Origin of the sequence: Pseudoduganella sp. (genome assembly GCF_041914865.1) — a bacterium.
Taxonomy (GTDB): Bacteria; Pseudomonadota; Gammaproteobacteria; order Burkholderiales; family Burkholderiaceae_D; genus Rugamonas.
This window is the reverse complement of sequence record NZ_JAYSCO010000001.1, coordinates 183,906-238,126: the sequence shown is the minus strand read 5'-3', so window position 1 is coordinate 238,126 and position 54,221 is coordinate 183,906. Positions and strand designations below refer to the sequence as shown.

General features: G+C 63.7%; 50 protein-coding genes. 32 read left to right on the top strand and 18 right to left on the bottom strand.

Features of this window, described 5'->3' with window-relative positions; translation table 11 throughout:
- Positions 1–54: 54 nt before the first annotated feature.
- The gene (locus tag ACE3TQ_RS00975) at positions 55–954 is read right to left on the bottom strand and encodes a substrate-binding periplasmic protein (RefSeq protein WP_374580029.1); all 900 of its coding nucleotides are present in this window, start codon (positions 952–954) and stop codon (positions 55–57) included.
- 143 nt (positions 955–1,097) lie between these two features.
- On the opposite strand from ACE3TQ_RS00975, the gene ACE3TQ_RS00970 reads away from it, so the two are divergent.
- Positions 1,098–1,655 (top strand): PEP-CTERM sorting domain-containing protein, encoded by a 558-nt coding sequence (locus ACE3TQ_RS00970; protein WP_374580028.1) that lies wholly within the window; start codon positions 1,098–1,100, stop codon positions 1,653–1,655.
- On the opposite strand, the gene ACE3TQ_RS00965 is transcribed toward ACE3TQ_RS00970, so the two are convergent.
- The 4 genes from ACE3TQ_RS00965 to ACE3TQ_RS00950 all read right to left on the bottom strand — a co-directional run bounded on the left by ACE3TQ_RS00965 (position 1,642) and on the right by ACE3TQ_RS00950 (position 6,660).
- Positions 1,642–2,613, bottom strand: coding sequence for an ABC transporter permease (locus tag ACE3TQ_RS00965; protein ID WP_374580027.1), 972 nt, complete (start codon positions 2,611–2,613; stop codon positions 1,642–1,644). The two genes, ACE3TQ_RS00970 and ACE3TQ_RS00965, sit on opposite strands and share 14 nt — an antisense overlap.
- 4 nt (positions 2,614–2,617) lie before the next feature.
- Positions 2,618–3,700 carry an ABC transporter permease gene (locus tag ACE3TQ_RS00960; RefSeq protein WP_374580026.1) on the bottom strand — a complete coding sequence of 361 codons (1,083 nt, stop codon included), beginning with the start codon at positions 3,698–3,700 and terminating at the stop codon, positions 2,618–2,620.
- 2 nt (positions 3,701–3,702) lie between these two features.
- Positions 3,703–5,232 (bottom strand): ABC transporter ATP-binding protein, encoded by a 1,530-nt coding sequence (locus ACE3TQ_RS00955; RefSeq protein ID WP_374580025.1) that lies wholly within the window; start codon positions 5,230–5,232, stop codon positions 3,703–3,705.
- A 429-nt stretch (positions 5,233–5,661) separates the two neighbouring features.
- A complete protein-coding gene (locus ACE3TQ_RS00950; RefSeq protein ID WP_374580024.1) occupies positions 5,662–6,660 on the bottom strand; it encodes a BMP family protein in 999 nt (332 codons plus the stop codon).
- Positions 6,661–7,050: 390 nt separating this feature from the next.
- On the opposite strand from ACE3TQ_RS00950, the gene ACE3TQ_RS00945 reads away from it, so the two are divergent.
- The 5 genes from ACE3TQ_RS00945 (at position 7,051) to pcp (ending at position 12,234) form a co-directional block, all read left to right on the top strand.
- Positions 7,051–9,300 (top strand): TonB-dependent receptor, encoded by a 2,250-nt coding sequence (locus tag ACE3TQ_RS00945; RefSeq protein ID WP_374580023.1) that lies wholly within the window; start codon positions 7,051–7,053, stop codon positions 9,298–9,300.
- 96 nt (positions 9,301–9,396) lie between these two features.
- A complete protein-coding gene (locus ACE3TQ_RS00940; RefSeq protein WP_374580022.1) occupies positions 9,397–9,897 on the top strand; it encodes a hypothetical protein in 501 nt (166 codons plus the stop codon).
- 38 nt (positions 9,898–9,935) lie between these two features.
- Positions 9,936–10,634 (top strand): DUF969 domain-containing protein, encoded by a 699-nt coding sequence (locus tag ACE3TQ_RS00935; RefSeq protein WP_374580021.1) that lies wholly within the window; start codon positions 9,936–9,938, stop codon positions 10,632–10,634.
- On the top strand, positions 10,631–11,581 hold the full coding sequence (locus tag ACE3TQ_RS00930; RefSeq protein WP_374580020.1) for a DUF979 domain-containing protein: 951 nt from the start codon (positions 10,631–10,633) through the stop codon (positions 11,579–11,581). Before ACE3TQ_RS00935 ends, ACE3TQ_RS00930 begins: the two co-directional genes overlap by 4 nt.
- Positions 11,578–12,234, top strand: a complete 657-nt coding sequence (gene pcp, locus ACE3TQ_RS00925; protein WP_374580019.1) for a pyroglutamyl-peptidase I — start codon at positions 11,578–11,580, stop codon at positions 12,232–12,234. The genes ACE3TQ_RS00930 and pcp overlap by 4 nt, the downstream gene beginning before the upstream one ends.
- A gap of 361 nt (positions 12,235–12,595) precedes the next feature.
- On the opposite strand, the gene ACE3TQ_RS00920 is transcribed toward pcp, so the two are convergent.
- The 3 genes from ACE3TQ_RS00920 to ACE3TQ_RS00910 are packed head-to-tail and all read right to left on the bottom strand — an operon-like array spanning position 12,596 to position 15,513.
- Positions 12,596–13,498, bottom strand: coding sequence for a LysR family transcriptional regulator (locus ACE3TQ_RS00920; RefSeq protein WP_374580017.1), 903 nt, complete (start codon positions 13,496–13,498; stop codon positions 12,596–12,598).
- The gene (locus ACE3TQ_RS00915) at positions 13,483–14,409 is read right to left on the bottom strand and encodes a pseudouridine-5'-phosphate glycosidase (protein WP_374580016.1); all 927 of its coding nucleotides are present in this window, start codon (positions 14,407–14,409) and stop codon (positions 13,483–13,485) included. Before ACE3TQ_RS00915 ends, ACE3TQ_RS00920 begins: the two co-directional genes overlap by 16 nt.
- A gap of 3 nt (positions 14,410–14,412) precedes the next feature.
- Positions 14,413–15,513, bottom strand: a complete 1,101-nt coding sequence (locus ACE3TQ_RS00910) for a carbohydrate kinase (RefSeq protein WP_374580015.1) — start codon at positions 15,511–15,513, stop codon at positions 14,413–14,415.
- Positions 15,514–15,735: 222 nt separating this feature from the next.
- Here ACE3TQ_RS00910 and xapA point away from each other — a divergent pair, with 222 nt between their 5' ends.
- The 7 genes from xapA (at position 15,736) to ACE3TQ_RS00875 (ending at position 24,387) form a co-directional block, all read left to right on the top strand.
- On the top strand, positions 15,736–16,575 hold the full coding sequence (xapA, locus tag ACE3TQ_RS00905; protein WP_374580014.1) for a xanthosine phosphorylase: 840 nt from the start codon (positions 15,736–15,738) through the stop codon (positions 16,573–16,575).
- 115 nt (positions 16,576–16,690) lie between these two features.
- Positions 16,691–17,884: a phosphopentomutase gene (locus tag ACE3TQ_RS00900; RefSeq protein ID WP_374580012.1), complete on the top strand. Its 1,194-nt coding sequence runs from the start codon at positions 16,691–16,693 to the stop codon at positions 17,882–17,884.
- A complete protein-coding gene (gene deoC / locus ACE3TQ_RS00895) occupies positions 17,881–18,843 on the top strand; it encodes a deoxyribose-phosphate aldolase (protein WP_374580011.1) in 963 nt (320 codons plus the stop codon). The genes ACE3TQ_RS00900 and deoC overlap by 4 nt, the downstream gene beginning before the upstream one ends.
- 12 nt (positions 18,844–18,855) lie before the next feature.
- The gene (locus ACE3TQ_RS00890) at positions 18,856–21,243 is read left to right on the top strand and encodes an aldehyde dehydrogenase family protein (RefSeq protein WP_374580010.1); all 2,388 of its coding nucleotides are present in this window, start codon (positions 18,856–18,858) and stop codon (positions 21,241–21,243) included.
- A gap of 91 nt (positions 21,244–21,334) precedes the next feature.
- Positions 21,335–22,657, top strand: a complete 1,323-nt coding sequence (deoA, locus tag ACE3TQ_RS00885) for a thymidine phosphorylase (RefSeq protein WP_374580009.1) — start codon at positions 21,335–21,337, stop codon at positions 22,655–22,657.
- A gap of 108 nt (positions 22,658–22,765) precedes the next feature.
- Entirely contained in the window at positions 22,766–23,170 is a 405-nt protein-coding gene (locus ACE3TQ_RS00880) for a cytidine deaminase (protein ID WP_374580008.1), read from the top strand.
- A gap of 2 nt (positions 23,171–23,172) precedes the next feature.
- Positions 23,173–24,387, top strand: a complete 1,215-nt coding sequence (locus tag ACE3TQ_RS00875) for a nucleoside deaminase (RefSeq protein ID WP_374580007.1) — start codon at positions 23,173–23,175, stop codon at positions 24,385–24,387.
- 3 nt (positions 24,388–24,390) lie between these two features.
- Here ACE3TQ_RS00875 and ACE3TQ_RS00870 read toward each other — a convergent pair whose 3' ends face one another.
- The 6 genes from ACE3TQ_RS00870 to ACE3TQ_RS00845 form a co-directional block, all read right to left on the bottom strand.
- Positions 24,391–24,789 carry a VOC family protein gene (locus ACE3TQ_RS00870; protein WP_374580005.1) on the bottom strand — a complete coding sequence of 133 codons (399 nt, stop codon included), beginning with the start codon at positions 24,787–24,789 and terminating at the stop codon, positions 24,391–24,393.
- On the bottom strand, positions 24,789–25,214 hold the full coding sequence (locus tag ACE3TQ_RS00865; protein WP_374580004.1) for a VOC family protein: 426 nt from the start codon (positions 25,212–25,214) through the stop codon (positions 24,789–24,791). Before ACE3TQ_RS00865 ends, ACE3TQ_RS00870 begins: the two co-directional genes overlap by 1 nt.
- A gap of 87 nt (positions 25,215–25,301) precedes the next feature.
- Entirely contained in the window at positions 25,302–26,099 is a 798-nt protein-coding gene (locus ACE3TQ_RS00860; protein WP_374580002.1) for a LytR/AlgR family response regulator transcription factor, read from the bottom strand.
- 3 nt (positions 26,100–26,102) lie between these two features.
- Positions 26,103–26,999: a sensor histidine kinase gene (locus tag ACE3TQ_RS00855; RefSeq protein ID WP_374580000.1), complete on the bottom strand. Its 897-nt coding sequence runs from the start codon at positions 26,997–26,999 to the stop codon at positions 26,103–26,105.
- Positions 26,992–27,231 carry a hypothetical protein gene (locus ACE3TQ_RS00850; RefSeq protein WP_374579999.1) on the bottom strand — a complete coding sequence of 80 codons (240 nt, stop codon included), beginning with the start codon at positions 27,229–27,231 and terminating at the stop codon, positions 26,992–26,994. The genes ACE3TQ_RS00855 and ACE3TQ_RS00850 overlap by 8 nt, the downstream gene beginning before the upstream one ends.
- Positions 27,232–27,348: 117 nt before the next feature.
- Positions 27,349–27,900 carry a GNAT family N-acetyltransferase gene (locus tag ACE3TQ_RS00845; RefSeq protein ID WP_374579998.1) on the bottom strand — a complete coding sequence of 184 codons (552 nt, stop codon included), beginning with the start codon at positions 27,898–27,900 and terminating at the stop codon, positions 27,349–27,351.
- 79 nt (positions 27,901–27,979) lie between these two features.
- Between ACE3TQ_RS00845 and ACE3TQ_RS00840 the strand changes: the two genes are divergently transcribed.
- The 4 genes from ACE3TQ_RS00840 to ACE3TQ_RS00825 are packed head-to-tail and all read left to right on the top strand — an operon-like array spanning position 27,980 to position 31,150.
- A complete protein-coding gene (locus tag ACE3TQ_RS00840; protein WP_374579996.1) occupies positions 27,980–28,354 on the top strand; it encodes a VOC family protein in 375 nt (124 codons plus the stop codon).
- On the top strand, positions 28,354–29,037 hold the full coding sequence (locus ACE3TQ_RS00835) for a hypothetical protein (RefSeq protein ID WP_374579995.1): 684 nt from the start codon (positions 28,354–28,356) through the stop codon (positions 29,035–29,037). Before ACE3TQ_RS00840 ends, ACE3TQ_RS00835 begins: the two co-directional genes overlap by 1 nt.
- Positions 29,038–29,053: 16 nt before the next feature.
- On the top strand, positions 29,054–30,010 hold the full coding sequence (locus tag ACE3TQ_RS00830; RefSeq protein WP_374579994.1) for a diguanylate cyclase domain-containing protein: 957 nt from the start codon (positions 29,054–29,056) through the stop codon (positions 30,008–30,010).
- Positions 30,011–30,058: 48 nt separating this feature from the next.
- On the top strand, positions 30,059–31,150 hold the full coding sequence (locus tag ACE3TQ_RS00825; protein WP_374579993.1) for a hypothetical protein: 1,092 nt from the start codon (positions 30,059–30,061) through the stop codon (positions 31,148–31,150).
- A 4-nt stretch (positions 31,151–31,154) separates the two neighbouring features.
- Here the strand turns inward: ACE3TQ_RS00825 and ACE3TQ_RS00820 are convergent, their stop codons facing one another.
- A complete protein-coding gene (locus ACE3TQ_RS00820) occupies positions 31,155–31,781 on the bottom strand; it encodes a TetR/AcrR family transcriptional regulator (RefSeq protein WP_374579992.1) in 627 nt (208 codons plus the stop codon).
- On the bottom strand, positions 31,768–33,222 hold the full coding sequence (locus ACE3TQ_RS00815; protein WP_374579990.1) for a PLP-dependent aminotransferase family protein: 1,455 nt from the start codon (positions 33,220–33,222) through the stop codon (positions 31,768–31,770). Before ACE3TQ_RS00815 ends, ACE3TQ_RS00820 begins: the two co-directional genes overlap by 14 nt.
- Positions 33,223–33,382: 160 nt before the next feature.
- Here ACE3TQ_RS00815 and ACE3TQ_RS00810 point away from each other — a divergent pair, with 160 nt between their 5' ends.
- The 10 genes from ACE3TQ_RS00810 (at position 33,383) to ACE3TQ_RS00765 (ending at position 45,118) form a co-directional block, all read left to right on the top strand.
- Positions 33,383–34,699, top strand: coding sequence for an aspartate aminotransferase family protein (locus tag ACE3TQ_RS00810; protein WP_374579989.1), 1,317 nt, complete (start codon positions 33,383–33,385; stop codon positions 34,697–34,699).
- 190 nt (positions 34,700–34,889) lie between these two features.
- Positions 34,890–36,005, top strand: coding sequence for an alanine dehydrogenase (gene ald / locus ACE3TQ_RS00805; RefSeq protein ID WP_374579988.1), 1,116 nt, complete (start codon positions 34,890–34,892; stop codon positions 36,003–36,005).
- A gap of 15 nt (positions 36,006–36,020) precedes the next feature.
- The gene (locus ACE3TQ_RS00800; protein WP_374579987.1) at positions 36,021–37,523 is read left to right on the top strand and encodes a CoA-acylating methylmalonate-semialdehyde dehydrogenase; all 1,503 of its coding nucleotides are present in this window, start codon (positions 36,021–36,023) and stop codon (positions 37,521–37,523) included.
- A 12-nt stretch (positions 37,524–37,535) separates the two neighbouring features.
- Positions 37,536–38,903: an NAD(P)-dependent oxidoreductase gene (locus tag ACE3TQ_RS00795; RefSeq protein ID WP_374579986.1), complete on the top strand. Its 1,368-nt coding sequence runs from the start codon at positions 37,536–37,538 to the stop codon at positions 38,901–38,903.
- Positions 38,903–40,189, top strand: a complete 1,287-nt coding sequence (gene preA / locus ACE3TQ_RS00790) for an NAD-dependent dihydropyrimidine dehydrogenase subunit PreA (RefSeq protein ID WP_374579985.1) — start codon at positions 38,903–38,905, stop codon at positions 40,187–40,189. Before ACE3TQ_RS00795 ends, preA begins: the two co-directional genes overlap by 1 nt.
- Positions 40,186–41,664 carry an NCS1 family nucleobase:cation symporter-1 gene (locus ACE3TQ_RS00785; protein ID WP_374579984.1) on the top strand — a complete coding sequence of 493 codons (1,479 nt, stop codon included), beginning with the start codon at positions 40,186–40,188 and terminating at the stop codon, positions 41,662–41,664. Before preA ends, ACE3TQ_RS00785 begins: the two co-directional genes overlap by 4 nt.
- A gap of 2 nt (positions 41,665–41,666) precedes the next feature.
- The gene (gene hydA, locus ACE3TQ_RS00780; protein WP_374579983.1) at positions 41,667–43,058 is read left to right on the top strand and encodes a dihydropyrimidinase; all 1,392 of its coding nucleotides are present in this window, start codon (positions 41,667–41,669) and stop codon (positions 43,056–43,058) included.
- 74 nt (positions 43,059–43,132) lie between these two features.
- Complete coding sequence (locus ACE3TQ_RS00775) at positions 43,133–44,368, top strand: Zn-dependent hydrolase (RefSeq protein ID WP_374579982.1); 1,236 nt, start codon at positions 43,133–43,135, stop codon at positions 44,366–44,368.
- 91 nt (positions 44,369–44,459) lie between these two features.
- A complete protein-coding gene (locus ACE3TQ_RS00770; protein ID WP_374579981.1) occupies positions 44,460–44,714 on the top strand; it encodes an antitoxin in 255 nt (84 codons plus the stop codon).
- On the top strand, positions 44,714–45,118 hold the full coding sequence (locus ACE3TQ_RS00765) for a type II toxin-antitoxin system VapC family toxin (RefSeq protein WP_374579980.1): 405 nt from the start codon (positions 44,714–44,716) through the stop codon (positions 45,116–45,118). The genes ACE3TQ_RS00770 and ACE3TQ_RS00765 overlap by 1 nt, the downstream gene beginning before the upstream one ends.
- A gap of 5 nt (positions 45,119–45,123) precedes the next feature.
- Here ACE3TQ_RS00765 and ACE3TQ_RS00760 read toward each other — a convergent pair whose 3' ends face one another.
- Positions 45,124–45,759, bottom strand: a complete 636-nt coding sequence (locus ACE3TQ_RS00760; RefSeq protein ID WP_374579979.1) for a TetR/AcrR family transcriptional regulator — start codon at positions 45,757–45,759, stop codon at positions 45,124–45,126.
- A 94-nt stretch (positions 45,760–45,853) separates the two neighbouring features.
- Between ACE3TQ_RS00760 and ACE3TQ_RS00755 the strand changes: the two genes are divergently transcribed.
- From ACE3TQ_RS00755 to ACE3TQ_RS00735, 5 genes are read left to right on the top strand one after another with little or no spacing between them, the layout of a single operon-like run.
- Positions 45,854–46,990 carry an acyl-CoA dehydrogenase family protein gene (locus tag ACE3TQ_RS00755; protein WP_374579978.1) on the top strand — a complete coding sequence of 379 codons (1,137 nt, stop codon included), beginning with the start codon at positions 45,854–45,856 and terminating at the stop codon, positions 46,988–46,990.
- A gap of 11 nt (positions 46,991–47,001) precedes the next feature.
- Positions 47,002–48,207, top strand: a complete 1,206-nt coding sequence (locus tag ACE3TQ_RS00750; RefSeq protein ID WP_374579977.1) for an acetyl-CoA C-acetyltransferase — start codon at positions 47,002–47,004, stop codon at positions 48,205–48,207.
- 12 nt (positions 48,208–48,219) lie between these two features.
- A complete protein-coding gene (locus ACE3TQ_RS00745) occupies positions 48,220–50,352 on the top strand; it encodes an FAD-dependent oxidoreductase (protein ID WP_374579976.1) in 2,133 nt (710 codons plus the stop codon).
- 1 nt (position 50,353) lies between these two features.
- Positions 50,354–51,439, top strand: coding sequence for a CaiB/BaiF CoA transferase family protein (locus tag ACE3TQ_RS00740; protein WP_374579975.1), 1,086 nt, complete (start codon positions 50,354–50,356; stop codon positions 51,437–51,439).
- A gap of 38 nt (positions 51,440–51,477) precedes the next feature.
- On the top strand, positions 51,478–52,416 hold the full coding sequence (locus ACE3TQ_RS00735) for an alpha/beta hydrolase family protein (protein WP_374579973.1): 939 nt from the start codon (positions 51,478–51,480) through the stop codon (positions 52,414–52,416).
- Here the strand turns inward: ACE3TQ_RS00735 and ACE3TQ_RS00730 are convergent.
- Positions 52,391–54,160, bottom strand: a complete 1,770-nt coding sequence (locus ACE3TQ_RS00730; RefSeq protein ID WP_374579972.1) for an allantoate amidohydrolase — start codon at positions 54,158–54,160, stop codon at positions 52,391–52,393. The genes ACE3TQ_RS00735 and ACE3TQ_RS00730 overlap by 26 nt on opposite strands.
- Positions 54,161–54,221: the final 61 nt, after the last annotated feature.

Here is a 54,221-nt window from a genome sequence, read left to right as displayed (position 1 = left end):
ACAATCTATGCGCTTCGCGCATAGATTGTCCGATTGTCAGACCTGACCCCGAATTTATTTGAACCACAGCTCGCTGCGCTGGAGCGGGGTCTCGGGCGGCAGCGAGGGGTTGGGCAGGTCGATGATGCGGCGTTTGCCGAGGTTGGCCCGTTCGATGAGCGGGCCTTTGTGTTTCTGGAAGAGGGCGGCCAGGCTGCCGTCCTTGACCATCAGCTCCATGCCGGTGCGGATGCGTTCGGCGAGCTTGTCGCCGGCGGCGTCGCGCCGGACAAAGAAGTAGCGCGGCAAGGGGTAGCGCAGCATCAGCGTGGGTTCGATGGCAATGTCGGGGTGCGCTTTGCGCTGCGCGTCGTATTCGCGCGGGGCTTCGTCCAGCGCGCGCGGGAAGAAGTCGAAGCGGCCCGCCTCCAGCATCCCGAACAGCGATTGCGGGCGCGGCGTCTCGACGACGCTGATGCCGGCGGCGGCCAGCACTTCCGTATCGACCCAGCCCTTGCCTTGCCCTGCGCTGAAGCGCTTCAGGTCGTCCAGGCTGCGTATGCTGGCGTAGCGGTGCAGGTCGGACTTGCGCACCAGCAGCAGGCGCATGCCCATCAGGCCGCGGTCGATCGGGATGCGCACCGGCTGGAACTTCCTTTCCAGCTCGCGGTCGCTGGCGCGGGCGATCACGTTGATACGGCCGTCGGGCAAGGCCAGTTCCTGCAGCATGCGCGGTACCGACATTGGTTCGTGCCATGGCGTGACCTCGTAGCGGCCGTGGGTGGCGACGGTTTTTTCCAGGGCGGTGCGCAGCACGATCCAGTCGAATTCGCGCTGGGTGTCGGCGGTGGCAAAGTAACGTGGGTAGACCAGCGGCGTGGCTGGTTGCGCGGCGCGTGCGGCGGGCATGAGCAGGCAGACGCATATGGCCGCCGCCACCATCCTTTCCAGGCTGATCCAGCAATGCCAGTTCATAGGCCCTCCCTAGCCGATTGAAATATAACCCCATCGCCCAGCAAGCACAACAACAAGGCTGTTGCGCACGACAGACTGGATGAGCTTTGTCGCGGCAGGTGCGCTGCTAGCATGGCCTGGTTCACACCTTCAATGGAGGATGTATGGGACGTCAATTTGCACTGGGCATGGCACTTGCCATCGCCGCCAGCGGCGCTTGCGCCGAAAACTGGCAATTCACCTACACCGGCTTCAACGTCGATGGCGTCTTCAAGGGGGATGCCGAGCTTACTGGCAGTTTCAGCGGCAGCGATCTTGATCACGACGGCAAGATTGTCTTATCGGAACTGACCGCGCTGGAGGTGGAAGGACGGCCTTACCTGGAGGGCTGCCTGAGCTTGAGCGATCCCTATTTCCGCTGCGTGATCGATGGTTTCTCCTACCAGCTGACGGGCAATCTGGCGGTGGATGTGTACGGCTGGGGAAACGATGAGGCGTTTTCCGGCTGGTCGTGGCGCTTCCGCACGGGCGACCGTTACTCCTATTGGAGTTACGGCTGGAACGACTACGAGAGCCACATGCTGTGGACGCCGGAAACGCAGTTTGCGATCACGCCGGCGCCGATTCCGGAGCCGGTCAGCGGGGCGATGTTGCTGGCGGGATTGGCGACCCTGGCCGGCGTGGGCCGGCGCAGGGTGAAGGAGGGAATCAGCGCGACTTGACGAACGGCACGCCGATGGCTTTCGGCGCCACCGATTTGGCCATCAGGCCGGCCAGCACGATCACGGTGACCACGTAAGGCACCATCTGGATCAGCGCGCCCGGGATGCGGCCGATGACCGGCAGGTCGACGCCTTCCAGCTGGATCTGCACGGCGCCGAAGAAGCCGAACATCAGGCAGCCGAGGAAGGTGTACACCGGACGCCAGTTGCCGAACACCATGGCGGTCAGTGCCAGGTAGCCGGCGCCGGCCGACATGTCACGCAGGAAGAAGCCGGACTGCACGATGGCCAGGTAGGCGCCCGAGAACGAGCACAGGATGCCTGCGATCAGCATGGCGGCGTAGCGGGTGCGCTCCACCGAGACGCCGGCGGCGTCGGCGGCATGCGGGTTTTCGCCGCAGGCGCGCAGGCGCAGGCCGAAGCGCGAGTGGTACAGGAACCAGTGCACCAGCGGCACCAGGATGAAGGCCAGGTAGACCAGCACCGAGTGGCCGCCAATCAGCTTGGTGTAGAACCAGCCGAGGAAGGGCACGTCGGCCACGGCGGCGCTGCCCGGCAGCACTACGTCGAACAGGCGCGCTTCACCCAGGTCCGGGGTGCGGCCGCCTTGCTGGAAGAAGTATTGCGCGACCACGAAGGTCAGGCCGCTCATGGCGATGTTGATGGCGATGCCGCCCACCAGCTGGTTGCCCTTCTGGGTGATGGCGACGAAGCCTTGCAGCATGGCCAGCGCGACGGAGACGCCCATGCCGGCCAGGATGCCCATCCAGGGGTTCTTGGTGGCGAAGGCGACGGCGGCGGAGACGAAGGCGGAGGCCAGGATCTTGCCTTCCAGGCCGATGTCGATCACGCCGGAGCGTTCCGCGAACAGGCCGGCCATGGCGGCGAAAATCAGCACCGGCGCGTTGCGCACGGTGGAGACGAGGATGGAGCCCAGGTGGAGATCTTCGAAAGTCATGGTCTTAACCTTTGCGTGCTTTGAGCAGCTTGATGATGGCCGGGGCGTACAGGTTTTCCATAGCGCCGCAGAACAGGATGATCAAGCCCTGGATGAAGATGAAGGTTTCAGTCGGGATGTTCGGCTTTTCCAGCGACAGGTCGAAGCCGCCCTGGATCAGCGCGCCGAACAGCACGGAGGACAGGAAAATGCCGACCGGATGCTGGCGGCCCATCAGCGCAATCGCGATGCCGACGAAGCCGGCGCCGCCGACGAAGTTGAGCGACAGGTAGTGGGTCGAACCCATGATGGAGTTGACCGCGCCCAGGCCGGCCAGCGCGCCGGAAATCAGCATGACGATAATGATCATGGCGCTGATCTTGACGCCAGCGTAGTGGGCCGCGTGCTGGTTGAGGCCCAGCGCGCGCACCTTGTAGCCCCACGAGGAGCGCCACATCGCCACGCCGTAGATCACCAGCGCGATGATGGCGATGAAGAAGCTGATGTTCAGCGGGGTATCGCCCAGCACCGGGAACCATTCGCCCAGGCGCGGCATTTCGGCCGCTGGCGAGAAGACGCGCGAGGCGGTGTTCTGTTCGCCCGGCGGGATCAGGTATTTCACGATCACGAAGTTCATCAGCGAGGCGCAGATGAAGTTGAACATGATGGTGGTGACCACGATGTGCGAGCCGCGCTTGGCCTGCAGGTAGCCGGGAATGGCGGCCCACGCCGCGCCGAACAGGGCGGCGCCCAGCATGCCGAGAGGGATCAGCAGGAACCAGGGCAGGGAGGCGTCGAACGCCAGCATGGCCAGGGTCAGGCCCAGGCCGCCGAAGTACATCTGGCCTTCGGCGCCGATGTTGAACAGGCCCGCCTGCATCGCGATCGACACGGCCAGGCCGGTGAACACGAAGGTGGAGGCGTAGAACAACGTGTAGGACAAGCCTTCCGGGTTGATGACGGCGCTGTTGATCAGGATCTGCATCGACTCGACCGGGTCTTCGCCGAGCAGGTGGATCACCAGCGCGGCCACCAGCAGCGCGGAGAGCAGGTTCAGGATGGGCAGGACAAAGCCAGTTGCCCAGCGTGGCATATCGTTCGTGGTCATAATCAGTGTTTATGCATGCCACCCATCAGCAGGCCGATGCGGGTGGTGTCGAATTCGTCGATTTTCAGTTCGCCGGTGATTTTGCCGCCGCACATCACGAGGATGCGGTCGGCCAGGGCGCGCACTTCTTCCAGTTCCACCGATACCAGCAGGATCGCCACGCCCTGGTCGCGCAGCGCGAGCAGCTGGGTGTGGATGGATTCGATGGTGCCGATGTCGACGCCGCGGGTCGGCTGGCCCACCAGCATCAGCTTGGGCTTGGCCAGCACTTCGCGCGCGATCACCACCTTCTGCTGGTTACCGCCGGACAGCAGTCCGATACGCAGGTCCGGATTGGCCGGGCGCACGTCGAACTCCTTCAGCAGGCCGGCGCAGCGCTGGGCGATGCCTTTGAAGTCGATCAGGCCCCACTTGTTCTTCACCTTGTCCTGGTAGCCGAAGAAGGTGTTGTGCATGACGGAGAAGGCCTTGATCACGCCGTCGCGCAGGCGGTCTTCCGGCACGTGGCCGATGCCCAGGTCGCGGAATTTGGTCGGCAGGCCGTCGGCGTCGCCGTTCTTCGGGTAGGGCAGGGCTTTGCCCTCGAATTCCACTTCGCCGGAGCTTGGCAGCGCCATGCCGGACAGGATTTCCATCAGCTCGGACTGGCCGTTGCCGGACACGCCCGCAATCGCCACGATTTCGCCGGCGCGCAGGTTGAAGTTGATGTCCTGCAGCAGCTTGACGCCGTTGTCGTCCACCAGCTGCAGGTTGCGCACGTCCAGCACGGTCTTGCCCGGATTGTAGGCGCCGCGCGGCAGGTTGTTCTCGATCGGGCGGCCGACCATCATCTGCGCCAGTTCTTCCTTGGTGGTGTCGGCAGTCTGCACCGCGCCCACCACACGGCCGCCGCGCATCACGGTGACGGTGTCGGTGATGTCCTTGATCTCCTGCAGCTTGTGGGTGATCAGGATGATGGTCTTGCCCTGTTCCTTGAACAGCTTGAGGATCTCGAACAGCGATTCGGTTTCCTGCGCGGTCAGCACGGCGGTCGGCTCGTCCAGGATCAGGATATTGGCCGAGCGGTAGATCTGCTTCAGGATTTCGACGCGCTGCTGGGCGCCCACGGACAGGTCCTGGATGGTGGCCAGCGGATCGACGTCGAGGCGATAGCGTTCGCAAATTTCGCGCAGCTGCTTTTCGGTTTCCGCGCGGTGCTGGCGCAGGCGGAAGCCGCCTTCGCTGCCCAGCATCACGTTATCGAGCACGGTCATGTTTTCGACCAGCATGAAGTGCTGGTGCACCATGCCGATGCCGAGCTGGATCGCCTCGTGCGAGTTGTGGATGTGTTGCACCTTACCGTCCAGCAGGATCTCACCGCCATCTGCGCGGTAATAGCCGTAAAGGATGCTCATCAAGGTCGATTTGCCGGCGCCGTTTTCACCCACCAGGCCATGGATGGCCCCTTTGGCGATGGAGAAACTGACGTCCGTATTCGCCTTTACCGCCCCAAAGTGCTTGGAGATATTGCGGAATTCTACTGCTGGCGTCATCAATTCTGCTCCCGGGAAGGAGTGTGTGGAAGTGACCTTACAAAGGTCCGGGTTAATCGGCAACCGCGCGCCACGCGTGGCGCTGGAATCGGGTGAACAAGGCTGTTAAGCATGGCGCTCGCAACGCGGGAGTGTAACTTAGTAGGTAATCCCAGTCCTGCTCGCATTGCGGCCCGTTGCCCATTGCGAGGCCGAGAGGTATCGCAGGGTTTGGAGTAAGAGAATGATCGGTCAGTGCTTACGCTGATAGCCATAGTCGTCATGCCAATACTGATTTACATCGTTCTCCGTCGCGGGCGTGCGACGCTGGTTGCAGGAATCTCCCCAAATTTGGAGAGGGGACGTCAAAAGGATTTTTCGGTCTTATTTACTGAAAAACGCGCCGGACGGGATATCCCGTCGGCGCGTTCTTTTTAATGGAACTGCGGATCAGGCCGGGCAGGCGGCATTGGTGGTGCGGATATCGATGACTTTGGTCTTGCCGTCAATGATGTCCTTGCGCGCGCCCATGACTTTCTTTTCGATCTCTGGGGTGATGACTTTGCGGTTGTGCGCATCCAGCGCCCAGTCCACGCCGCCTTCCTTCAGGCCCTTGGCGGTCACACCGGCCTTCCAGGTGCCATTCTTCATCTGCATGAAGGAGTCGTACACGGCGTTATCCACGCGCTTGACCATGGAAGTCAGCACGGAGCCCGGGTACAGGTGGTTCTGGTTGGAATCGACGCCGATCGACAGCTTGCCTTTTTCCTTGGCAGTCTGCAGGGTGCCCATGCCGGAACCGCCGGCCACGGCGAACACCACGTCCACGCCGCGGTCGAACTGCGCACGCGCCAGCTCACCGCCCTTGGCCGGGTCGTTCCAGGCGGCGGAGGTGGTGCCGACCATATTCGAGATGACTTCGGCTTTCTTGTCGACCGACTTGGCGCCCTGGGCGTAGCCGCAGGCGAAGGTACGGATCAGCGGGATGTCGATGCCGCCGATGAAGCCCAGCTTCTTGGTCTTGGAGGCCATGGCAGCGGCCACGCCCACCAGGTAAGAACCTTCTTCTTCCTTGAAGGTCACGGAATTGACGTTATTACCTTGCGCTACACCGTCGATCAGCACGAACTTCACGTTCGGGAATTCTTTGGCGACTTTCTGCACCGCCTGGGTCTGGGCGAAGCCGATGGCGGCGATCAGGTCCAGCTTTTTGCGGGCCAGGCCGCGCATGACCTGCTCAGCCTGCGTATCGCTGCTGGCCTGTACTTCGATGTATTTAATACCGGTGTCCTTCTTGAAGCGCTCGGCGCCTTCGAAAGCGGACTGGTTAAACGACTTGTCGAACTTGCCGCCAGCGTCGTACACGATGCCCAGTTTCGGGTCAGCCGCGTTTGCGCTGGCTGCCACCGTAACTGCGGCGATCATCATGCTAAGTTGTTTGATTTTCATGTAAGGGCTCCGTGGAAGTTCGTTATTGTATATTTTTATGGAGTGCCTCGGACGCTTTTTCGCGCCAAAGCAAGCCACGGCACCATGTAGCTTGCCAACAACACATTAATGCAAATTTTGCCTGTGTACCCTTGATTAATCTTTGGGCACGTAATCAAACTGCAATCACTTGTTCGCCTCGTTGAATCCGCTTCTCAGGGCATGGATTCGTGGTTCGTTACTATGCAACAGGCGCTATATGTATGGCAAATACGTTTTTACTTGCTTATTTATATCGACGGCAACTAAATGAGGGTTGTTCCGTAAGCAACTGTGCTGAATCCCTTTCGTGTTAGCATCCGCGCCATTGCTACATTTCGTTACTTTTCTCTAAAGATTGGAACATTGGGTATGGATAAACGCCTCAAGCATTCCCTGATCGCCCTGGCCGTCGCCGGCGCCTTCCCCCTCCATTACGCCAGCGCGCAGGAAGCGCAACAACCGGCTGCAGAAGCAAAACAGCCCGGCCAGCTGGAAACCGTGATCGTTACCGCCCAGCGCCGCGCCGAGAACATCAAGGATGTGCCGATGGCGATTGCCACCGTGAAAGGCGAGAAGCTGGACGTGCTGACTTCCGGCGGCCAGGATATCCGTTTCCTGAACGGCCGTTCGCCGTCCGTGTCGGTTGAGTCCGACTATGGCCGTACTTTCCCGCGTTTCTATATCCGTGGCCTGGGTAACACCGACTTCGACCTGAACGCCTCCCAACCGGTGGGCCTGGTGATGGACGATATCGTGATGGAAAACCCGATGCTGAAGGGCTTCCCGGTGTTCGACGTGGACCAGATCGAAGTGCTGCGCGGCCCGCAAGGCACCCTGTTCGGCCGTAACTCGCCGGCCGGCGTGATCAAGTTCGATTCCGCCAAGCCAGTGCTGGGCAAGACCGAGGGCTATTTCAGCGCCGGTTTCGGCAAAGATGGCGTGCGTAACCTGGAAGGCGCCTACAACCTGCCAGCCAGCGACACCCTGGCGTTCCGCTTCTCGGGCCAGAGCCAGCACCGCGACGACCGCGTGCACAATCCGCGCCCGACCGGCACCCAGGACTTCGAAGGCTACGACGACCACGCGATCCGCCTGCAGGCGCTGGTCAAGCCGAGCAAGGATTTCTCGGCGCTGTTCAATATCCACGCCCGCAATATGGATACCACCGCGACCCTGTTCCGCGCCAATATCCTGAAGAAGGGCACCAACGACCTGGTGGACGGCTTCGACTACGACACCTATCCAACCGACGGCTTCAACAACCAGTGGCTGAAAACCCGTGGCGGCAATATCCGCCTGCGCTGGGACCTGCCAAACGTGACCCTGCACTCGATCACCGGCTACGACAAGCTGGACCTGTACAGCCGCGCCGACGTTGACGGCGGCTACGGCGCCAACTTCAATCCGCCGGTCGGCCCATTCGGCGGCATCCCATTCCCGCTGGAGACTGCGGACTTGATGCCGAACCACCGCCAGTTCACCCAGGAGTTCCGCGCCGAATCGAACGGCAAGGGCCCGCTGCAGTGGATCGCCGGCCTGTTCTTCTTCAATGAAGACATCCAGATCGACTCGATCAGTTTCAATACCTTCAATAACAGCTCGCTGAACCCTGAGTACACGCAGCAGTTCCAGGACGCCCGTTCCTGGGCCGCTTTCGGTACCCTGAACTACACCGTCAGCAACGACTTCAAGGTGCGTGCCGGCCTGCGCTACACCACCGACAAGAAGGACTTCATGGCGCAGCGCATCGAGCCGAACAAGCCGGTGTGGCGCCAGGAGCTGTCCGACACTTCGCACAACGTGAGCTGGGACCTGAGCGGCACCTACACCCTGGATAAGGACACCAACCTGTTCGGCCGCATCGCGACCGGCTACCGTGCCCCATCCATGCAGGGCCGCCTGTACGGCATCGGCGACAAGCCGAGCATGGCCGCAGCGGAAAAGGCGATCTCCTATGAGTTCGGCGTGAAGGCTGACCTGATGAACCGCCGCGCACGCGCCTCGCTGACCGTGTTCCGCTACGACATGGACGACAAGCAGCTGACCGCCGGCAGCGGCGCGATCAACATGAACCGCCTGATCAACGCCGACAAGGTTACCGGCCAGGGCGTGGAGCTGGACCTGCAGGCCAACCTGGGCTACGGCTTCAGCGGCACCTTCGGCAGCAGCTACAACGACACCGAAATCAAGGATGCCAAGGTATTCGATACCAAGTGCGGCTACCCGAACACCTTCTGCACCGTGACCGACCCGGACGGCCCGTTCCCAGGCACCGTAAGCCTGAACGGCAACGACCTGCCGCGTGCACCGCGCTGGCAGCACAACTTCAGCCTGAAGTACAGCACCGACCTGGGTAACGGCGAACTGTATGCCTACACCGACTGGGCCTACCGCAGCACCTACAACTTCTTCCTGTACGAAGCCAAGGAATACAAGGCCAAGTCCCTGCTGGAAGGCGGCCTGCGCGTTGGCTACAAGTGGGATAACTACGAAATCGCCGCATACGGCCGCAACATCACCAACCGTATCCAGGCCCTGGGCGCGATCTCGATCAACAACCTGACCGGTATCGTGAACGAGCCACGCACCTACGGCGTGCAGTTCAAAGCTACCTTCTAAACGATTCACACTCCCTGTGAACAACGCGCACTTCGGTGCGCGTTTTTTTTGCTATTGTCTGGCCTGCGGCAATAACAGTAACAAAACAGGAGAAGTATGAGTATCAAGACCTGGGTAGCGGCGGCATTCACTGCAGCGGGCATTTTTGTAAGCGGCAACTGCGCCGCCACGCCCGCGGAAATCGCCGCATTGAGGGACAATGTTGCCGCCTACGTGAAGGGTGCCGGAGACAGGGCCGAAATCGTACTGTCGGACGACCTTGTTTATAAGGGCAAGTTAGCTGACGGTAGCTGGAAGATCCTGGGCAAGGTACCTGAATCGATGATCGAGGCCACGCTGGGGTTTTGGAGTGAAGGGTCGGCAGCGAAACTGGCCACATCTTCGTTCGGGGAATACCAGGGCTTTCTAAAGATGTTCGTGCTGAGCGGGCGCATGGCGGACTGCGAGAGCTTCGATCTGAAAGAGGTGCGGCAGTATCCTGTCGCCACGCCGCGCAAACACTCGGAGCGCTGGACGATTGATGCTTGCGGAAAGACGCGCAATTGGCATTTGTACGATGAACGTGGCCAGACGGAGTTTGAAGAGCTGGCCGAGTAAGGCATTGCAAAACCTCGGCATTGGGTGAGCGAGAAAAGATGAATTCAGCTGTTAATTTGTGGCCGCTGCTTGGCGTGGCCGTGATCGTGCTTGGTTTCCTGTTGCGGCTGCACCCGGTACTGGTGGTGATTGCGGCATGCTTTACAACTGGTTTCGCGGCCTTCATGCCGGTGGAGGCGCTGCTTGCTTCGCTCGGCACGGCGTTCGTCAAGACGCGCAACCTGCCGATGATTTACCTGCTGCCGCTGGCGGCGATCGGCTTGCTGGAGCGCTTCGGCTTGCGCGAGCACGCGCAGGCGGCGATCTCGCGTGTGCGCTCGGCCACGGCGGGGCGGCTCCTGATCGTCTACCTGTTCGTGCGCGAAAGCTCGGCTGCCATGGGCCTGACCTCGCTGGGCGGCCATCCGTCGATGGTGCGGCCGGTGGTGGCGCCGATGGCGGAGGGCGCGGCCGAGGTGCAGCTTGGCGCGCAGGGCAAGGCGCTGGGCGAGCAGCAGCGCTACCGCATCCGCGCCATGGCGGCGGCGACCGACAATGTCGGCCTGTTCTTCGGTGAGGATATTTTTGTCGCCTTTGGCGCCATCGTGCTGATGCAGACGGTGTTGCGCGCGGAGGGTATCGAGGTCGATCCGCTGCATATGGCGCTGTGGGGCATTCCGACCGCGATCTGCGCTTTCATCATCCACGCCTGGCGCCTGAACCGGCTGGACGGCTATCTGCGCAGGAGCGCCGCATGATCGTCCGCGTCGAGTACTTCTACTATCTGCTCGGCATCTTGCTGGCGATGATCGCGCTGATGTCGTTTGCCGACCGCAGCAACCCGCGCCGCTGGACCACGGGCCTGTTCTGGGCGCTGTACGCCATGATTTACCTGGTGGGTGAGCGCCTGCCGCCGGCCATGGCAGGCCTGGCGATGATTGTGATGGCGGTGCTGGCCGGTTTTGGCGGCGTCCGCAGCGGCAAGCCGGACGTGCTGCCAGACGACACGCGCCGTGCCAGCGCTGCGCGCTTGCGGCATCGGCTGTTCATCCCGGCGCTGGTGATTCCCGCCGTGACCATGGCCGGGGCCACCTTGCTGAAAGACGTGCGCATCGGCGAACTGTTCGTGCTGGACCAGAAGCACCTGACGCTGGTGAGCCTGGGCTGCGCCGCCGTGGTGGCGGTGGGCGTGGCGTGCTGGCTGACGCGCTCCACACCACTGCAGGCGGGCCGCGAGGCGCGCCGCCTGGTCGATGCCATGAGCTGGTCGATCGTGCTACCGCATATGCTGGCCGTGCTGGGCCTTCTGTTCAGCGAGGCCGGCGTCGGCAAGGCCGTGGCGCAAGTCTCCACCGGCCTGATTGGCGCCGACTCCAAGCTGGCGGCGGTCGCGCTCTATTGCGTTGGCATGGCGCTGTTCACTATCGTGATGGGTAACGGTTTTGCCGCCTTCCCGGTGATGGCGGCGGGCGTCGGGGTGCCGGTGCTGGTGGCGCAGTACGGCGGCAATCCGGCCGTGATGGCGGCAATCGGCATGTTCAGCGCATATTGCGGTACCCTGATGACGCCGATGGCGGCTAATTTCAACATCATCCCGGCCGCGCTGCTCGACCTGCCGGACAGGAACGCCGTGATCAAGGCCCAAATCCCGACCGCGCTGCCGCTGCTGGGCGCGAACATTATTCTTTTGTACTTCCTCCTATGAAGACTGTGCTGCTGACGGGCTTTGAGCCGTTTAACAAGGAACCGATCAATCCCGCCTGGGAGGCGGTGCGCGCGCTGGATGGCTGGCAGGATAGCGCCGGCGGCGAGGCGTTCCGTGTCGTAGCGCGCCAGCTGCCTTGCGTGTTCGGCGCGGCCAATGCGGCCATGCGCGCGTTGCTGGACGAGGTGCAGCCGGTGCTGGTGATCGCCGTGGGACAGGCTGGCGGCCGCGTCGACCTGACCGTTGAGCGGGTGGCGATCAATGTCGACGATGCGCCGATCAAGGACAATGCCGAGCAGCAGTTGGTGGATGCGCCTATCGTGCCGGACGGTCCGGCGGCCTACTTCTCCACGCTGCCAATCAAGGCGATTGTGGCGGCGCTGCGCGCGGCCGGCCTGCCGGCTTCCGTCTCGCAGACGGCGGGCACTTTTGTCTGCAACCACGTGTTCTATGGCCTGATGCATGCGCTGGCGGGGCAGGGCGGCATGCGCGGTGGCTTCATCCACATTCCCTACCTGCCGGAGCAGGCGGTGCGGCACCCTGGCGCGGCCAGCATGTCGTTGGCGCAGATGGTCGAGGGCCTGCGTATCGCCGTGAAAACTTCACTCGCCGTTTCGCGCGACACATCGGTTGCCGCAGGCGCAACGCACTAGACTATGGCTAAACCTCCCATTTTCCCGGGCCCACGGACGGTGCGTGGTGCTGTGCTTGCGGTACTGCTCTCGAACGTTGACCAGACAGGTCGTGAGCCGCTGCGTGGACGCGTGACCCTGGCCGCAATCGTCAGGGCCTTGAAACGCAAGTATCACTGGCCGATTGAAACGGTAAGTTTTCCGTCGACCGCGGCGGATGGTCGGGCGACCTGGGCTACGGTGTATAGCTTGCCGCCCGAAGTCATCCGTGCTGCGTTGGATGACAGGGGGCGCGACTGGCTCAGGAGTGCGGGGTATCTTTGAAACCCGGAAAGCAGGGTCTGACCCAAGGGTCAGACCCCTGTTCGGCCGGCGGCGGGGCTTATGCGCTGGGCGGGCGCAGGATGTTGAGGAAGGCGCGCACCACAGGCGCGTCGTCCAGCGTGGTGTAGGTGATGTAGAGGTTGGCCGAAGGCGCATTGGTGCGGATCGGCAGGAACACCACGCCGGGCCAGCCGATGCGGGCGGTGGTCTCGGGCATCAGCGTCACGCCGAGGCCGGCGCCGACCATGGCCAGCAGGGTTTGCGGCTCATGGGCCTCCTGGAAAATCTCGGGCTGGAAGCCGGCATTCACGCAGCACTGGATCAGGTAGCGCGGGAAGGCCGACTTGTCCAGGGCCAGCGTCAGCATCGGCTCGTCGGCGATGTCGACCAGCTCGATCGCGTCCATTTTTGCCAGCGGGTGGTGCTCGTTGACCGCCACGCACACGTTCTCCTTGAAGCACAGTTCCTGCTTCAGGTTGTCGCGCCGCAGTTCATCGTCGTCCAGCTTGGGTTCGCGCCAGAAGCCGACGTCGATCTGCTTGGCGCGCAGGGCGTCGTACTGCACCGTCGGGCCGGATTCGTGGATGGTCCACGTCACGCGCGGGTATTTGCTCTGGAATTCTTCCAGCATGGAGGGGATCGGCCCCCACATCGCCGAGCCGACAATGCCGACGCGCAGGCGGCCCACTTCGCCGCGGTCGATCTGGCGCACGGTGTCGATGGTCATGCGCATTTTCGCCAGCAGGTCGGACGCTTCCTGCATCAGCGCCTTGCCCGCCACCGTCAGTTCGAAGGTGCGGGTGGTGCGTGCGAACAGCTTCACGCCCAGCTCCGCTTCCAGCTTCATGATCTGCTGCGACAGCGGCGGCTGCGAGATGTGCAGGCGCTCGGCCGCGCGGCTGAAACTTTTCTCTTCAGCGACGGCCAGGAAGTACTTTAACTGTTTCAGGTCGATGGACATGGATGCTCCTGCAGCGCGCGCGCCAGGGCTGCGCCGACACGCGCGTTGTTTTTCACCAGTGCGATATTGGTCATCAGGCTGCGCCCTTCGGTCAGGGTCTTGATGCGGGCCAGCAGGAATGGCGTGACTTTCTTGCCGGTCACGCCGTTCTGTTCCGCTTCCTGCAGGGCGCGTACCGTGATGGCGTCGATCTCATCCTTCGGCATGGCGTCCGCTTCCGGCACCGGCGCGGAAACCACCACGCCGCCATCCAGGCCCAGCGCCCACTTGGTGGCGATGAAGGAGGCCTGCTCGGCGGCGCTGTCCAGCTGGAAGTCGGCATTGAAGCCGCTTTCGCGCGTGAAGAAGGCCGGGAAGCCGGGCTGGCCAACCGATACCACCGGCACGCCGTGGGTTTCCAGGTATTCCAGCGTCAGGCCGATGTCGAGGATGGACTTCACGCCGGCGCAGACAACGGCCACATTGGTCTGGGCCAGTTCCTGCAGGTCGGCGGAGATGTCCATGCTGGTTTCGGCGCCGCGGTGCACGCCGCCGATGCCGCCGGTGACGAAGACTTTGATGCCCGCCAGCTGGGCGCAGATCATGGTCGCGGCCACGGTGGTGGCGCCCAGTTTGCCCTGCGCCAGCACGTAGGCCAGGTCGCGGCGCGACACCTTAATCGCGTCCGGCGAGTTGCCCAGCTGTTCCAGTTGATCCTCGGTCAGGCCGATGCAGATCTTGCCGCCGATGATGGCGATGGTGGCCGGCACGGCGCCGGCGTCGCGGATGATCTGCTCCACTTCGCGTGCGGTCTGCACGTTTTGCGGGTAGGGCATGCCGTGCGAAATGATGGTCGATTCCAGCGCCACGATAGGCTGGCCGGTGGCGCGGGCGTGGGCGACTTCAGGGGAAAAGGACAGGAACTGGTGCATGGTTTACTCCTCGATGAGCGCGGCGGCGAGCACATCTGCGCTCAGCTCGGGCGATACGGTGTGTGGGCTGGCCAGCGTGATGGCGGCGGCTTTCAAACCGCGCTCGCAGGCCAGGGTGAGTTGTCCGGGGTCTTGCAGCAGCGACCACACCACGGCGGCCGAGAAGGCATCGCCGGCGCCGGTCACGTCGACCACCTGGGCGTCGTGCGCCGGCAGCCAGTGCAGGGCCTGGCCCAGCGTGTGATAGACGCCGCTGGCGCCGCAGGTGACGATGATGTCCTGCGCGCCGTCGGCCTGCAGTGCGTGGCAGGCTGCCTGCACGTCGGCTTCGGTCGGCAGGGCGCGGCCGGCGCGGGTTTCCAGCTCGCCGCGGTTCAGGATCAGCAGCGACAGGCCGTTCAAGTCTTGCGGCAGGCGCGCCATTTTCGGCTGCGACACGGCGACCACCACCAGCGGCACGCCGGAGGCGTGGGCGTCGGCCAGCAGCATGGCGACCGATTCCTGCGGCAGGTTCAGGTCCGCCACTACCATGCCGGCGGCGTTGCGCTGCGGCTGGCGGCTGGCGACCCAGCCCGGGGTCAGCTGGTCGAAGATGGCCATGTCGGCCAGGGCCACCACCATTTCGCCGGAGGCGTCCAGCACGGCGGTATAGGTGCCGCTGCCGATGCCGTTGACCTGCAGGCTGCCTTCCATGCCGATGCCAGCCGCCTCGACCTGGGCGCGCAGGGCGCGGCCGGAGGAGTCGTCGCCGAGGGCGGTCAGCAGGGAGCAGGGCAGGCCGAGCTGGGCCAGGTTGGCGGCGATATTGCGTGCCACGCCGCCAAAACTTTCCTCAGCACAAGCCGGGTTCGAGGTGGCCATCTGCAGCGGGGCGTGCGGGCGCAGCTTGCGGTCGAGGCAGGCGGCGCCGATGCACAGCACCGTGCGTTCATTGCGCAACACATAGGCGCGGCCCAGCAGTTTGCGCTCGCGGATCAGGCTGGCGATATGGCCGGCCACGGCAGAGCGCGACAGGGCGAGCTGCTCCGCCAGCTCTTGCTGGGAGATAAAGGGATTGGCGCGGATCAGCTGGTACAGCTGTTCCTTGCGGGAGAGATCGCTCACGAAAAGCTCGCTATAAACATTTGTTTGCGATGCTAAACATTTGTCCGATGGGTGTCAAACGGAAGCTGACCCTATAATAAACCCAGATTTATATCGCTTGCATATAAATAATAAAGAAAAATGGTATTTGCCATACATATAGGCAATGATGCATAGTGTCGTGGTACGTTCACAGGCCTGTTCTGGCCAGCTCACCTAAAGATTACAAAAACGAGGAACTCCATGTCTTCCAATACCCCATTCCAGGCCGCCGCCATCATCCGTGCCCGCATGCCGGCCAATTTCCAGCCACGCGTTGCCATGATCCTGGGCTCCGGCCTGGGCGTGCTGGCTGAACAGATGACCGATTCCGTGTCGATCAGCTTTGACGAGCTGCCAGGCTTCCCGATCTCCACCGTGCACGGCCACGCCGGCCAGCTGGTGATGGGTACTTTGGCGGGCGTGCAGGTGGTGTGCCTGAAAGGCCGCGGCCACTTCTACGAGGGCTACGGCCCGGCGGTGATGACTTCCGCCGTGCGCACCATCAAGCTGCTGGGCTGCGAGATGCTGTTTGTGACCAATGCTGCGGGTTCGCTGCGTCCTGAGGTGGATGCCGGCTCGCTGGTGGCGCTGAATGACCATATCAACTTCCTGCCAGGTTCGCCGATGGTTGGCCCGAACGATGAGCGTTTCGGCCCGCGCTTCTTCTCGATGGCGAATGCCTACGATGCGGACCTGCGCAAGCTGCTGCAGGCCAGCGCGGCGGAGAAGTCGATCACCCTGCACGAAGGCGTGTACATCGCTTACCCGGGCCCGAACTTTGAGACGCCTGCGGAAATCCGCGCGTTCAAGACCCTGGGTGCGGATGTTGTCGGTATGTCGGTGGTGCCGGAAGTGGTGCCGGCGCGTCACTGCGGCCTGAAAGTGGTGGGTGTTTCCGTCATTACCAACCTGGCTGAGGGGCTGTCGCCGTTCCAGCTGTCGCATGAGCAGACCTTGAAGTACGCTGCGATTGGCGCGGAGTCGCTGATCAAGCTGATCCTGCAGTTCCTGGAGAACGTTGGTAAGACGCCGAAGGCTTAAACCCGGCAATGCGGGTCAGACCCAAGGGTCAGACCCAAGGTCGGCGAACGCTGCGTCATACAGGGTCTGACCCTTGGGTCTGACCCCGATTTTCGGGTTTCAAAGAGAGGCACTCATGTCCCGCGCATTCATCCTGTTGTTAGACTCCTTCGGCCTCGGCGCAACGCCGGATGCCGTCAAATACGGCGACCAGGCCTGCAACACCTTCGGCAGCATCGCCAAATGGGCTGCCAAAGAAGGCAAGCCAATGTCCCTCCCCACCATGGAAAAAATCGGCCTGGCCGCCGCCGCGCATACCGCGTCGGGCGAATGGGCTGCCGGTTTCAATATGCGTGAAGGCTTCACCGGCGCCTACGGCGCGGCGCGCGAACAATCCACCGGCAAGGACACCCAGTCCGGCCACTGGGAAATCGCCGGCGTGCCGGTACTGTTCGACTGGGGCTACTTCCCGAAGGAAGTGCCGTCCTTCCCGAAAGAGCTGACCGACAAGCTGCAGGAACTGACCGGCGTGCCTGGCTTCCTGGGCAATTGCCACGCTTCCGGCACCACCATCATCACCGAGCTGGGTGACGAGCACGTCGCGACCGGCAAGCCTATCCTGTACACCTCGGCCGACTCCGTGCTGCAGATCGCCTGCCACGAGGAGCACTTCGGCCTGGAGCGCCTGTACGATATGTGCGAGAAGGCGTATGAGCTGGTCAAACCGTACAACATCGGCCGCGTCATCGCCCGTCCGTTCCTGGGCGCCAACGGCGAATACAAGCGCACCGCCAACCGCCACGACTACGCCGTGCCGCCAAGCGCGCCAACCCTGCTGGACCACGTGAAGAACGAAGGCGGCGAGGTCATCGCGCTGGGCAAGATCAGCGATATCTATGCCGGCCAGGGCGTGAGCCGCGTGCTGAAAGGCCCGGACAATATGGCGCTGTTCGACAAGCTGCTGGAAGCGCAGCGCGAGGCGGGCGACAAGTCGCTCACCTTCGTCAACTTCGTCGACTTCGACATGCACTTCGGCCACCGCCGCGACGTTGCCGGCTATTCCAACGCGCTGCATGAAATGGATGCGCGCCTGCCTGAATTCATCGCCAACCTGAAGGACGGCGACCTGTGCGTGATCACCGCCGACCACGGCTGCGACCCGACCGCGCCGGGCTCCGACCATACCCGCGAACATATTCCTGTGCTGTTCTTCGGCCCGAACGTCAAGCCGCAGTCGCTCGGCATCTCGGAGACCTTCTCCGACATCGGCCAGACCATCGCGCATCACCTGGGCGTGAAACCTCTTTCCAACGGAACCAACCTCCTATGACCACTTTTGAAAACTTCAAGCGCAACGAGGCCATCGGCCTCGACCTGGGCTGGCTGAATCACATCCACGTGAACAAGGCCGCCGCGGACCGCCGCGCCGCATCGCTGGCGAACCGCCGCACCGTGAAGAAAGAGTACCAGGCCGCCTGGCTGGTGAAGGCGATCGAACTGATCGACCTGACCACCCTGGCCGGCGACGACACCCCGGGCCGCGTTGAGCGCCTGTGCATGAAGGCCATGCGCCCGCTGCGCACCGACCTGGTGGAAGCACTGGGCCTGCAAGACCGTAAGCTGATGACCGGCGCCGTCTGCGTCTACCACGAGATGATCCAGCACGCCGACGCGGTGCTGAAGGGCCGCCTTCCGATCGCGGCGGTGTCGACCGGCTTCCCGGCCGGCCTGACCAGCATGGAAACCAAGGTGCGCGAGATCGAACTGTCGGTGGCCGCCGGCGCCAAAGAGATCGACATCGTGATCACCCGCCAGCACGTCCTGACCGGCAACTGGCAAGCCCTGTACGACGAGATGCTGGCTTACCGCAAGGCTTGCGGCGAAGCGCACGTGAAGGCCATCCTGGCCACCGGCGACCTGGTGACGCTGGAAAACGTAGCCAAGGCATCGTGGGTATGCATGATGGCAGGCGCCGATTTCATCAAGACCTCGACCGGCAAGGAAGGCGTCAACGCCACCATCCCGGTATCGCTGGTGATGGTGCGCGCGATCCGCGAGTACTACGAGCGCACCGGCTTCAAGGTGGGCTACAAGCCTGCGGGCGGCGTGGGCACCGCGAAAGCCGCGCTGCAATACATGACCGTGATGAAGGAAGAGCTGGGCAATGAATGGCTGGAGCCGCACCTGTTCCGTATCGGCGCCTCCTCGCTGCTGACCGACATCGAGCGCCAGCTGGAGCACTATGTGACCGGCAACTACTCCGCCGCCCATCGCCACGCGCAACCATAAGAAGACACCGCCATGCCAACTATTAACGAGATCCTCAACACCATGGACTACGGCCCTGCACCAGAAAGCCAGAAAGAAGCGCAAGCGTGGCTGGAGCAGCGCTCCCGCAAATTCGGCCTGTTTATCGACAACGCATGGACCGAGCCGGGCGAGACCTTCGCCAGCATCAATCCTGCCGACGGTTCGCACCTGGCCGACCTGACCCAGGCCACGGCTGTCGATGTGGCGCGCGCAGTTACCGCTGCGCGCAAGGCGCTGCCGGCCTGGCAGGCGCTGGGCGGCCATGGCCGCGCCAAGATCATGTACGCCATCGCGCGCCTGATGCAAAAGCATGCGCGCCTGTTCGCGGTGCTGGAAACCCTGGACAACGGCAAGACCATCCGCGAAACCCGCGACGCCGACCTGCCGCTGGTGGCGCGCCACTTCTACCACCACGCCGGCTGGGCCCAGCTGCTGGACGAGGAGTTCCCGGGCCACCGCGCCGTGGGCGTGGTCGGCCAGATCGTGCCGTGGAACTTCCCGCTGCTGATGCTGGCGTGGAAGATCGCTCCTGCCATGGCTGCCGGCAACACCATCGTCTTCAAGCCGGCTGAATTCACGCCGCTGACCGCGATGCTGTTCGCCGACATCTGCGTGCAGGCTGGCGTGCCGGCTGGCGTCGTGAACATCGTGACCGGCGACGGCCGCACCGGCGAAGCCATCGTGGCGCACCAGGGCATCGACAAGCTGGCCTTCACCGGTTCCACCGAAGTGGGCCGCATCATCCGCGAAGCCACCGCCGGCACCGGCAAGAAGCTGTCGCTGGAACTGGGCGGCAAGTCGCCGTTCATCGTCTTCGAAGACGCGGACCTGGATGCAGCGGTGGAAGGCCTGGTCGATTCGATCTGGTTCAACCAGGGCCAGGTTTGCTGCGCCGGTTCGCGCCTGCTGGTGCAGGAATCCGTGCAGGAGCGTTTCCTGAAGAAGCTGAAAGCGCGCATGGACAACCTGCGCCTGGGTTCCCCGCTGGACAAGTCGATGGACATCGGCGCGCTGGTCGATCCGATCCAGCAGCAGCGCATCTCCGCGCTGGTGGATTCCGCCCGCGCCGAAGGCTGCGAGGTGTACCAGCCGGCTGGCTGCGAAGTGCCTGCGACCGGCTCGTGGTTCCCGCCAACCCTGATCACCGGCGCATCGACTTCGGCCGCCGTGGCGCAGGCCGAGATCTTTGGCCCGGTGCTGGTGGCGATGAGCTTCCGTACCCCGGCTGAAGCAGTGCAGCTGGCCAACAACACCGTGTACGGCCTGGCTTCCTGCGTGTGGACCGAGAACATCTCGCTGGCGCTGGACGTGGCGCCTGCCATCAAGGCCGGCGTGGTGTGGATTAACACCGCCAACCAGTTCGACGCTGCCTGCGGCTTCGGCGGCTACAAGGAATCCGGCTACGGCCGTGAGGGCGGCCGCGAAGGCATGTTCGAGTACCTGGTGCCAGTGTCGGAAGATGCGCGTCCGGCTGCTCCTACCTTCAAGAAGCCTGCCAAGCCTGAAACCGAGTTCACCCCATCGGCCGATCCGTTCGCGATCGACCGCACTGCCAAGCTGTACATCGGCGGCAAGCAGGCGCGCCCTGACGGCGCGTACTCGCGCGCCATCCATGGCGCCGACGGCAAGTTCCTGGGCGAAGTGGGCGAGGGTAACCGCAAGGACATCCGTAACGCGGTGGAAGCTGCGCACAAGGCGACCGGCTGGACCAAGGCGACTGCGCACAACCGCGCGCAGGTGCTGTACTACATCGCCGAAAACCTGGCGGCGCGCGGCGCGGAGTTCGCGGAGCGTATCGCTGCCCAGACCGGCACCAAGAACGCTGAGAAGGAAGTGCAGGCTTCCATCGAGCGCCTGTTCTACTGGGCGGCGTGGGCCGACAAGTACGACGGCCTGGCGCACCAGCCGCCAATGCACGGCATCACCGTGGCGCTGAACGAAGCGATCGGCGTGATCGGCATCGTGTGCCCGAACGAGAATCCGCTGCTGGGCTTCATTTCGCTGGTGGCGCCTGCTATCGCCGTGGGTAACCGCGTGGTGGCTGTGCCTTCCGAGGCGTATCCGCTGTCCGTGACCGACCTGTACCAGGTGTTCGATACTTCCGACCTGCCGGGCGGTGTGGTGAATATCGTGACCGGTTCGGCGGACGAACTGGCGCGCACCCTGGCGTCGCACTCGGATGTGGATGCTGTGTGGCGCCACGATGGTTCGGCTGCCGGCTGCGCGGAAGTGGAGAAGCTGTCGGCGGGTTCGCTGAAGCGTACCTGGACTGGCGGCGCGAAGGGCCGCGACTGGTTCTCGACTGCGCAGGCGGGTGGCCGTACTGTGCTGGCGCATGCGTCGCAGGTTAAGAATATCTGGATTCCTTACGGCGTTTAAACCCGGTAGGGCGGGGTCAGACCCAAGGGTCTGACCCTTGGGTCAGACCCAGGTTTACCGGGTCTGAAGTAAAAAAGAAAGAGAAAAGAAAATGTTCCTTCCCCAGGAAATCATCCGTAAAAAACGCGACGGTGGCGTGCTGACGAAAGAAGAAATCCAATTCTTCGTCAAAGGCATCACCGACAACAGCGTCAGCGAAGGCCAAATCGCCGCGCTGGCGATGGCCGTCTACTTCAACGACATGACCATGGACGAGCGCGTGGCGTTCACCCTGGCCATGCGCGACTCCGGCGAAGTGCTGGAGTGGAAATCCCTTAACCTGCCAGGTCCAGTGATGGACAAGCACTCCACCGGCGGCGTGGGCGACGTGGTATCCCTGATGCTCGGCCCGATGATCGCGGCCTGCGGCGGCTTCGTTCCAATGATCTCCGGCCGCGGCCTGGGCCACACCGGCGGCACGCTGGACAAGTTCGATTCCATCCCGGGCTACTCCACCGTCCCGACCAACGACAAGTTCCGCGAAGTGGTGAAGAACGTGGGCGTGGCCATCATCGGCCAGACCTCGTCGCTGGCCCCGTCCGACAAGCGCTTCTACTCGATCCGCGACGTCACCGCGACCGTGGAATCGGTGGCCATGATCACCGGCTCCATCCTGTCGAAGAAGCTGGCGGCCGGCCTGGACGTGCTGGCGATGGACGTGAAGGCCGGTTCCGGCGCCTTCATGCCAACCTTTGAGAAGTCGGTCGAGCTGGCCGAGTCCATCGTCAAGGTGGGCAACGGCGCGGGCACGCTGACGTCTGCGCTGCTGACCGATATGAACGAATCGCTGTCGCCTTGGGCCGGCAATGCGCTGGAAGTGCGCGGCGCGATCGACTACCTGACCGGCAAGTTCCGCCCGGCGCGCCTGCATGAAGTGACCATGGCACTGTGCGCCGAGATGCTGGTGATGGGCAAGCTGGCGGCGAACGAAACCGAGGCGCGCGCCAAGCTGCAGCATGCGCTCGATTCGGGCGAGGCGGCTGAACGCTTCTCGCGCATGGTGACTGCGTTGGGCGGTCCGGCTGACCTGGTCGATAACATGGATAAGCACCTGGAGAAGGCGCCGATTGTGGTGCCGGTGCCGGCGCCGCGCGCGGGTTACGCTGCTTCGACCGTTTGCCGCGATATCGGTCTGGCGGTGGTGTCGCTGGGCGGCGGACGTCGTCGTCCGACCGATGCGATTGACTTTGCTGTGGGCCTGACTGACCTGGTCGAGCTGGGACAGCCGCTGCAGGCTGGCCAGCCGCTGGCCATGGTGCATGCGCGGACCCAGGAAGCGGCGGAGCAGGCGGTGCGTGAGGTGCAGGCTGCCTATACTATCGCTGATGCGGCGCCGGCGGCGAATCCTATCGTTTATCGCACTATTCGGCCTTAAACCCGGTGAGGCGGGGTCAGACCCAAGGGTCTGACCCTTCCATTACATGGGCCGCAGACGGGGTCTGACCCTTGGGTCAGACCCAGGTTTACCGGGTTTGGAGAACACATGACCAACGACCAACTGATCGTAGAAGCCAAGGCTGCCCGCCTGAAAGCCTATACGCCATATTCCAACTTCAAAGTCGGCGCCGCCTTGCTGACCAGGGACGGCAAAATCTTCCACGGCTGTAACGTGGAAAACGCCAGCTACGGCCTGTGCAACTGCGCCGAGCGCACCGCCTTTTTCAGCGCCATCGCGCAAGGCTACAAACCCGGCGATTTCGACAAGCTCGCTGTGGTGGGCGAAACCGACAACCCGATCGCTCCCTGCGGCGCCTGCCGCCAGGTCACGCTGGAACTGGGCGGCAACCAGCTGCCCGTGGTGCTGGCCAACCTGAAAGGCGACACCCGCGAAACCACCGCAGCCGAACTGCTGCCCGAAGCCTTCGGCGGCTGGGACCTGAAGAAGTAACAGTGAAAAAGGCTATCGACGTTCAAACGGCCGTCGCCATTGCGGCGTCCGAAGCGATTGCAGCGAAAACCCAGGGCACTTTCGGCGTGGGCGGCGTCATGCTCGACGCCAGCGGCACCGTGCTCAAGGCGCTGCACAACAACGTCATCAAGCATGGCCTGATTTTCGACCCGACCGCGCACGGCGAACGCCAGCTGGTCGACTGGTACTTCGCCGAACGCGCCAAGGGCCGCGAGCTGCCGCCGCCGGAAGAGTGCACCATCGTCACCTCGCTCGACCCGTGCTGCATGTGCACCGGCGCCATGCTGGCTGCAGGCTTCAACGTGGTGGTGGCGGCACCGGACGGCAAGGCCGGCATCAACTACAACGGTTCCGCCTTCTTCCCATCGCTGCCGGCAGCCTTGCAGCCGAAGGCGGAAGCGACTTTCGCCTATCCCGCCGTGCTGGGCACGTCCTCCTACGCGCGGCGCGGGGCAGGGGCTTCGCCCAAGCCTTTCTTCATCGGCAAGACCATCGCCGAACCGACGCAGGCGCTTTGCTCGCTGGTGTTCGAGGCCACGTCGGCCAACGTGATGGACCTGTTTAACATCGACCCGCCGCAGCATGAGCTGAAAGACCCGGCCACGCTGCCGGCCGACCATGCCATCATCCGCGCCCTGAAGCGCGCTTTCCCCGATGCGCTGACCTACCGCTGCGCGCCGCGCCAGCCGGACGCCGGCCTGGCGCCCTACCTGCAGCAGGCCATGGCGCGCGACAAGGCGCAGGGCGGCAAAGGGGAAGCGGTGGCGTTGCTCGATTCCTTCGGCAACCTGCTGCTGTGCAGCCACGGCCGCCAGCAAAGCTCAATGATCCGCACCGCCTTCATGGAGTGTACGCGCGCCTACGCGCAGCTGCGCTACAAGCTGATGGAAGGCGCCGATGCGGAAACCCAGTCCGAGGTGCGCCACTACCTGGGCCATCCGAAAGACGGTACGTTTGTCTTCGCCGTCGGCCCCGACGAAAGCGCGCTGAGTTTCATGGCGCTGGGCGCTTATGGCTCGACCATGGAAGGCGCGCTGCCGCACAACAACCCGGCTCAGTTCCAGTACGTGCGGCCGGGCATGCCGGAGCCGGCGCTGCACGAGCTGTGCAGCCACCTGCCGCCGCTGTACCGCAACCTGATCAAAATCCGCCCGACCCAGGTGTCGGACGCCGCCCTGGTCGCTGCCCTGGGCTGAACGTCAGGCGCCTTCGAACGACGCACTGGCGTCGGTCTGCATCATGCCGAAGATATTGCCGTCCGGGTCTTTGGCATAGGCCAGCCAGCCGACGCCCGGTACCGGCATCTTCGGCACGGCGACCACGCCTTTCAATTCCTTGAGCTGCACCAGCGACTTGTCCAGGTCTTCGACATCGACGGTGCAGACGAAGGCGTTGACGGAAGCGCCTTCTTCCGGGCGCGGACCACGGCGCGGCAGCAGGCCGCCGTTGATGCCGGGCGCGCCGACTTCGCCGGTGCCGACCAGCCAGTAGTCGCCGCCTTCCCATTTGGAAAAGCTCCAGTCGAACATCTTGCCGTAGAAGTCGATCAGGACCTGCGGTTCGCTGGCCTGGATTTCAAAGTGAACGGTGCGTCCCATTATTGCTCCCAAGGGTCATATGTACCTATGCTCCACACATGCCCCTCAGGATCGCGGCAGGTGAAACCGCGGCCGCCATAGTCTTCGTCCTGCAGGGGCATCTCGATTGGCGCCCCGGCCTGCACGCAGCGCGCATGCACTTCGTCGGCGTCGTTGACGACCAGGTAGGCGCTTTGCGTGACCCCCATCCCGACCTGGGAGGGTTGCCTGAGCAGGCGCCCGTACTCGGTGTCGAAAATGGAGCTTAGCATGACCATGCCGTTGCCATACGAAAGCTGGGCATGGGCGATGGTGCCGTCTTCATTCGGCACCACGAGCGATGCCTTGAAGCCCAAGGTATTACACAACCAAGTGATCGCGGCGGGCGCGTCGCGGTAACGCAGGCAGGGCAGGATAGTCGCGCGCGTGGCCTTTGGAATCGTCATCGTTCTCTCCCTGAAAACTATGAAAACGCAGCGTAGTCAGGACAATATAGACTAGCACCGTACAGGGAGCAAGCGAGCGCAGGCGGGCTACATTTGCTGGAATAAATGGGTATTTCCGCGACTGACTTCGAGTTCTTCCGTGGAGTTTCGCACCCGCACCATCTGCCGTCCGCGCAGGTCGCGCGTGACCTCGGCAATCGCGTCCACGCGCACGAGCGTGGAGCGGTGGATGCGCCAGAATTCGTTCGGGTCGAGTTCGTCTTCCAGCTCCTTTAAAGTCTTGCGGATCAGGAATTCGCCCTGTGCTGTCTGCACGCGCGTGTATTTTTCGTCGGCGCGGAAGAACAACACTTCCTTGGTCGAGATCATGCGCAGGCTGTTGCCAACCTGGGCCTGGATCCAGTGCAGGTATTCCGGCTGCGGCGCCGCGCCGCCCACGCCGGTACCGCCGGCCGTGCGGCCGGTCTGCTGCAGCAGCTGGCTGAGCTGGCGTTCGATGTTGTTCGGTGATTTGCCCAGGCGCCCCTGCAGGCGGCTGCAGGTGGTTTTCAGGCGTTCCAGGTTGACGGGCTTGAGCAGGTAGTCCAGCGCGCCTTGCTCAAAGGCTTCAATCGCGTACTGGTCGTAGGCGGTAATGAAGACGATGTGGCAGCGGTTGAACAGCATGCGCGCCGCCTCGATGCCGCTCAGGCCCGGCATGCGGATATCGAGGAAGACGATGTCCGGCTGGTGCTGGCCGGCCAGGGCAATCGCCTCGATGCCATTCGCGGCTTCGGCCACGATCTCCAGCTCCGGCCATGCTTCGTGCAGGCGCTTGCGCAGCATGTCGCGCATTGGTTCTTCATCGTCGGCGATGATGCAGGTGGCGATTGGCTGGGTAGTCATGGTTCAGGGTTTGGCAAAGATGTCTGGTGCAAATGGAATGCGGATCGAAGCGCGGCAGCCGCCATCCATCGGCTGCTCGATCAGCAGCTGGGCGCGCGTGCCGTACATCAGTTTCAGGCGCTCGCGCACATTGGTCAGGCCGACGCCGTCGCCGGCATAGGCGTTGAAGCCGACGCCGTCATCCTGCACATCCACTTGTAGCACATTGCCATCCACGCTGGCGCGGATGTCGATGCGGCCGCCTTCGATTTTCGGCTCCAGGCCGTGCTTGATCGAATTCTCGATCAGTATCTGCAGCATCATGGGCGGGAAGGTGGCGCTTTCCAGTTCCGGCGGCACGTCCAGCGAGACGGCCAGGCGCGACTTCATGCGCGCCTGCATGATGGCCAGGTAAGAGCGCGCCATCTGGATCTGGCGGCCCAGGGTGCCGTTGCCGCGCGAACGCATCTGCGGCAGGGTGGCGCGCAGGTATTCGATCAGGTGGGTGTGGATCTTGGCCGCTTCCGGCGGATCGGTTTCGATCAGCTGGCCGATCAGGGCCAGGGTGTTGAACAGGAAGTGCGGCTCCACCTGCGCCTGCAGGGCGGACATCTGCGCCTCCACCAGGCGGCGCTCCAGGCTTTCGTTGCCGGCCTGGGTGGCGGCCTTGCGCGCTTCGATTTCGGCCTTGCGCTTGCCGCCGGCCAGGATTTTCAGGCCGGCCGACAGCAGCACAAAGAACGCAGCTTGCTCAGGGTGGATGGCCGGCGTACACGCCAACAGGAAAGCCAGTACCCAGGTGACGACCAGCTGGCGCAATGGCACCTGGGCCAGCCAGTCGAAAAAGCTCCACCACATGAGACTGGCGGTTTCGCCAATCTCGCCGATGAAGGAGAGCACGCTGCGTGTGCGGTTACCCATGTTGCTTCTTGTCTCCAAACACATTGATGGCCAGCTTGACGATCAGCACGGCGATGAAGAGGGTGATCACCAGCGGCAGGATGGTCAGGAACAGCGCGAGCACCACGCACATGGCGATGATGGCCGGCCAGGACATATTGTCCAGCGTGCGCACGAAGTGGCGGCCGATGCCGATAAAGGCGTGCCACACTTCTTTGACGGTGTCCTTGAAGCTCTTGTTGATGGTTTTCATCGTGTCCTCCTTTGCATTTCGATGGTGCAACTGTACCCCCCTGGTCGGCAACAGTGGAGGGCTATCCGACGAACTGCGCAACAGGGCGGATAAGCTGCTGTGGGGGCGGATGAATGGCTATCGGGCAGCCAGCCAGTCGGAGCGCAGCAGGCCGAAATAATCGGTATCGCAGATCTCGCCATTGATGATCCAGCGCTCACGCATATGGCCTTCATGCACAAAGTGCAAGCTTTTCAGCAGTTTGGCCGAAGCGGTATTGCGCGGGTCGATATCAGCCTCGATGCGGTGCAGGTCGAGCGCGGCGAAAGCGTAGTCGAGCAGGGTGGCCATGGCTTCCTGCATATAGCCCTTGCCCCAGAACGCGCGGCCCAGCATATAGCCGATCTCGCAGCGGCGGTTCTGGCGATTGAAGGCGTACAGGTTGATCACGCCCGCCAGCTGGCCGCCAATATCCAGCCCCATGCGCAGGAAGTCCCCGCTTTCATGGCCGGCTTGCGTGGAGGCGATATAGTCGCTGGCCTGTTGCGGCTGGTCCCAGGGGGCGCTGCTCCAGTAGCGCATGGCCTCGCGGTCGGAGAACAGTGTGAAAATGGCGGGGGCATCGTCCGGCCTCAGCATCCTTAATTCCAGGCGCGGGGCGGACAGGGTCATTGGTGCGAAGGCCGGCATATCAACATCACTAGTGAGTGGATTTTCATTCTAGCAAATGATAGATTGGCAATGTCCATCATTTACGTAGGAGCCCGGCATGCAACTCGGCGTATTTTCCCTGAGCCTGAACGTGAAAGACATCAAGGCTTCGCGCGAGTTTTACGCGAAGTTTGGTTTCAAGGATTTTGGCGGGAATATCGAGCAGAACTGGCTGATCATGAAGAATGACAGTGAGCAGATCATCGGCCTGTTCCAGGGCATGATCGAGAAGAACACGCTGACGTTCAACCCTGGCTGGGACAGCAACGCGCAGACCGTGCCTGGCTATACCGATGTGCGCCAGCTGCAGCGCCAACTCGAAGAGCAGGGCGTGGCGCTGGCGGCGCGGGCCGACGAATCGAGCACCGGTCCGGCCTACATCATCGCCATCGACCCGGATGGCAACCCGATCCTGATTGACCAGCATATCTGATGGCTTCCGCTGTCCTGTTCGCGCTGGTGCTTGCCACCGTCCAGCCGGTCGAGTACGAGCGCGAAGGCGGCACGGGGACGCTGACCATCACCAGTACCGCCAAGGGCGCGAAGAAGTTCGCTATTTCCACCTTCGGCGCCAACGCGCACACCTGTGAGCTGAGCGGCACCATCCACGGCACAGTGGGCCGCCTGGACGACCCGGAGCCGGGCCAGGCCGAATGCCGCATCACGCTGGTCCAAAAGGGCGCTGTGGTTGAAGTGTCGCCGCAGTCGGAGGAGGCCTGCGCCGGCTTGTGCGGCATGCGTGCTACGTTCGACGGCAAGTACGTGCTGCCGCCTGCCGAGTGCAAGCCAACCGCCAGCAAGGCGGCCAAGGAATCCTTCCTGGCGCTGTACAAGGGGAAAAACTACCAGCAGGCGTTCGATGTCCTGAACAAGTGGTCGACGGCCTGCGCCAGCCTGCAGCACTGGATGGAGCGCGACCGCACGTTGAACGACCTGGCGCTGACGCAGTATCATATGAAGCAGCCGGCAGCCTGCCTGGCGACGCTGTCCAAGACCCTGGCGGCGGAAATGAAAACGCTGAAAGCGGTGGAAGAGGAGCTGGCCCCGCTTGACTATGAAGCATATGCCAGTACCGCGAAAGCCACCTTCCACAACCTGAAGCTTTGCAGCAAATAGAGACCTGGAGCATGTGATGAGCGACCGGCTCGACCTTCCGCAATCAAAGCTGGTGGCCATTATCGACGCCCAGCTTGAGCTGGCGCGGGTTGGCCCTTCCTTTGGCAACCTGATGGACCGCGCGGTGCTGAAGGCTGCGCAGCTGACCGGCGCCGACGGCGCCGTGATCGAACTGGTCGAAGGCAGCGAGGTGGTATACCGCGCGGCCTGCGGCTTGGCCGAAGCGCAACTCGGCTTGCGCATGCAGATCAAGGGCAGCCTGTCGGGCCTTGTGCTGACAACGCGCCAGGCTGCCACCTGCACCGATTCCGAAACCGATGAGCGCGTGAACCGCGAAGCGTGCCGCCGCGTGGGCTTGCGTTCGATGGCGATCCTGCCGCTGCTGTTCGGCGATTACGCGGGCGGGGTGTTGAAGCTGGCCTGGCGCGAGCCGCGTCCATTCGACCAGGATGAGGTGCCGATGGGGCAGGCCATTACGGACATGACAGCGGCCATGATGTTCCACGCTTCGCAGGATGGTGCGCACGTCCTGCAGCGCAAAGTGACGCAGGACCCGGCAACCGGCCTGGCCAACCGCTCCTCGTTTTATGAGCAGTTGCGCGTGCGCCTGGATGACGCGATCACGCGCGGCGGCCATGTGGGCGTGATGGTGGCGCGCGTGCGGCCATGGCGCAAGGAGGTGATGGCGGAGCTGGCGCGGCGCTTCACCGCCGAATGCCGCGAGGGCGATGTGCTGGCGCGCCTCGGCGGCGATGAATTTGGGATGATCCTCAGCGTGGCTGCGCGGCGCAGCATCGTGCAGAGCCAGGTGTCGCGTTTCAGCCATGCGGGCAATGCCCAGCCGGTGCTGCTGCCGGATGGCGCGAAGATCGAACCGGTGATCCAGTTCGGCAGCGCGCTGTTCCCCGAGGACGGCAAGGGTGTCTCCGATTTGCTGGCCGCCGCACGGGAGACGCCACCCGCAACTGTTTAGAAAGGGGTTCTGATAATATTGCCAAAAAATCACTTCCAATGGGGATTCATGAGGCAATATTCAGTATGTCGTGCGGTCATCGCCGCTGTCATTTCCGCTTTCGCGATGCCGGTAGTGGCACAGGAATGCGTCAGCGATTTCAAAGCCGAAGAGAAAGATGCCGGTGTTGTGTCCTATAGCGCCGTGGCTCCGTTGCCGGGAAAGAGCGCGGACCAGGCTTTCCAGCTGTCGCAACAAGTGGCTAGCCAGGCGGGCTGGATGGTCTACCAGACGATTCCAGAGGTGCATACTGCGTTTGCACGTGATTCAAAAGGTAAGGCCGGCGATAAGCGTGGTGAATTGGTTTTCGCCACGGCGATGGGAGAACACAATTTGCTCATGGCTCTGGTGTATAACGATCCGCCTGGTGCGAATACGCCAAAGTCTGTGGTAAGCGACCAATTCTGCAAGATTGCCAAGGCGCTGCGCAAACGCATCGCTGCCGCGCCTCCTGATCTTGCAGCACCCGTAAAGGCGCCGCAGGCGGCCGGCGTCGAGGTCGCGGGGCGCAATGCGGCGCTTGCGGGGGCGCGGCCGGCCGACAAGCTGTGCCTGCGCGGCGCCTGCCTGGGTATGAGCGTTGGGGAAGCGCGACGACTAAAACTGGAGCCGGCGCGGGCCGCCTTCATGCAATTCGGCCCGGAGGCTCCAGGTGCGGGCCGCGCCGTCTCGACCGACGGACGCCTGATCTACGTGACGGATGGGGCCTGGCTCGACAGCAAGTCGGTTGCCGCCTTTGCCCGGGGCGTCCGTACGATCTGCGAGCTGCGCTCAGGTTCCTTTGCCCACATGAAGGCGGAGGATGGGAAGCAAATCAAGCTTCACTTCTCGCCCACCGTCCGCGATGGCAAGGGCACCCTAATCCTGCGCAAGATCGAGCGCCTCTTGCCTGCCATGAGCCAGATGGATTACGGCTACTTCCAGCGCAGTGTGGCCGAGGAGTACGGAGCGGCCTATGTCAATGCTGGACAGGTCCCGCCAGCAGACCGGCCCTATGTGCAAATGAAAGGCTGGACGCTGACGCTGGCGCTACCCGAGGAGGATTTGGGTGCGCGCTTGATGGAAACGCCCGGGTGTTCGGAAAAGGCCGCCTTGAAATGAGCGCCTAGCGCCGGATCGAGGCGAGGACCATACGCGTGATCGTGTCCTCCGCCTCGCGGAAATCCTGCTCGGCCAGCTCTTCGCGGCCGAGCACCAGCTTCATTTGCGTTGCGAAGTCGGCGTAGGATTGCGTCATCGCCCAGATGGCGAACAGCAGGTGGGTGGCGTTGACCGGCGCAATGCGGCTTTCGGCTATCCAGCGGTTGAAGATATCAATATCCTTGCGCACCAGCGGTACCACGCGCTCGCGGATTTTGTCGCCGTACACGGGCGCGCCGCTGATCACTTCCATGGCGTACACGCGCGAAGCCAGCGGATGTTCGCGCGAGAAGGCCAGCTTGGCGCGGATGTAGGCGCGCAGCACATCGGCGGGTTCGCCGTCCGGCTCCGCGATATTGGCCATGCGCGCCAGCCATTCGTCCAGCACATCGTCCAGCACGCGCTGGTAAAGCACTTGCTTGCTGGGGAAGTAGTACATCAGGTTCTGTTTCGACAGTCCGACGTTTTCCGCAATGGCGGCGACGGAGGCGCCTTCGTAGCCGTTGGCGGCGAATACGCGGACGGCTTCGGCCACGATGTCGGCTTCCAGGCGGTCGCGGTTCATCTCGCGGCGCAGTTTAGCTGATGCCATGTTCTCTCCTTATGGCCTGCAGGAAGTTGCGCAGCTGCGGGCTGTCTGAATAGGCGACGTTGAAGCGGAACCAGATCGATGCCGGCTGGCGCAGCTGGAAAAAGTCGCAGGGCGCGAGCAGGATGCCGGCTTTCAGCGCCAGGTCGGCCACGGTCTTGCCGTTGAATTCAGGCGTTGGCGCCTGCTGCCAGCCGGCGCTGACGAACATGCCGCCGCGCGGCTTGGCGATCGGCGCCATGCCGGCTGTTGCCAGCAGTTCGATGGTGCGTTCCCGGCCTTCCGCCAGTTGCGCCACCAGGCGTTCCACCATGCGCTTGTAGGGGCGGGCGGTAATGGCGTGGTAGGCGGCGCGCTCATTTACTTCCGAGGTGGTGAGGCCGGCCAGCATCTTCACGCGCACCAGCTCCGGCAGCAGCGAGGCGGAGGCGCAGATCGAGCCGACCCGCAGCACCGGCGACAGGGTCTTGGAAAAACTGCCGACGCGGATCACGCGCCGCAAGCCGTCCATTGCGGCCAGCGAAGCTTCGCCGCGCGTGGTGAGTTCGCGGTAGATGTCGTCTTCCACCAGCCAGAAATCGAATTGTTCGGCAAAGCCCAGCAGGCGGTGGGCCTGCGCTTGCGACAGGCTGGTACCGAGGGGATTTTGCAGCACGGTGTTGACGAACATGAGCTTGGGCTGCGTTTCCTTTGCTTGCGCGGCGAGGAAGTCCATGTCCAGGCCATGCTCGCCGCGCGGGATGCCGATGGCGTGGCAGCCGTGGTGGCGGATCAGCGACAGCAGGTTGCTGTACACCGGGTCTTCCACGAATACGGTGTCGCCCGGCTTGGTCAGCGTGCGCAGGATCAGGTCGAAGGCGTGGGTGGCGCCGTGCGTGAGCAGGATCTGTTCCGATTCGACCGCCACCAGTTCCTCGCTGAGGGTGGTGGCCATGTGCTGGCGCAGGCCGGGAAAACCGAGCGGGTGGCCGTAGCCGCGCAGGCGGTTGGCGGGAATGCGCATGGCGTGGCGCACGGCGTCGAGGATGGTGTCTTCGCCGTACCACTCGGGCGGCAGCCAGCCGGCGCCGACCGGCAGCGCTTCGGAGGCGCCGGAATACAGTTCGGGGGTGAGCGCATCGACCGCTGCCGGCCCGGCCACCATGGCGGGCGTGGCGAGCAGGGCGGGTACGTCGTGGCGTGCAACAAAATAGCCGGAACCGCGGCGTGATGACAACAGTCCGAGCGTCACCAGGCGGTCGTAAGCCTCGACAACTGTAAAGGTACTGATGCCATTACACTTCGCGAATTGGCGCACCGAGGGCATCTTTGTGCCGACGCGCAACTCGCGGCTCGCCACCATGGCGCTGATGGCGTCCACGATTTTCTCTACCAGGCTCCCCTTGCGCGCGCGCTCGATGGCGAGCACCGGCCAGGCAGGGGTGGGGCTGTCGCTGTCGTCCATTGTGGTCCCTGAAACTGTACTGTTTTTGCTACCTGTACGGTTGGAGCGTTTCCGCGTGCGTGTATATGTGCCATAGTTAACTTGCTGTCTATTATTGCATCATGATTTTGCCAACTGGTAAAGTTTTTTGAGTGTCGTAAAAAACCTCCGGGAGATAGCAATGAATGAAGCCCGACCGCAGTCGATGTCCGCATTCTGGATGCCGTTCACCAATAACCGCGACTTCAAGGCCAACCCGCGCCTGCTGGTCTCTGCCGAAGGCGTCTACTACAAAGACGTCGATGGCAACCAGGTGCTGGATGGCACGGCGGGCTTGTGGTGCGTGCCATGCGGCCACCGCCAGCCGAAAATCGTGGCGGCAGTGAGCGAGATGGTCGGCCAGCTCGACTTCGCGCCGACTTTCCAGATGGGCCACCCGGCCGCCTTCGACCTGGCTGAGAAGCTGATGGAATTCACTAACCATCGCTTCGGCCACGTCTTCTACACCAACTCCGGTTCCGAAGCGGTGGACACCGCGTTGAAGATCGCGCTGGCCTACCACAAGGCGCGCGGCGAAGCGTCGCGCACGCGCCTGATCGGCCGCGAACGAGCCTACCATGGCGTGGGATTCGGCGGCATCTCGGTCGGCGGCATCGCCGGCAACCGCAAGCCATATGGCGTGATGCTGCCGGGTGTGGACCACCTGCCGCACACGCATAACATCGAGAAGAACGCCTACAGCCGCGGCGAGCCGGAATACGGCACCCACCTGGCGGATGAACTGGAGCGCATCGTTGCGCTGCATGACGCTTCCACCATCGCAGCGGTGATCGTGGAGCCGGTGGCGGGTTCGACCGGCGTGCTGGTGCCGCCCAAGGGTTACCTGAAGCGCTTGCGCGAGCTGTGCACCAAGCACGGCATCCTGCTGATCTTCGATGAGGTGATCACGGGCTTTGGCCGCCTGACCACGCCGTTTGCCACCGATTACTTTGATGTTGAGCCGGACATGATGACCACGGCCAAAGGGCTGACCAACGGCACTATTCCGATGGGGGCGGTGTTCAGCAAGAAGTTCATCCACGATGCGTTCATGGATGCGCCGGCGGGGATTGAGCTGTTCCATGGTTATACCTACACCGGGCATCCGGTGGCGTGCGCGGCATCGCTGGCGACGCTGGAGGTGTTCAGGGAGCAGAAGCTGCTGGATCATGCGATGGTGATCCAGCCTTATTGGGAGGATGCGGTGCATTCCCTGAAGGGGCTGCCGCATGTGATTGATATCCGCACCATTGGACTGGTGGCTGGCATCGAGCTGGCACCGCGTGCCGGGGCGCCGGGGGCGCGCGCTTATGCCGCGTTCAAGAAGGCTTTCGCGGATGGGGTGCTGATCCGCGTTACGGGCGACATCATTGCGCTGTCGCCGCCACTCACCTTTGAGAAGAAGCACATCGACGAATTGTTTGGGAAGCTTAAAGAGGTGTTGAAGACGCTTGATTGAAAACCGGTAAACCGGGGTCTGACCCAAGGGTCAGACCCCGTCTGATCGGACGCTGCGGGTTGGGTTTGGGTTTTTGACCTTCGTCGAACGTCAAAGACGTAACCCCAACACCAACGGCAGACGAGCAGACGGGGTCTGACCCTGCGGGTCAGACCCCGGTTTACCGGGTTTAAAAACAGAGGAGACAACCATGTTGGTAGGCGTACCGAAGGAAATCAAGAATCAGGAATCGCGCGTTGGCCTTACCCCGGCCAGCGTAAAGGAACTGACACTCCGCGGGCACCAGGTCCTGGTGCAACACAACGCGGGCGCTGCAATCGGTCTGACTGACGAAATGTATATCGGCTCCGGCGCCACCATCGCCGCCACCGCGGAGGAGATCTTCGCCAAGGCGGAAATGATCGTCAAGGTCAAAGAGCCGCAACCGCAGGAATGCGCCATGCTGCGCGCGGACCAGATCCTGTACACCTACCTGCACCTGGCTCCCGACCCTGAACAGACCAAAGCCCTGGTCAAATCCGGCGCCATCTGCATAGCCTACGAAACCATCACCGGACCGAACGGCGGCCTGCCCCTGCTCGCCCCCATGAGCGAAGTCGCCGGCCGCATGTCGATCCAGGCCGGCGCCGCCCACCTGGAGAAATCCAAAGGTGGCATGGGCCTGCTGCTGGGCGGCGTGCCTGGCGTCGCGCCCGGCCACGTGGTGATCATCGGCGCCGGCGTGGTCGGCACCAATGCCATGCAGATCGCGGTCGGCATGGGCGCGCGCGTCACCGTGCTCGATAAAAACGTCGACCGTCTGCGCCAGCTCGACCTGGTGTACGGCAACCGCATCCAGACCATGTATTCCAATGCCCACACCATCGACGACGCCGTTACCGACGCCGACCTGGTGATCGGCGGCGTGCTGGTGCCCGGCGCCGCCGCACCCAAGCTGGTCACCCGCAGCATGGTGTCGCGCATGAAGCCCGGCTCGGTGGTGGTGGACGTGGCGATCGACCAGGGCGGTTGCTTCGAAACTTCGCACGCCACCACCCACGAGAACCCGACCTTCGTGGTGGACGGCGTGGTGCACTACTGCGTAGCGAACATGCCGGGCGCCGTGGCGCGCACTTCCACCTTTGCGCTGAACAACGCCACCATCGGCCACGCGGTAGCGCTGGCCGACAAGGGCTGGGCCAAGGCCATGAAGGCCAACCCGCACTTGCGCAATGGCCTTAACGTCTGCCAGGGAAAAGTCACCTATGAAGCGGTGGCGAACGACCTTGGCTATACCTATGTGCCGGCAGAGTCGCTGCTGGCCTGAACCATAGAGCCTTTTATGAGCAATCTCGATACCATTACCCACTTTATCAACGGCGCCAAGGTCGATACGGCCAGCGGGCGTTATGGCGACGTGTTCAACCCTGCGCTGGGCGAACCTGTGGCGCGCGTGGCGCTGGGGACGGCGGCGGAAGTCGATGCCGCCGTGCGCGCCGCCGAAGCGGCTTTCCCGGCCTGGTCCAACACGCCGCCGCTGACGCGGGCGCGCGTGCTGTTCAAGTACCTTGAGCTGTGCCACCAGCACACCGACGAATTCGCCGCCATGCTGACGCGCGAGCACGGCAAGACTTTTGCCGACGCTAAAGGGGAGGTGGCGCGCGGTATCGAGATGGTGGAATTCGCCGTCGGCATCCCGCAGATGATGAAGGGCGAATACACAGACCAGATCGCGCGCGGCATCGACGCCTGGTCGATGCGCATGCCGCTGGGCGTGGTGGCCGGCATCACGCCGTTCAACTTCCCGGTGATGGTGCCGATGTGGATGTTCCCCATCGCCATCGCCTGCGGTAACACCTTTGTGCTCAAGCCTTCCGAGCGCGACCCGTCGCCTTCGCTGCTGCATGCGCGGCTGCTGAAGGAGGCCGGCCTGCCGGACGGCGTGTTCAATGTGGTCCAGGGCGACAAGTTGGCTGTGGACGCGCTGCTCGACCATCCGGTGGTGCAGGCGGTGAGCTTTGTCGGCTCGACCCCGATTGCGGAATACATCTACTCGCGCGGCTCGCAGCACGGCAAAAGGGTGCAAGCCCTGGGCGGCGCCAAGAACCATATGGTGGTGATGCCGGACGCGGATATGGAGATGGCGGTGGATGCCCTGATGGGCGCAGCCTTCGGCTCGGCCGGCGAGCGCTGCATGGCCATCTCCGTTGTGGCGGCGGTGGGCGATGCGGGCGACAAGCTGCTGGGTGCACTGAAAGAGCGCACGGCTGCACTGAAAGTGCGCGACGGCATGGCGTCGGATGCCGAAATGGGGCCGGTGGTGACCGCTGCGGCCAAGCAGCGCATCGAGCGCCTGATCGGCGAGGGCGTGGAGCAGGGCGCCACCCTGGTTGTGGACGGCCGCGACTACAAGGTGGCGGACCGCCCGAACGGCTTCTTCATCGGCGGCACCCTGTTCGACCATGTGACGCCGGATATGACGATCTATAAGGAAGAGATTTTCGGCCCGGTGCTGTGCATGGTGCGCCTGCCCGACATCGGCTCCGCGGTAGAGCTGATCAACAAGAATGAGTACGGCAACGGCGTGGCGGTCTTCACGCGCGACGGCGGCGTGGCGCGCGAGTTCGTGCGCCAGATCCAGGTTGGCATGGTGGGCGTGAACGTGCCGCTGCCGGTGCCGATGGCATTCAACAGTTTCGGCGGGTGGAAGCGCAGCCTGTTCGGCGACCACCACGCCTATGGCCCGGAAGGGGTGCGTTTCTACACCCGGCACAAGGCTGTCATGGAGCGCTGGCCAAACACCGCAAGTGCTGGCGCGCAGTTTGCTTTCCCACAAATGAAGTGAGGATGGAACCAAATGATCGAGTCACTCAAATACATACCGCAGCCGAAAGCCACGAACGAAGAGCTGGCCGGTCATTTCACCGACCTGGCGCCGCCGCTCAACGCGCGCCAGGCCGCGATTGAAAGCTCGCGCTGCCTGTACTGCTACGACGCGCCGTGCACGCGCATCTGCCCGACCGGCATCGACGTGGCGAGCTTTATCCGCAATATCCATGAGAAGAATGTGAACGGCGCCGCCGTCACCATCCTGCAGCAGAATATCCTGGGCGGCAGCTGCTCGCGCGTCTGCCCGACCGAGATCCTGTGCGAGGATGCCTGCGTGCGCAACCACGACGCCGAAGGGCAGCCGGTGAAAATCGGCCTGCTGCAGCGCTATGCGCTGGACAACGCCACGCTGGACGGCCACCCGTTCAAGCGCGCTGCCAGCACCGGCAAGAAGATCGCCGTGGTCGGTGCCGGTCCCGCCGGCCTGTCCTGTGCGCACCGCCTGGCCATGCTGGGCAACGAGGTGGTGGTTTACGAGGCGCACGAGAAGTCGGGCGGCCTGAACGAATACGGCATCGCGCGCTACAAGCTGACCGACAATTTCGCGCAGAAGGAAGTCGACTTCCTGCTGGGGATCGGCGGCATCGAGGTGCGCCATGGACAAAAGCTGGGCGCTAACCTGAGCCTCAAGGACCTGCACGCGCAGTACGATGCCGTCTTCCTCGGCCTGGGCCTGGGCGCCAGCCGCGCGCTGGGCCTGACCGGCGAAGATGCGCCGGGCCTGATGGCGGCGGTCGACTACATCGCCGAGCTGCGCCAGGCCGATGACCTGAGCAAGCTGCCGGTGCCGCGCCGCGCCATCGTGATCGGTGCCGGCAACACCGCCATCGACATGGCGGTGCAGATCCAGCGCCTGGGCGCGGAGGAGGTGACCATGGTCTACCGCCGCGGCTTCGATGCCATGAGCGCCACCCACCACGAGCAGGATATCGCCAAGGCCAACCAGGTACGCATGCAAACCTGGGCCCAGCCGCAGCAGGTGCTGCTGGACGAGGCGGGCCGCGTGCGCGGCATGCGCTTCGAGCGCACCGTGCTGGATGGCACGCGCCTGGTTGGTACCGGCATTACCTTCGAGCTGCAGGCCGACGCCATCTTCAAGGCCATCGGACAGGCCATGGAGCCGGCCGCCCTGGCCGACCCGCTGGCCGCGCTGCTCAAGCGTGACGGCGACAAGATCCATGTGGATGACCAGTTCCGCACCGTGCTGCCCGGCATTTACGCCGGCGGCGACTGCGTGGCGCCGGGCCAGGACCTGACCGTGCAGGCGGTGGAACATGGCAAGCGCGCCGCAATGGCGATTCATTCCGACATCCAAGCGAAGAAGGGGGCAGCATAATGGCCGACCTGAGCATCAACTTCTGCGGCATCAAGGCGCCGAATCCATTCTGGCTTGCCTCCGCACCGCCGACCGACAAGGCATACAACGTGATCCGCGCTTTCGAAGCAGGGTGGGGCGGCGTGGTCTGGAAGACCCTGGGCGAAGACCCGCCGGCGGTCAACGTCTCTTCGCGCTACTCGGCCATCTACGGCAAGAACCGCGAGGTGATCGGCTTTAACAATATCGAGCTGATCACCGACCGCTCGCTGGAACTGAACCTGCAGGAAATCACGGAAGTGAAGAAAGCCTGGCCGGACCGTGCCATCGTGGTCTCGCTGATGCTGCCGTGCGAGGAGGCGGCATGGGCCGCCATCCTGCCCAAGGTGGAAGCCACCGGCGCCGACGGCATCGAGCTGAATTTCGGCTGCCCGCACGGCATGCCGGAGCGCGGCATGGGCTCCGCCGTGGGCCAGGTGCCCGAGTACGTGGAGCAGGTCACCGCCTGGTGCAAGAAGCACACCAAGCTGCCGGTGATCGTGAAGCTGACGCCGAACATCACCGACATCCGCCGCCCGGCACGCGCGGCCAAGGCGGGCGGCGCGGATGCGGTCTCGCTGATTAACACCATCAATTCCATCACCTCGCTCGACCTGGACAAGATGGTGGCCTACCCGAACGTGGGCGGCGCCAGCACCCACGGCGGCTATTGCGGCCCGGCGGTCAAGCCGGTGGCGCTGAACATGGTGGCCGAGATCGCGCGCGATCCGGAAACGCGCGGCTTGCCGATCTCCGGCATCGGCGGCATCGGCAACTGGAAGGATGCGGCCGAGTTCATCGCCCTTGGCGCCGGCTGCGTGCAGGTCTGCACCGCCGCCATGCTGCACGGCTTCCGCATCGTGCAGGAGATGAAGGACGGGCTGGAGCGCTGGATGGACTCCAAGGGCTACAAGACGCTGGATGACTTCATGGGCAAGGCGGTGGCGAACACCACCGACTGGAAGTACCTGAACATGAATTACAAGTCCATCGCCCACATCAACCAGGACGACTGCATCAAGTGCGGCCGCTGTTATGTGGCCTGCGAGGATACCTCGCACCAATCCATCTTCCACTTGGTGGACGAGGCCACCGGCACCCGCACCTATAAGGTCAACGAAGATGAATGCGTCGGCTGCAACCTGTGCGAAATCACCTGTCCGGTGCAAGGTTGTATTACGATGGTCGCAGTCCCAACGGGCAAGCCTTACATGAACTGGACGCAAGACCCGCGCAACCCGCGTGCCGAAATCAAGGAGACTGCATGAGCGACAACACCCAGCTGTGGAACGAAGACCTGGCCCCGACCAATGAATCGCAGCGCACCTGGCGCTGGTATCACTTCGCTGCACTCTGGGTTGGGATGGTCATGTGCATCCCCGCCTATACGCTGGCTGCCAGCCTGATTGAAGGCGGCATGTCGGCGGGGCAGGCTGTCCTCACCGTTTTCCTCGCCAACACCATCGTGCTGCTGCCGATGCTGCTGATCGGCCATGCGGGCACCAAGTACGGCATCCCTTACGCGGTGCTGGCGCGCGCTTCGTTCGGCACGCGCGGCGCCCGGCTGCCGGCGCTGATGCGCGCCATTGTGGCGTGCGGCTGGTACGGCATCCAGACCTGGTTCGGCGGGCAGATGATCTATACGCTGCTGGGCGTGATGATGGGCGGCGAGATCGGCGGCGACAAGATCGCGGGCCTCGGCATCAACGGCGCCCAGCTGCTGTGCTTCCTGGCGTTCTGGGCGATCCAGTTCTGGTACATCGTGCACGGCATGGACGCCATCCGCAAGCTGGAGACGTATACCGCGCCGCTGAAGATCCTGATCTGCTTCGTGCTGCTGTACTGGGTGTACGACAAGGCGGGCGGTTTTGGCCCGCTGATCGACCAGCCTTCGCAGTTTGTGGAGGGCGGCAAGAAGGCGGGCCAGTTCTGGCCGACGTTCTGGCCTTCGTTGACTGCGATGATCGGCTTCTGGGCCACGCTGGCGCTGAACATTCCCGACTTTACCCGCTTCGCCAAGACGCAGCGCGACCAGGTGCTGGGCCAGTCCATCGGCCTGCCGGTGCCTATGGGCTTGCTGGCGGCGCTGGCGGTGATCGTCACCTCGGCCACGGTGGTCCTGTACGGCAAGGCGATCTGGGACCCGGTCGACCTGGCTAGCCGCATGACCGGCGTGGCGGTGCTGGTGGCGCTGATCATCCTGCTGATCGACACGGTATCCGTCAACCTGGCGGCCAACCTGGTCGGCCCGGCGTATGACTTTTCGGCGCTCTCGCCCAAGCATATCTCCTACCGCACCGGCGGCTACATCACCGCCGCCATCGCGCTGGCGATGATGCCGTGGAAGCTGCTGGAGACGACACAGGGTTATATCTTCACCTGGCTGATCGGCTACTCCGCGCTGCTCGGGCCGATTGCGGGCGTGCTGATCGTCGACTACTACCTGATCCGCAAGACGGAGCTGAACGTCGGCGCGCTGTACGACGAGAAAGGCGAGTACTGCTACACCAATGGCTGGAATTCGGCCGCGCTGCTGGCCTTTGCACTGGGCGTCGGCCCGAATGTGCCGGGCTTCCTCAACGCGGCCTTCCCCGCCTCGTTCGGCGATGTCGGCGAAGGGTTCAAGCTGGTTTATACGTACGCATGGTTCGTCGGCATCGCCATTGCGGCGCTGGTGTACGGGATCATGATGAAGGGCAGGGCGGCCAAGTCCGCGCAGCCTCCTATTCCGGAGAAGGCATAACCATGGCAACACTGATTCGTGGCGGGACTGTAGTGAACGCGGACCGTGCTTTCCGCGCCGATGTGCTGTGCGAGGGCGACAAGATTGTCGCGGTGGGGCCGGGGCTGGCGGCGCCGGCCGGGGCCGAGATCGTCGATGCCGGCGGCCAGTATGTGATGCCGGGCGGGATCGACCCGCACACGCATATGAACCTGCCGTTCATGGGCACCGTCACGCAGGACGATTTTTTCACCGGCACCGCAGCCGGCCTGGCCGGCGGCAACACCACCATCATCGACTTCGTCATCCCTAACCCGCAGCAGCCGCTGCTCGAGGCTTACCACCAGTGGCGCGGCTGGGCGGAAAAGGCGGCAGGCGACTACACCTTCCATGTGGCGATCACGTGGTGGTCGGACCAGGTGCATGAGGATATGGGTACGCTGGTGCGCCAGCATGGCGTGAACAGCTTCAAGCACTTCATGGCGTACAAAAACGCGATCATGGCCGATGACGAGACGCTGGTGAAAAGCTTCCGCCGGGCGCTGGAACTGGGCGCTATTCCAACGGTGCATGCCGAGAACGGGGAGCTGGTGTACCAGCTGCAGCAGGACTTGCTGCGCCAGGGGATCACCGGCCCGCGCGCACATCCGCTGTCGCGCCCTCCCGCCGTGGAGGCGGAGGCGGCCAACCGCGCCATCGCGATTGCGAATGTGCTGAAGACGCCGCTGTATATCGTGCATGTGTCGTGCAAAGAGTCGTTGGACGCCATCACGCGCGCCCGTGCCGCCGGCCAGCGCGTGTATGGCGAGGCATTGGCGGGGCACCTGATCGTGGACGACAGCGTGTACGACCACCCCGACTTCGACTTCGCAGCGGGGCACGTCATGAGCCCACCGTTTCGCAGCCGCGAGCACCAGAAAGCGCTGTGGCAGGGCCTGCAGGGCGGCAACCTGCACACCACCGCCACCGACCACTGCACCTTCTGCGCCGAGCAGAAGGCAGCGGGCCGCAACGACTTTACCAAGATCCCGAACGGCTGCGGCGGGGTGGAAGACCGCATGGCCGTGATCTGGGATGAAGGCGTCAACAGTGGCAAGCTGACGCCGTCCGAGTTCGTGCGTGTGACGTCGGCCAATGCGGCGCAGATTTTCAATATCTATCCACGCAAGGGCCTGATCGCACCGGGGTCGGATGCCGATATCGTGGTGTGGGACCCGGAAGGCAGCCGCACCATCTCCGCCAAGACGCAGTTTGCCAAGGGCGGATTCAACGTCTTTGAGGGGCGTACCGTGAAAGGCATTCCAAGCACCACGGTGGCAGCCGGGAAGGTTGTTTTCCATCGTGGCGAGCTGCGGGCAGTTGAAGGCGCCGGGCGCCATATCGACCGGCCTGCGTTCAGTCCGACCACACCTTAAACCGGTAGTGCGGTGTCTCACCCATTGGGTCAGACACCGGTTTGCCGGTTTTCCGGTTAGAAAGGAGCAAACAAATGAGCGACCTGAAAATCAACAGCGACCGCCTGTGGGACTCGCTGATGGAACTGGCCAAAATCGGCGCCACCGAAAAAGGCGGCGTCAAACGCCTGACCCTGACCGACCTCGATAAACAAGGCCGCGACCTGGTCACCAGCTGGGCGCGCGACGCCGGCCTCTCGATCACCATCGACCAGATCGGCAACGTCTTCATGCGCCGCGACGGCGAAGACAACTCGCTGCCCCCCATCATGACCGGCAGCCACATCGACACCCAGCCCACCGGCGGCAAGTTCGACGGCAACTACGGCGTGCTGGCCGGCCTGGAAGTCGTGCGCACCCTGAACGACCGCGGCATCCGCACCAAAGCCCCGATCGAAGTCGCCTTCTGGACCAACGAAGAAGGCTCCCGCTTCGTCCCCGTAATGATGGGCTCCGGCGTCTTCTGCGGCGCCTTCACCCTGGAACACGCCTACGCCGCCAAAGACACCGAAGGCAAGACTGTCGGCGAAGAACTGGAACGCATCGGCTACAAAGGCGACCAGGTGCCCGGCCAGCACCCCATCGGCGCCTACTTCGAAACCCATATCGAACAAGGCCCCGTGCTGGAAGATGCCGACAAGGTAATCGGCGTGGTGCCAGCCGTGATGGGCCTGTCCTGGTACGACTGCACCGTGACCGGCATGGAAGCCCACGCCGGCCCCACGCCCATGCACCTGCGCAAAGACGCCATGCAGGTCGCCGCTCAGATCATCCCCGAAGTGGTGGCCATCGCCAACCGCTACCCGCCATACGGGCGCGGCACGGTCGGCATGATGCAGGTCTTCCCCAACAGCCGCAACGTCATTCCCGGCCAGGTCAAGTTCAGCATCGACCTACGCAACGTGAACGACGAGCTGCTGAACAAGATGCACGAAGAGATTCTCGCCTTCGTCGACAAGACTTCCGCCGACACCGGCCTGCCGATCAAGATCGAACGCGTGTCGTACTACCCGCCATGCCCGTTCCATCCCGACTGCGTCGGCGCCGTGCGCAAGGCCACCGAGAAGCTCGGCTACTCCACGATGGATGTGGTCTCCGGCGCCGGCCACGACGCCATCTACGCCGCCCGCGTCGCCCCCGCCGGCATGATCTTCGTCCCCTGCAAGGACGGCATCAGCCACAACGAGATCGAAGACGCCAAGAAGGAGCACCTGGAGGCCGGCTGCAACGTGCTGCTTCACGCCATGCTGGAGCGCGCCGGCGTCGTGTGAGATCGCTTGCTTGGCAGGAAATGCTTGATGCATCGCAATAGGGAGGGCGTATCTATCTTGATATGTATCGCGCCCGCCCTATAGTGAAGCTATGAGTGATACAGCCAAACTTTTCTTCACGGGCCGCAGCCAGGCAGTACGCCTGCCCAAGGATTACAGGTTTGATGGAACGGAAGTGTTCATCAGCCGCGACCCCGTCACGGGCGACGTTATTCTTTCCAGTAAGCCGAAGAACTGGGAAGGCTTGTTCGCGTTGTATGAGTCTACTGAGGTACCACCAGATTTCATGGCCGGCATCGAACGAGGCGCCTCCGAATCGCCACGCGATCCCTTCAGTAAAGAGTAATGAAGCCGCACTTGCTCGATACCAACGTTGCGAGTCACGCTATCAAGGGCGATAAGCCCGGAGTTATTTTGAGGCTCGCGCAATTGCCGCTAAGCTCGGCCTTTTTATCGGTTATCACGGAAGCCGAGCTGCGTTATGGTCTTGAAAAGTGCGGCAACCCCGGCGGCCTGGCTTCTCGGATCCATGCGTTCCTGATCAGGGTCACAGTGCTTCCCTGGACTCGGGAAGCAGCGAAATCGTATGCCTACCTGCAGGCGAAGTATGAGCGCAAGGAAAGGATCCTGTCTCGTATGGACATGCTGATAGCGGCGCACGCCCATGCAGTTGGGGGCATCCTGGTCACGCGCGACAAGTCGTTCATGATGATGAGCGCAGATCTGGATGTGCAAGACTGGCCGGACTAAATCAGTCAGCGGCCGAATGCGATGCGGGTGATGGCGACGGTGGCTTCGTGCGCCAGGTCGGCCAGTTCCTTGTGCTGTGGGCGGGTCTCTGAAATGAACAGCATGGTGCCCAGCATCTGCGCCACGATCAGCGTGCCGCGGATTTCGCACTGGGCCATCGACAGCTCGGGATCGATCTCGTGGATCAGGTTGCGCAGGGTGCGGCGGGCGCGCGTCATCATGGTGTCGAACAGCTTGGTGGCCACCGGGTGGCGGTTGGCCAGCGCGGCAATCTCGAAGAACAAGCCGCTCGATACCTGGTCGCGCAAGTCGGCCAGGAAGTAGTCGATGATCGACTCGAACAGTTCCACACGCGGGCCGGTGCCGGCGGCGGCCACGCGCTCGTCGATGCCGGCCTGGTAGCGCGCAAACGTTTGCTCCAGCAGCGCTTCGATCAGCGCGTCGCGGCTGGGGTAGTAGTGCTGCACGGTCGATAAGCTCACGCCCACCTGCTGCGCCACGCTGCGCATGGCCAGCGCGGCATAGCCGTCGCGCGCCAGCAACAGCCGCGCTGCCTCCAGGATGGCGCTGGCGCGCTCATATCCTTTGGTGGTGGTGTTGGAATCCTTTGCCTGCAGGGGCGTGTCTGTCTTTTTTCTCATACAGCGCGAATTATCCGTTCGATTGACAAATCGGTCAACTGACCGATACTATTTCGGTCAGTTGACCTATAACAAAATACGGAGACTTTGCCTGATGATCCCTCGCACTTTATTTACTGAAGAACACGAGATGCTGCGCGAGTCCGCGCGCCGTTTCATGGAAACTGAAATCGCCCCGCACCACGAGCGCTGGGAAGAGCAGGGCTACGTCGACCGCGACGCCTGGCAGAAGGCCGGCGCCGCAGGCTTCCTGTGCCCGACCATGCCGGAGCAGTACGGCGGCGTGGGCGTCGACCGCCGCTACAGCATGGTGCTGATCGAAGAGCAGGCGCGCATTGGCGCCTCCGGTCCGGGCTTCATGCTGCATTCGGAGATCGTGGCGCCGTACATCCTGCACTACGGTAGCGAGTACCTGAAATCGCACTACATCCCGAAACTGGCGACCGGCGAGATGATTGGCGCCATTGCCATGACCGAGCCGGGCACCGGCTCCGACCTGCAGGGCGTGACCACCACCGCCATCCGCGACGGTGACCACTATGTGCTGAACGGCTCCAAGACCTTCATCACCAACGGCTGGAATGCGGACTGCGTGATCGTGGTCGCCAAGACCGATCCGACCGCCGGCGCCAAGGGCATCAGCCTGTTCGTGGTGGATACCTCGATGCAGGGCTTCAGCAAGGGCAAGCGCCTGAAGAAGGCCGGCATGAAGGCGCAGGATACGTCCGAGCTGTTCTTCGAAAACGTGCGCGTGCCGGCGCAGAACCTGCTGGGCGAGGAAGGCGCCGGCTTCAAGTACCTGATGCAGGAGCTGCCTTGGGAGCGTATGCAGATCGCGATCATGGCGGTGCAAGCTGCCGAATCCGGCCTGGAGTGGACGGTGCAGTACACGCGCGACCGCAAAGCGTTCAAGCGCCCGATCGCGGAATTCCAGACCATCACCCACGCGCTGGCCGAGATCAAGACCGAAGTGCAGATGTGCCGCGTGTTCGTGGACCGCTGCATGGAACTGCTGCTGGAAGACAAGCTGGATGCGGCCACCGCCTCCATGGCCAAGTACTGGACCACCGAGATGCAGTTCCGCGTGCTGGACAAATGCGTGCAGCTGCACGGCGGCTACGGCTATATGTGGGAGTACCCGATTACCCGCGCCTGGGCCGATGCCCGTGTGCAGCGCGTGTATGGCGGCACCAATGAAATCATGAAAGAACTGATCAGCCGCACCCTGTAAAGGAGAACAGCTTGGAAGCGTATATCTTTGACGCCGTGCGCACGCCGCGCGGCAAGGGCAAGAAGGATGGTTCGCTGCACGGCGTAACGCCGCTGCGCCTGGCGGAGACGGCGCTGCGCGCGCTGGTGTCGCGCAGCCATTTCGACAGCGGCCTGATTGATGATGTCGTGCTGGGCTGCGTGGAGCCGGTCGGCGAGCAGGGTGCCTGCATCGGCCGCGTGGCGGCGCTGGCGGCAGGCTACGCGGAGTCGGTGGCGGGCGTGCAGATCAACCGCTTCTGCGCCTCCGGGCTGGAGGCGTGCAATATGGCGGCCGCGCAGGTCATGTCCGGCCAGTCCGACTTGGTTGTTGGCGGTGGCGTGGAGTCGATGTCGCGCGTGCCGATGGGTTCCTCCGGCGGCGCCTGGCCGGTCGATCCGCAAAGCGCCTTCGATTCCTACTTCGTCCCGCAGGGTATCTCGGCGGATGCCATCGCCACCATCTGGGGCTACAGCCGCCGCGATGTGGATGCCTACGCCGTCGAATCGCAGCAGCGCGCCCACCGCGCCTGGCAGGAAGGCCGCTTCGCCCGTTCCGTGGTGCCGGTGCTGGATCGTAACGGCCTGACTATCCTGGCGCGCGATGAAATGGTGCGCCCGGAAACTACGGTCGAGTCGCTCGGCGCGCTGAAGGCATCGTTCGCAGAGATGGGCGCCAACTTTGGCTTCGACGCGGTGATCACCCAGCGTTATCCGGAAATCGAACGCATGCAGCACGTGCACCATGCCGGCAACAGCTCCGGCATCGTGGACGGTGCGGCGGCGGTGCTGATCGGCACCCGCGAGGCGGGCGAACGCGCCGGGCTGAAGCCGCGCGCGCGTATCCGCTCGTTCGCCTCCATCGGCAGCGAGCCGTCGATCATGCTGACCGGCCCAAGCTATGCCGCCGAGAAGGCGCTGAAGCGCGCCGGCATGAAGGCGTCCGATATCGACTTGTATGAACTGAATGAGGCGTTCGCCTCCGTCGTTCTGCGCTTCATGGAGGTGATGAACGTCCCGCACGACAAGATGAACGTGAACGGCGGCGCAATCGCCATGGGCCACCCGCTGGGCGCCACCGGCGCCATGATCCTCGGCACCATGCTGGACGAGCTGGAACGCCGCAACCTGCAGACCGGCCTGGCCACGCTGTGCGTAGGCGCGGGCATGGGTACTGCCACCATCATCGAGCGCATTTAAGGGAGACGGACAATGATCGATTACAGCCTGGATTCCCACGGCATCGCCACCCTGAGCTGGAATATGCCGGGGCGCAGCCAGAATGTGCTGAATGAAGAGAGCTGCGCCGTATTGTGCGAGCTGGTGGAGCGCGTGGTGGGCGACGCCGCCGTGAAGGGCGTGCTGGTGACGTCCGCTAAGCCTGACTTTATCGCTGGCGGCGACCTGGAATGGCTGCTGTCCGCCAGGACGCCGGAGGCGCTGTTCGAGCGCGTGGTGCGGCTGGACCGCGCGCTGCGCAAGCTGGAGACTTGCGGCAAGCCGGTTGCCATGGCGCTGCCGGGAACGACCCTGGGCGGCGGCCTGGAAGTGGCGTTGTGCGGCCATTACCGCGTGGCGGCCGACAACCCGAAAGCGCGCTTCGGCCTGCCGGAAGTGACGCTCGGCCTGCTGCCGGGCGGCGGCGGCACGCAGCGCTTGCCGCGCCTGGTCGGCATCCAGAAGTCGCTGCCGCTGCTGTTGGAGGGCAAGCGCCTGACCGCCGCAGCCGCGCGTGAGCTGGGCATCCTGAACGAAGTTGTCCCTGCCGGCACCGAAGCGGCTTCCGCGCGCGCGTGGCTGGAAAGCGCCATCGCTGCCGGCGGTGTGCAGCAGCCGTGGGATATGAAAGGTTTCAAGATTCCGGGCGGTGCTGTCTCGTCGCCGGCGGTGCAGCAAGTGTTCATGGCGGCCAACGCCATGCTGCGCGCCAAAACCTTCGGCAACTACCCGGCGCCGCGCAATATCCTGTCCTGCGTGTACGAAGGCCTGATCACCGACCTTGATACCGGCCTGGTGACGGAGGCACGCTACTTCGTGCAGACCGTGCTGTCGCCGGAAGCGAAGAACATGATCCGCACGCTGTTCTTCAGCATGAACGAAGCGAACAAGCTGGCGGCACGTCCGGCCGGCGTGCCGCAGCAGAAGTACAGCAAGATCGGCGTGCTGGGCGCGGGCATGATGGGGGCGGGCATCGCCTATGTCGCGGCCAAGGCAGGCATCGAAGTGGTGCTGGTCGATACCGCGCAGGAAGCCGCGGAACGCGGCAAGGCTTACTCCGCAGGCCTGCTGGCGAAACAGCAGCAGCGCGGCCAGGTGACGGCCGAAAAGGCGGAAGCCCTGCTGGCGCGCATTACGCCGACCACGGATTTCGCCTTGCTGGCAGGGGCCGAACTGGTGGTTGAAGCGGTATTCGAGGACCGCGCCATCAAGGCCGACGTCACGCGCCGCGCCGAGGCGGTGCTGGCGGACGATGCGATTTTCGCCTCCAACACTTCCACGCTGCCGATCAGCGGCCTGGCGGAAGCCAGCGCGCGCCCGGCGAACTTCATCGGCCTGCACTTCTTCTCGCCGGTGGACCGCATGGCGATTGTGGAGATCATCGTCGGCAAGCAGACCTCCGATGCGACCCTGGCGCGTTCGATGGATCTGGTGCGCGCGCTGGGCATGACGCCGATCGTCGTCAACGATTCGCGCGGCTTCTACACCAGCCGCGTGTTTTCGACCTACGTGCTGGAAGGCCTGGCCCTGCTGGCGGAAGGCGTGGCGCCGGCCCTGATCGAGAACGCAGGGCTGCAGGCCGGCATGCCGGTCGGTCCGCTGGCGCTGACCGACGAAGTGTCCTCGGAGCTGATCTGGAAAATCGACCGCCAGACCCGCCTCGACCTGGGCGAGGCCTATAAGGCGCGTCCGGGCCACGAAGTCGCAGCGCGCATGGTGGAACTGGGCCGCATCGGCAAGAAGGCGGGCAAGGGCTTCTACGACTATCCGGAAGGCGGCAAGAAGCAGCTGTGGGCCGGCCTGACGGAGCTGTTCCCGCGCGCCGCCGTGCAGCCGGATGTGGCGGCTGTGGTCGAACGCCTGACCGTGGTGCAGGCGGTGGAAACCGCACGCTGCATGGATGAAGGCGTGCTGCGCTCCGCGCGCGATGCCGACGTCGGTGCTATCCTCGCATGGGGCTTCCCGCCGTTCCGCGGCGGCCCGTTGAGCATGATCGACAATGCCGGTTCCGCCGCCTTTGTGGCGCAATGCGAAAAGCTGGCGGCCGCGCATGGCGACCGTTTCGCCCCGCCGGCGCAACTGAAAGCGATGGCGGCAAGCGGCGCCACTTACTACTCGGAGCGTTGATATGGGCGTGCTGTCCGGCGTCAGGATAATCGAGATTGCGGGCATCGGCCCGGGTCCGTTCTGCGGCATGCTGCTGGCGGACCTGGGCGCGGAAGTGATCGTGGTTGAGCGGCCCGGCCCGGCGGAGATCCCGACGGCGGGCATCCTGCGCCGTGGCAAGCGTTCGCTGGCGCTGGACCTGAAGGCGCCCGGCGCGGTCGACACCGTGCTGGCCTTGATCGAGGACGCGGACGGCCTGATCGAAGGCATGCGCCCCGGCGCCATGGAGCGGCTGGGCCTGGGCCCCGACGTCTGCCTGGCGCGCAACCCGCGCCTCGCGTACGGCCGCATGACGGGCTGGGGCCAGGATGGCCCGCTGGCGCAGGCGGCGGGGCATGACAACAACTACATCGCCTTGTCCGGCGCCTTGCACTATGCGGGCGCCGGCGACGTGCCGCCGGTGGCCCCGCCGACGCTGGTGGGCGATTTGGGCGGCGGCGCACTTTACCTGGCGCTCGGGCTGGTGTCCGCCATCCTGCATGCGCGTGGCGGCGGCCAAGGGCAGGTGGTCGATGCCGCCATCGTCGACGGTTCGGCGCATATGATGAACCTCCTGCTCGACTTGTCGGCCACGGGGCTGATGCGCGAGCAGCGCGGCACCTCGGTACTGGACGGGCCGCACTGGTTCAACACCTACCGCTGCAAGGACGGGCGCGATATCACGGTCGGCGCGCTGGAAGGGAAGTTCTACCAGCTGCTGCTGGAAAAACTCGGGTTGTCCAACGACCGCCGCTTCGCCGCCCAGCACGCGGCGGGCCAGTGGCCGCTGCAGCGCGGGGCCTTCGCCGAACTGTTCGCCATGCGCACGCGCGACGAATGGTGCGCACTGCTGGAAGGCAGCGACGCCTGCTTTGCCCCGGTGCTGGCGCCGTCCGAAGCAGCGCGCCACCCGCATTTGCAGGCGCGCGGCACCTACTCCACCGAAGGCGTGCTGCAGGCCAATGCCGCGCCCCGTTTCAGCGGCACACCGGCGCCCGCCGCGCCGAACGCGATTCCAGAGGTCGGCCAGCACAATGAGGAGATCCTCGCACAATTGCGTACTGTGTAGCAGCCGCTGGAAGATGCGGGTTAGAATCCGCATTTTTCATGAAATTTAAGCAACTCATCCTCGCCTTGCCGCTGGCGTGCCTGCTGCAACTGGCTTCCCATGCGAATGCCCAGCCAGCGCAGGAATCGGCCCTGGTGCAGGCGCGCCAAGGCTTTACCACCAAGATCATCCGCCATGGCCAGAAGTATCCCGCCATCCCGGCGCCGCCAGCCGGCGTATTCGAGCGCGTGCAGTACAAGTCCCCGGTTGGCGCCCTGTCGGCCTATGTCACCCCCAAGCCGGAAGGCGACGGCAAGTACCCCGCCATCATCTGGATCACAGGCGGCGACAGCAACTCGCTGGACGAGATGTGGAAGCCGCAACCGCGCGAGAACGACCAGAGCGCAGCCGCCTACCGCAGGCCCGGCCTGGTGCTGATGCTGCCAAGCCTGCGCGGCGGGAACGACAACCCGGGCCAGCGCGAAAGCTTCTATGGCGAAGTGGATGACGTGATCGCAGCGGCCGACTACCTGGCCAGCCTGCCATACGTCGACCCGAAGCGCATTTACCTGGGCGGGCATAGCACCGGCGGCACGCTCGCAATGCTGGTGGCTGCCAGCACCAGCAAATTCCGCGGCATCTTCGCATTCGGCCCGGTGGCGTCGGCCAGCTACTACGGCACGAACTACAACTATTACGACCTGAAGGACAAGGAGGAAATCAAGCGCCGCGCGCCGATCCTGTGGCTGAATGCGGTGCGCAGCGAGATGTACGTGCTGGAGGGCGCGGTCGGCGGCAATGTGGAAGACCTGCATGCCATGCGCAGCCAGAACATGAACTCGGCGATCCACTTCCGCGAGGTGGCAGGCAAGACGCACTTCAGCATCCTGGCCCCAGCCAACGAGATGATCGCCGAAAAGATCATCGCCGCAGCGAAGGACGGCGGCGAGGTCGAAATCGACTCGGCCGATATCAGGGAGCTGGCGCGCCGGAAGTAGGGAAATGGCGCAGGAAGTCGCGCAGCACCTGCGCCGCGACTTCCGCATCATCGGCTGTCATCGTCTCCAGCGGATTGTGGCTGATGCCGCCGTTGCCGCAGCGCGTGAACAGCATCGCCACATCGGTCAAGGCGGCAATCGCCATCGCATCGTGCCCCGCGCCGGACAGCAGGTCGAAGCGCGGCAGGCCGGCGCGCTGCACCGCCTCACCCAAGAGCTGCATCAGCCAGGGCGCGCACGGCGCAGCCTTTGCCTCCACGATTTTCTCCACCTTGTACTCAATGGCGCGGCGCGCGCAGATTGCCGCCAGGCCGTCCAGCACATCGCGCACGGCCGCCTCGCGCACGGCATCGTCGGCAGCGCGGATGTCGAGCGAAAGCTTGCATGCACCCGGGATCACATTGACCGAGCCGCCCGGTACCTGCAACTGCCCCACGGTGCCGACCAAAGCCGCACCCTGGGCGCAGCGCCGCTCGACCAGCAGAACGATTTCCGCCGCCGCCGCCGCCGCATCCTTGCGCATGTGCATAGGCGTAGTGCCGGCATGGCTGGCCACGCCCTGCAGCTCGACCAGGAAGCGCGAACTGCCGGCGATGGCGGTCACGACGCCGACCGGCAAGCCATGCTCCAGCAGCACCGGGCCCTGCTCGATGTGGACTTCAACGTAGGCCGCAATGTCCTCGCGGCGGCGCGCAATGCCGGGGATGGCGGCCGGATCGTGGCCCGCCGCCGCCAGCGCCGCACGCATGCTGGTACCGTCCGCGTCGAGCGCATCCAGCAGCGCCATATCGAAATTGCCGGCGACGGCATTACTGCCCAGGAAGGTGCTGCGGAAGCGCACGCCTTCCTCCTCCGCAAAGCCGATCACCTCCAGGTGGAAAGGCAGCTTCTCGCCCTGCTCGCGCAGGCGGCGCACGACAGCGATCGGCAGCAGGATGCCGAGCCGGCCATCATACTTGCCGCCGTTGCGCACCGTATCGTAATGCGAACCGGTGATAATGGTTTTCGCGTCCGGCGCATCGGACAGGTAACGGCCAACCACGTTGCCCACCGCATCGGTCGCGACCTGCATGCCAGCCTCGCGCATCCAGCTTGCCAACTGGGCAGCGGTGGCGCGGTGCGCCTCGGTCATGTAGGCGCAGGTAAGGGCGCCCGGCTCGTCGCTCCACTGCGCCAGCTCTTCCGACCACTGCATGATCTGCGGCCCGAACTCCAGCGTCACGCCCAACAGGTCGTTCAGGCGGATTTCGGCGATGCGGTGGATCTGGCGCAGGCACTCCGCCATTTCATCGGCACGCTGGTTCTTCAGGCGGCGCGCAAAGGTCGCGATGACCGCTTCGCGCGTCAGTCCCTGCCCGGTCGGCCCTTTCACCGCCAGGATGAAAGGGAAGCCGAACTTCGCGTTGTAATCCGCATTCAGCTGATGCAGCCGCGCGAACTCCTCAGCGCTGCATAGGTTCAAGCCGGACTTGGCCTGCTCGCTGGTCGATTCCGCCGTCAACTGCCCCGCAATGGCCGCCTTGCCCGCCAGCTCCGGATGCGCCCGGATCAGGCCCAGCTGCTCCGCCTCACTGGCATTGTTGACGACCGCCTGCAACGCCTGTTTCAGTGCCGCCAGCGAAGCGAAAGGCCGCCGCCCCGCCGCCCGTTCCGGAATCCAAGGCGAATGCTCATAAATCCCGCCCAAGTGCTCAACAAAGGCAGCCGCATCACAAGCGTTCAATTGCAAAAGAGAGGTCGTCATTGCCGATTATCTTTTTCTGTCCACTTCGGGGTCAGGAAGAAAAGTGGACATTTCTTCAGAA

Coding starts and splice junctions, on each gene's coding strand:
- ACE3TQ_RS00955 (WP_374580025.1), bottom strand. CDS start 5,232: ATGACGCCAGCAGTAGAATTCCGCAATATCTCCAAGCACTTTGGGGCG.
- ACE3TQ_RS00945 (WP_374580023.1), top strand. CDS start 7,051: ATGGATAAACGCCTCAAGCATTCCCTGATCGCCCTGGCCGTCGCCGGC.
- ACE3TQ_RS00795 (WP_374579986.1), top strand. CDS start 37,536: ATGATCGAGTCACTCAAATACATACCGCAGCCGAAAGCCACGAACGAA.
- ald (WP_374579988.1), top strand. CDS start 34,890: ATGTTGGTAGGCGTACCGAAGGAAATCAAGAATCAGGAATCGCGCGTT.
- deoC (WP_374580011.1), top strand. CDS start 17,881: ATGACCACTTTTGAAAACTTCAAGCGCAACGAGGCCATCGGCCTCGAC.
- pcp (WP_374580019.1), top strand. CDS start 11,578: ATGAAGACTGTGCTGCTGACGGGCTTTGAGCCGTTTAACAAGGAACCG.
- ACE3TQ_RS00730 (WP_374579972.1), bottom strand. CDS start 54,160: ATGACGACCTCTCTTTTGCAATTGAACGCTTGTGATGCGGCTGCCTTT.
- deoA (WP_374580009.1), top strand. CDS start 21,335: ATGTTCCTTCCCCAGGAAATCATCCGTAAAAAACGCGACGGTGGCGTG.
- hydA (WP_374579983.1), top strand. CDS start 41,667: ATGGCAACACTGATTCGTGGCGGGACTGTAGTGAACGCGGACCGTGCT.
- ACE3TQ_RS00810 (WP_374579989.1), top strand. CDS start 33,383: ATGAATGAAGCCCGACCGCAGTCGATGTCCGCATTCTGGATGCCGTTC.
- ACE3TQ_RS00770 (WP_374579981.1), top strand. CDS start 44,460: ATGAGTGATACAGCCAAACTTTTCTTCACGGGCCGCAGCCAGGCAGTA.
- ACE3TQ_RS00745 (WP_374579976.1), top strand. CDS start 48,220: ATGATCGATTACAGCCTGGATTCCCACGGCATCGCCACCCTGAGCTGG.
- ACE3TQ_RS00970 (WP_374580028.1), top strand. CDS start 1,098: ATGGGACGTCAATTTGCACTGGGCATGGCACTTGCCATCGCCGCCAGC.
- ACE3TQ_RS00760 (WP_374579979.1), bottom strand. CDS start 45,759: ATGAGAAAAAAGACAGACACGCCCCTGCAGGCAAAGGATTCCAACACC.
- ACE3TQ_RS00920 (WP_374580017.1), bottom strand. CDS start 13,498: ATGTCCATCGACCTGAAACAGTTAAAGTACTTCCTGGCCGTCGCTGAA.
- ACE3TQ_RS00930 (WP_374580020.1), top strand. CDS start 10,631: ATGATCGTCCGCGTCGAGTACTTCTACTATCTGCTCGGCATCTTGCTG.
- ACE3TQ_RS00940 (WP_374580022.1), top strand. CDS start 9,397: ATGAGTATCAAGACCTGGGTAGCGGCGGCATTCACTGCAGCGGGCATT.
- ACE3TQ_RS00735 (WP_374579973.1), top strand. CDS start 51,478: ATGAAATTTAAGCAACTCATCCTCGCCTTGCCGCTGGCGTGCCTGCTG.
- ACE3TQ_RS00800 (WP_374579987.1), top strand. CDS start 36,021: ATGAGCAATCTCGATACCATTACCCACTTTATCAACGGCGCCAAGGTC.
- ACE3TQ_RS00785 (WP_374579984.1), top strand. CDS start 40,186: ATGAGCGACAACACCCAGCTGTGGAACGAAGACCTGGCCCCGACCAAT.
- ACE3TQ_RS00900 (WP_374580012.1), top strand. CDS start 16,691: ATGTCCCGCGCATTCATCCTGTTGTTAGACTCCTTCGGCCTCGGCGCA.
- ACE3TQ_RS00765 (WP_374579980.1), top strand. CDS start 44,714: ATGAAGCCGCACTTGCTCGATACCAACGTTGCGAGTCACGCTATCAAG.
- ACE3TQ_RS00755 (WP_374579978.1), top strand. CDS start 45,854: ATGATCCCTCGCACTTTATTTACTGAAGAACACGAGATGCTGCGCGAG.
- ACE3TQ_RS00865 (WP_374580004.1), bottom strand. CDS start 25,214: ATGACGATTCCAAAGGCCACGCGCGCGACTATCCTGCCCTGCCTGCGT.
- ACE3TQ_RS00860 (WP_374580002.1), bottom strand. CDS start 26,099: ATGACTACCCAGCCAATCGCCACCTGCATCATCGCCGACGATGAAGAA.
- ACE3TQ_RS00820 (WP_374579992.1), bottom strand. CDS start 31,781: ATGGCATCAGCTAAACTGCGCCGCGAGATGAACCGCGACCGCCTGGAA.
- ACE3TQ_RS00935 (WP_374580021.1), top strand. CDS start 9,936: ATGAATTCAGCTGTTAATTTGTGGCCGCTGCTTGGCGTGGCCGTGATC.
- ACE3TQ_RS00975 (WP_374580029.1), bottom strand. CDS start 954: ATGAACTGGCATTGCTGGATCAGCCTGGAAAGGATGGTGGCGGCGGCC.
- ACE3TQ_RS00870 (WP_374580005.1), bottom strand. CDS start 24,789: ATGGGACGCACCGTTCACTTTGAAATCCAGGCCAGCGAACCGCAGGTC.
- preA (WP_374579985.1), top strand. CDS start 38,903: ATGGCCGACCTGAGCATCAACTTCTGCGGCATCAAGGCGCCGAATCCA.
- ACE3TQ_RS00825 (WP_374579993.1), top strand. CDS start 30,059: ATGAGGCAATATTCAGTATGTCGTGCGGTCATCGCCGCTGTCATTTCC.
- ACE3TQ_RS00740 (WP_374579975.1), top strand. CDS start 50,354: ATGGGCGTGCTGTCCGGCGTCAGGATAATCGAGATTGCGGGCATCGGC.
- ACE3TQ_RS00835 (WP_374579995.1), top strand. CDS start 28,354: ATGGCTTCCGCTGTCCTGTTCGCGCTGGTGCTTGCCACCGTCCAGCCG.
- ACE3TQ_RS00965 (WP_374580027.1), bottom strand. CDS start 2,613: ATGACTTTCGAAGATCTCCACCTGGGCTCCATCCTCGTCTCCACCGTG.
- ACE3TQ_RS00880 (WP_374580008.1), top strand. CDS start 22,766: ATGACCAACGACCAACTGATCGTAGAAGCCAAGGCTGCCCGCCTGAAA.
- ACE3TQ_RS00855 (WP_374580000.1), bottom strand. CDS start 26,999: ATGGGTAACCGCACACGCAGCGTGCTCTCCTTCATCGGCGAGATTGGC.
- ACE3TQ_RS00850 (WP_374579999.1), bottom strand. CDS start 27,231: ATGAAAACCATCAACAAGAGCTTCAAGGACACCGTCAAAGAAGTGTGG.
- ACE3TQ_RS00840 (WP_374579996.1), top strand. CDS start 27,980: ATGCAACTCGGCGTATTTTCCCTGAGCCTGAACGTGAAAGACATCAAG.
- xapA (WP_374580014.1), top strand. CDS start 15,736: ATGTCTTCCAATACCCCATTCCAGGCCGCCGCCATCATCCGTGCCCGC.
- ACE3TQ_RS00775 (WP_374579982.1), top strand. CDS start 43,133: ATGAGCGACCTGAAAATCAACAGCGACCGCCTGTGGGACTCGCTGATG.
- ACE3TQ_RS00960 (WP_374580026.1), bottom strand. CDS start 3,700: ATGACCACGAACGATATGCCACGCTGGGCAACTGGCTTTGTCCTGCCC.
- ACE3TQ_RS00890 (WP_374580010.1), top strand. CDS start 18,856: ATGCCAACTATTAACGAGATCCTCAACACCATGGACTACGGCCCTGCA.
- ACE3TQ_RS00950 (WP_374580024.1), bottom strand. CDS start 6,660: ATGAAAATCAAACAACTTAGCATGATGATCGCCGCAGTTACGGTGGCA.
- ACE3TQ_RS00915 (WP_374580016.1), bottom strand. CDS start 14,409: ATGCACCAGTTCCTGTCCTTTTCCCCTGAAGTCGCCCACGCCCGCGCC.
- ACE3TQ_RS00845 (WP_374579998.1), bottom strand. CDS start 27,900: ATGCCGGCCTTCGCACCAATGACCCTGTCCGCCCCGCGCCTGGAATTA.
- ACE3TQ_RS00830 (WP_374579994.1), top strand. CDS start 29,054: ATGAGCGACCGGCTCGACCTTCCGCAATCAAAGCTGGTGGCCATTATC.
- ACE3TQ_RS00815 (WP_374579990.1), bottom strand. CDS start 33,222: ATGGACGACAGCGACAGCCCCACCCCTGCCTGGCCGGTGCTCGCCATC.